This is a genomic window from Chromobacterium sp. (assembly GCF_041912965.1).
Classification (GTDB): domain Bacteria; phylum Pseudomonadota; class Gammaproteobacteria; order Burkholderiales; family Chromobacteriaceae; genus Chromobacterium; species Chromobacterium aquaticum.
The window spans coordinates 1-47,156 of sequence record NZ_JAYSGF010000037.1; the positions used below are offsets into that span (position 1 = coordinate 1).

Consider the following 47,156-nt stretch of genomic DNA (forward strand, 5'->3'; position numbering starts at 1 on the left):
CCGGATTTCCCCGGCGGCGGCCAGATCATCACCCCGGCCGAGGACATCCTCGCCGCCTATGAAAGCGGCCGCGGCAGCGTGCGCGTGCGCGCCAAGTGGGAAGTGGAAAAACTGGCGCGCGGCCAGTGGCGCGTGATCGTGTCCGAACTGCCGCCCGGCTCCAGCGCTCAGAAAGTGCTGGCGGAAATCGAGGAAGCCACCAATCCCAAGGTCAAGACCGGCAAGAAGGCGCTGACCCAGGATCAGCAAAACCTGAAGAGCCTGATGCTGTCGCTGCTGGACCGCGTGCGCGACGAATCCGACAGCGAGTGCCCGGTGCGCCTGGTGTTCGAACCCAAGTCCAGCCGCCAGGATCCGGACGAGTTCATCAACACCCTGCTGGCGCAAACCAGCCTGGAAGGCAATGCCTCGATGAACCTGGTGATGATAGGCCTGGACGGCCGGCCGGGTCAGAAAGGCCTCAAGCCCATCATCAGCGAATGGCTGGACTTCCGCCGCACCACCGTCACCCGCCGCCTGCAGCACCGGCTGGCCCAGGTGGAAAAACGCATCCACATCCTGGAAGGGCGGATGATCGCCTTCATCCACATCGATGAAGTGATACGCGTGATCCGCGAATCCGACGAACCCAAGCCGGACCTGATCAAGGCCTTCGGCCTGACCGAGCTCCAGGCCGAGGACATCCTGGAAATCCGCCTGCGCCAACTGGCGCGGCTGGAAGGCTTCAAGCTGGAGAAAGAGCTGTCCGACCTGCGCGAGGAGCGTGAAGGCCTGCGCCATGTGCTGGACACTCCGGACGCGCTGCGCACCATGATGCGCGAGGAAATCCAGGCCGACGCCGCCAAGTACGGCGACAAGCGCCGCAGCGAGATCAAGACCGCCGAGCGCGCGGTGCTGACCCAGACCATAGCCGACGAGCCGGTCACCATCATCCTGTCGCAAAAGGGCTGGATCCGCGCCCGCGTCGGCCACAATGTCGACCTCGCCGCGCTGGCCTTCAAGGACGGCGACGCGCTCCACACCGTGGTGGAGACCCGCACCGTGTGGTCGGTGATCGTGCTGGACTCCAAGGGCCGCGCCTACACCGTGGATCCGGCCGACGTGCCCACCGGCCGCGGCGACGGCGTGCCGGTGGCCTCGCTGGTGGACTTGCAGGACGGCGCCAAGCCGGTGCAAATGCTGTCCGGCAAGGACGAGGCCCGCTTCGTGGTCGCCGGCTCCGGCGGCTACGGCTTCATCGCCAAGCTGGGCGACATGGCCGGCCGGGTCAAGGCCGGCAAGGCCTTCCTGACGCTGAACCCGGAGGAAAGCGTGCTGACTCCGGCGCCGCTGCCGGCAACCGGCCTGGGCGAAGCCACCCAATTGGTGGCCGCCGCCGACAACGGCCGGCTGCTGGCCTTCCCCGCCGCCGAGCTCAAGGAATTGGCCAAGGGCCGCGGCCTGATGCTGATGGCGGTGGACAACGGCGAAGCCGTCACCGCCATCGGCCTCGTCAACGGCGACAAGGCGCTGCTGTCCACGCTGTCGGTGCGCGGCAAGGCCTCCGACGAGAAGCTGGCGCTGGCCGAGTTCATCGGCAAGCGCGGCAAGAAGGGCAAGCTGATGCCGAAGAAATGGAGCGTCGGCGCCATTCGCGAGCTGCCAAGCGCATGAATCCGGACCGCGCGCCGGCGCCGTTGACCCCGCGCAGCGCGCTGGTGTTCATCAACAGCTTCCGCGCGGCGCTGCTGCTGGTGCTGCTGGCGATGTCGCTGTTCGCCAACCGCGACGGCGAATCGCTGGTGGCAGGCGGCAAGGTCTTCTACCTGTGGGGCGGCGTCTACGCCGTGCTGATCGGCGCCTGGTTCCTGCTGCGCGACGGCCGGCTGGCGCACACTCTGCAGCTGACGCTGGCCATCGCCGCCGACATCGCGATGATCGTGCTGCTGATGGGCATCAACGACGGCGTGCGCAGCGGTTATGGCATCCTGCTCCTGCCCTATCTCGCGGTGGCCGGCCTGCTGTCCTCGGGCCGCTACGCGCTGTTCTACGCCTCCATCGCCACGCTGATGCTGCTGTCCGCCGTCGGCGTGGAACAATACCTGGGCCTGGGCCGCGGTTCCGATTTCTACTACTCCGCGCTGCTGGCCACCGCCGGCTTCGTCACCTCCATCGTCACCTGGAAGCTGGGCCGGGTGGCGCGCGATTCCGAAGCGCTGGCCACCCGCCGCGGCGGCGAGATCGCCAACCTCAACCGCCTGAACGAGCTGGTGCTGCAAAGCCAGCGCGACGCGGTGGTGGTGCTGGACGAATCCGGCCTGCTGCGCCAGTTCAACAACCAGGCGGCGCGCTACTTCGGCACCATGCGCCGCGGCGAGGTGGTGGCGGAACTGCTGCCGCTGGTGGAGCGCTGGCGCCAGAACGGCTACCCACCCAACCCCGGCTTCATCGACCGCAATATCCGCGGCCGCCAGCTGGTGGGCCGCATGGTGCCGGTGCTGGTGGGCGACGACCGCGCGCTCTTGCTGTTCATGCGCGACATGGCCGATATGGCCGAGGAGGGCAAGCGCATCAAGCTGGCGGCGCTGGGACGGCTCACCGCCAATATCGCCCATGAAATCCGCAATCCGCTGGCGGCCATCCACCACGCCGCCGATCTGCTGGCCGAAGACGAAACCGATCCGGCGCGCCAGCGGCTGATCCGCATCGTGCAAGGCAATAGCACGCGCATCAATCACCTTGTACAGGAAGTGCTGGCCTTGAACCGCCGCGACCGGATCAAGCCCGAGCCCATCCGGCTGCAGCCCTTTCTGGATGAATTGCTGGACCATTTCGGCATGGTGGAAGCCGCCGCAGCCGGCGCGGTTCGCTGCGTCTGCCAGCAGCAGGCCGCGGCGGTCCAGTTCGACCGCGGCCATTTCGGCCAGATCCTCAACAATCTGCTGGCCAATGCCTGGCGCTACTCCAGCAAGCAGCCGGGCGCGGTGCGCATCGAAGTGGCCGCGGTGGAAAACCACCTGACCATCAAGGTGATGGACGATGGCCCCGGCATGAGCGAAGATGCCCAGGCCCGCTTGTTCGAACCCTTTTTCACCACGGAAAGCGCCGGCACCGGACTGGGCCTGTACATCGCGCGCGAGCTGGCGGAAGCCAACGACGCGCGGCTGGACTACTGCCCGCCCGGCGGCGTGTTCCGCCTGATCTGTCACAAGGCTTATGGCTAAATCCTCCCTGCGCGTGCTGGTGATCGACGACGAACCGGACATCCGCGAACTGCTGGAACTGACCCTGATCAAGATGGGCCTGGACGTGGCCACCGCCGCCAGCGTCGGCGCCGCCAAGCTCAGCCTGAACAAGCAGCCCTTCGACCTGGCGCTGACCGATATGCGGCTGCCAGACGGCGAAGGCATAGAAGTGGTGCGCCATATCGCCGAGCAGGGGCTGGACGTGCCCATCGCGGTGATCACCGCCTACGGCAACACCGACAACGCGGTGCAGGCGATGAAGGCCGGCGCCTTCGACTATCTGCAAAAACCGGTCAGCCTGGCGCAATTGCGCAGCTTGGTGAAATCGGTGCTGCGCGTGGACAACGGCAAGGCCGCCGCCGCGATGCGGCTGGACGGCGAATCGCCGGCGATCCAGGAAGCGCTGCGCCTGGTCGGCAAGCTGGCGCGCAGCCAGGCCGCGGTCTATATCAGCGGCGAATCCGGCACCGGCAAGGAACAGGCGGCGCGGATGATACACGAGCAAAGCGCGCGCGCGGAGCGGCCGTTCATCCCGGTCAACTGCGGCGCGATTCCGGAAACGCTGATGGAAAGCGAGTTCTTCGGCTATCGCAAAGGCGCGTTCACCGGCGCGGACAGCGACCGCGATGGCTTCTTCCAGCAAGCCAACGGCGGCACTCTATTTCTCGACGAAGTGGCCGACCTGCCGCTGACGATGCAGGTCAAGCTGCTGCGCGCGATCCAGGAAAAGAAAGTGCGTCGTCTGGGCAACGCCCAGGAAGAAGCGGTGGATGTGCGCATCGTCTGCGCGACGCACAAGGATCTGGCGGCGCGGGTGGATGCCGGCAGCTTCCGCCAGGATCTGTACTACCGGCTGAACGTGCTGCCGCTGCGCATGCCGCCGCTGCGCGAATTGCGCGAAGACCTGCCGCGCTTCATCGCCAGCCTGCTGGAACGCTTCTCCCCGGACCAAAAACCGCGGCTGGCGCCGGCGGCGCTCAAGGCGCTGCTCGCTTACAACTATCCGGGCAATTTCCGCGAGCTGGAAAACATCCTGGAACGCGCGGTGGCGCTGGCCAGCGACGCCCGCATCGAAACGGACGATCTGCAGCTGCTGCCCAGCAAGCAGGCCGGGGACGACGGCGACGCGCCGGCCTGCGCCGCCGGCGAAGCGCTGCAGGACTTCCTGGACCGGGTGGAGCGCGAGGCGATACTCAAGGCGCTGGAAGGCACCCGTTTCAACCGCACCCAGGCCGCCAAGCTGCTGGGCGTGACCTTCCGCTCGATGCGCTACCGGATGGAAAGGCTGGGCATCAAGTAAACGGACCTGGCACGAAGAGCCTAGTTTACGATCTGCTGCGCGTCGTGCGCGTCGTGGACGCGTTACACGGTGAGTACACCTTCGAAATGCTCAGTACCACCGTAGTACGGCAAGGAGGCGCAGCGCAGGATCAGGGGTTTTGTTAGCGGTTTAAATGACGGCAAGACATTGTTCACGGCGCTAGGCACGCCGTTGCGCGAAATCCTGCGCCCAAGCCACATTCTGGCTTTTTGTCGAACAATGGGCAAAACAGCGGCCCATGGGGCCGCCCGCTCGTTACAATGCGCGCAGCCGCCCAACGCATACTAGCGGCTATAAAGAAGCAAACCGGCGCGCCCAGCGGCGCGCGCCACCGAAACCAGACGAACACGCTAACGCATGGCCTTCCCGCCCATCCACCTCGCCCGACACGCCTTGCTGGCGCTGCTGCTTGGCGCGCTCAGCGCCCATCCCGCCGCCCAGCCCACGCTACGGGTGGCGCTGGGCGAGACCAAGCTGCCCTATGTCGACGCCGAACAAGGCAAGGGCGTGGAATACGATATCGTCACCCAGGCCTTGAGCCTGGCCGGCTATCAGCCGCAAGTGCGCTTCGCCCCCAATCTGCGCGCCCACAACTGGCTGGCCAGCGGCCAGGTCGACGCAGCCATCGCCAACGGCGGCGGCCATGTTTCCGATCCCTACATCGTTTATCAGAACATGGCGATCACGCTGTGCCGGCGTCACATCCACCTACGGCGGCTGGACGATCTGACCCGTTTGCGCGTGGCCGCGTTTCAAGGCGCCCATCTTTACCTGGGCGCGGACTTCGCCGCGCTGGCACCGCAAATCCCGTCCTATCGCGAAGAATCGCCGCAAGCCACCCTCAACCGCCTGCTGCTCAGCGGCCGCGCCGACGTGGCTATTTCCGACGTCAACATCTTCCAGCAGTTGAGCAACGAGCTGCGGCATGAGCTCGACATCAGCCCCACGCTCTGTCCCTACGCATTGTTCACTCCCACCCATTACCGGCTGGCATTCCGCAACGCTCAGGACCGCGACCGCTTCAATCGCGGCCTGCGCCGCTTCGCCGCCGACGGCGGCTATGAAAAATTGGCCGAGCGCTACCAATTGCCCACCCGACGCGGGCGTCCCTGGTTCAAGCCCTAAGAACCTGTTCAAAGTCTGCTGCGTTCGTGAAGCGTCACACGGTGAGTACAAGCTCAAAATGCTCATGTACCAGGCGTACATCCCGCTTTTTCGCTCGTTTTCGCCTTGTCTCGCTCTTGCTCGCGAGACTTTGAACAGGCTCTAACGGCCGGCTGGCATGTTCCCGGCCAGCCAAAGGACCGGCGTCTGCCCTGGATCAAACCGGCCGGCCAAACCCCGGTGTTAGCATGATTAAGACGTATCCGCCCGTTGACGACGGCAACTTGCTTTTTCACGCCAGGCTGTTACGGTGTGCCTAGGCTCCGGCCCGCGTCGTCAGCCGCTCCAAAGTATCCACCCGCTCAAGGAGTTGCCCATGTTTCCCGAATACCGCGAACTGATCAGCAAGCTGAAAACCGAAGACGAGCACTTCACCCGCCTGTTCAACAAGCACAACGACCTGGATCAGAAAATCAAGAATATGGAAGCGCGCATCGAGCCTTCCGTCGATTTCGAAATCGAAACCCTGAAAAAGGAAAAGCTGAAGCTGAAGGATGAGCTGTACATCATCCTGAAACGGGCCGCCGGCTGAAACGGCCGCCGGCAACGATAAAGCCCGCCGTCAGGCGGGCTTTTGCGTGGCGGCGGATCAGATCACACCTTGGGACTGTCCTTTTCCAACTCCGCTAGGATCGCGTCCGGCTCCTGGGTGATTTCCAGCACCTTGCGGATGCGGTTGAACGCCACGCAGGCATCGGCCGGATACTTTCCGAACGGGGTCAGCCCGCCATGGCCCCAGCCCGCGGCGGCCAGCACATCCTTGCGGAATTGCGAACCGTCGGCGCTGCCGCCGGCGATCTGCTGCAAGGCCCGGTCGATCAGAATATGCGGAAACGGATTGCGGGACAGCGTGGTGAAATGCTCTGGGCGAACTTCGTCGAACTGCATGGCGCACTCCTGATGCGGGAACATGATTCATCTAAGTCCAAACCAAGACGATTCGCCAGCAGACTGTGAAGACTCACACGCCGTCGCCACGAATAGCGACGGCGCGGCCCGGTTAACGCTCGCGCTCGCGCGCGAGCTTGAACCAGTGTTAGCGGTTCACCAGCACTTTGGGATTGGAATTGCCCCACACCGTGTAGAGGTCGGCCAGCAAGGCGCCATTGATGTCCTCCAGCTCGGCGGCGCCAATCTCGGCCTTGCCCTGCTTGCCGAACAGCACCACCTCGTCGCCGATCTTGGCGCCCGGCACCTCGGTCACATCCACCATCAGCGTGTTCATCGACACCTTGCCCACCACCGGCACGCGCTGGCCGTTGATCAGCACATGCGCCTTATTGGTGAAGGCGCGGCGGTAGCCATCGGAATAGCCGACCGGAATATTGGCCAGCAAGGATTCGCGCTTCAGGGTGTAAGTGCGGTCATAGCCGACGGTATTGCCGGCCGGATAGCGGTTCACCGCCGCTACCCGCGATTTGAACGCCATCACGCGCTGGTATTCGGTGTGGCTGGGCACGGTGTCGCCGAAGATGGCGCCGCCCGGACGCACCATGTCCAGATGCGCTTCCGGCACTTCCAGCGTGGCGAAGCTGTTGGCGCAATGCAGGGTGATCTTGCTGCGGTCCAGGCCGCCGGCCTTGATCAGCCAGGCGCTTTCCTGCTTGAACGCCGCCAGGCCTTTTTGCACATCGGCCTTATCCTCCACCGGGAAGTGGGTCATGATGCCCACCACTTGCAGATTGGGCAGCTTGAGCATGGCCAGCGCATCCGCGCGGCCCTGCTTGCTGGCCAGCTCCACGCCGTTGCGGCTGATGCCGGCGGAATTGATGGCCAGATGAATCTGCAGGGTCTTGCCCTCGCGCTTGGCCAAAGCCGACAACTGGCGCGCCAGTTCCAGATTGCCCACCAGCTCCTGCATATCGTATTGCAGGCCATCGGCGATTTCCTGCTGGGTGGCGCTGCGCACGCGCGCCACCACGCCCTTGTAGCCGCTGGCGCGCGCTACCCGGGCTTCTTCATTGCTGGCGATGCCGACGCAGGGAATGCCCTGGGCGATGATGGACGGCATCACATTGGCGATGCCGTGGCCGTAGGCGTCGGCCTTCAGAATCGCGCACACCTTGGTGTTGGAGCCGACCAGGCGCTTGAGTTCGGCCAGGTTGTGATCCAGCGCCGCCTTATCGATTTCCAGCCAGGCATTGCTGCGCGCGGCTTCCACGGTGGAGCCGCTGTTGGCGGCGGTCAGCGGCGGCGCCGCCATGGTCAGCGCGGGTGCCAACGCCAGGCCCAAAGCCATGGCCAACAGAGTTTTCTTGAATTGCATAGTGTCCCCCGAGAGTAAATGCCGCTTGCCGACAAGGCCGTTCGGCATCCGGAGGATGATAGGAGGCTGATATATTCATGTCGATATGAATATTTACTAGTAGTCCTTGTTTTGCATGGCCGCTTGACGCCGCGCAAACCCGGCGGCGCCAGGCCGGACTTGCGCGCCGGAGCGCCGCTATCCATCATGGAACAGCGCGGTGTCGCGCTGATCACGACCGGGGCGGGCAATGCGGCAATACCTGAAGTTTCGGCGCTTGGCCACTTGCTGGCTAAGCGCGCTGGCTCTGCTTGGCGGCTGGCAGCCGACGGCGCGAGCCGCCGTGATGGTGTATACCGGCCATGCGCCGGAAAGCGTGGACGACGAGCGCTACGATTACCACTGGGCGGTGCTGCGCGCCGCGCTGGACGCCACCCGGCCGCAATGGGGCGATTACAAGCTGCGCTTCGCGCCGCGCATGAACGAGGCGCGCCAGCTGCAGGAGCTGGGCCAGCCGCGCGGACGGCTCAATGTGCTGATACGCGAAACCAACCGCGACTACGAGCGCCGCTACCTGCCGGTGCGGATTCCGATAGACCGCGGCCTGCTCGGCTACCGCGTGCTGCTGATCCGCGCCGCGCGGCAGCCGGAGTTCGCCAAGGTGACGACGCTGGCGGAACTGCGCCGCTTCAGCATCATTCAGGGCGAGGGCTGGGGCGATATCGCCGTGCTGCGGCGCGCCGGCCTGAAAGTGGAAACCGACTCCAGCTACGATGGACTGTTCCGCATGCTGGACCGCGGCCTGGGCGACGCGTTCTCGCGCGGGGTGACCGAGGTGGAGCGGGAAATTCGCGACTACCGGCCGCAATACCGGCAACTGGCGCTGGAGCGGGAATTACTGCTCTACTACCCGCTGCCCACTTACTTCTGGTTTGGCCGCGACGCCGACGGCCAGCGGCTGGCGCGGCGCGCCGAGCAGGGCATGAGGCGACTGCTGCGCAACGGCGAATTCCAGCGCCTGTTCCAGGCCTACCACGCCGGCCTGATCCAGCGGCTGGATCTGAAGCACCGCCGGCTAATCCGCATCGACAACCCCTTCCTGCCGCCGGACACGCCGTTCGCCGACGCCAGCCTGTGGTTCGACCCGACCACGGCCAAATAACAGCGCTCATTCCCCCTGCAAGGCTTTGCGCACGCACAGGCGCTGGGCGATTTCGCGGTCGGCGCATTTGAGTTCGGCTTCGGCGCGGGCGCGGCAACGCGCCGGGTTGGCCGCGCGCGCGCAATCCGGCGGCGGCAGACGCTCGTTGATGCACAAGCGGCGCGCCTTGCCTTCCAACCCGCCGCAGGAACTGTGCGCGGCGCGCAGCGCCTCGCAGCGCTTGGCGTCGCGCTCGCGCAGACAACTCAAGGCCGGCGTGTAAAACTGCAGGCAGGCATGCCGTCCGTCGGCGGGCAGATCATTGCAGGACACATTGCCCTGGCGGTTCAGTTCGCAGCGCTGCGGCGCGGTGGCTCGGCTGCAATCCGCTTCCGCCGCCGCCACGCCGCCGGCCAGCCAGCAAAGCGCCAGCCCCCATCCCCAGGCGCGCCGCAACGCGCCGTATCCCCTATTGTTTTTCAAGGCATGCCCCTTGCGCATGGCCGGTTATCGCTCCGCTCAACAGATGGGCGCAGCATGACGCTGCGCGCTATCGGCCCAGCGGACGGCCAGCCAGGATCAAGGCGGCGGCGCCCAATCTCGGCGCTGGCCTGTCCTGCGATGAATGATTTGAATTGGAATGAAACCGGCTGGCGTTCTCTGTTCAAAGCTTATCAACAGAAACCCCGCTTCGCCAGCGCCGGCTTGGCCACGCGGCTATTCAGAGCCGTGTTTGCGGCGGTCGCGCCAGAAATGGGGTTTGCCGCGTTCCGGCGGCGGAGGCGGCGGCGCGGCGCCGTCCGGATTGGAACGCCAGTAAGACGGCGGCGGCTGCCTATGCATCAGCTCCGGCGGCAAATCGCCGTCCTGCACCGCCTCGCGCAGGCGCAGATTGCGCAGGCGCCGCAATTCTCTGCAGTCGACGTCAGGCGGCGCCTGGCAGCGCCGTGCCGGCGGCGGCTCCATGTCCGGTGGCATGGGGCCGCGTTCCTTCCCTCGCGCCAGGGCCGGCGCGCCGGCAAGCGCTTGCAGCAAGGCAAAGATGAGAAGAATCGGCAGCCGCGTCATGAAAGCTGTTTTATCCTGTCGAAAGTACTGGAAAAAGGGCCACGGTTCCAAGATCCGGGCCGGCGAGGGCGGACAGCATACACCATGCGCCACCGATGCCAAAGGCATCGCCTCACGACCAAACCGCCGGTAGGCCTCATTAGGCAGCCTAGACTCGCGGCATGAGGCAGACATGAGCGACAATTGCTGATTTGTTAAGGTGTGTGATCGCGAGAACCGGCTTAACATATCTTCATCAGGCGCGCTGCCGCAGCCCGGGACCAGCCGCTAAGCTGACACTCCGCTCCGAGGAAAAATCGCATGGAACACAATAAGATCCTGGTCGTCGACGATGATGCAAAACTGCGCGAACTGCTTACCCGCTATCTGAGCCAGCAAGGCTACGCGGTGGAAGCGCTGCCGGACTCCAAGGACCTGGACCGCAAGCTGGCGCGCAATCGCCCGGACCTGATGGTGCTGGACGTGATGATGCCGGGCGAGGACGGACTGGCGGTGGTGCGCCGGCTGCGCGCCCAGGGCGAAACCATTCCGGTGATCATGCTCACCGCGCGCGGCGAGGACATCGACCGCATCCTCGGCCTGGAAATGGGCGCCGACGACTACCTGCCCAAGCCGTTCAATCCGCGTGAACTCACCGCCCGCATCCAGTCGGTGCTGCGCCGCCACCACGCCACGCCGGCGCTGGGCGCGCGCCACGACGCCGACGAGGAGGTGAACTTCGGAGAATTCGTGCTCAATCTGGGCCAGCGCGAGCTGCGCAAGGCCGGCCAGCCGGTGACGCTGACCAGCGCGGAATTCGCGGTGCTGTCGGTGCTGGTCAGCCATCCGCGCCGGCCGCTGACGCGCGAGCAATTGATGGAAATGGCGCTGGGCAAGGGCAATGGCGAATCGCTGGACCGCAGCATAGACGTGCACATCTCCCGGCTGCGCAAGGCGCTGGAAAGCGGGGACAGCCAGCTGCGCTTCATCCAGACGGTATGGGGCTACGGCTATGTGTTCGTGCCGGACGGCACGCCGCGGGAGTAAGCCGTGCGCAAGCTGACCGGCTCGCTGTTCTTCCGGCTGGCGGTACTGGTGGTGCTGGTGGTGCTGACCACGCAGTTCGTCACCTTGTGGATGGCCGCCGGCGAGCGCCACAAGCTCTTGGACAAGCAGCTGTACTCGCAGACCGTGGACACCCTGGCCTTCCTGGAAGGCACCATGGAGGCGATGACCAATACCGAGCGCGCCGAATTCCTGGCCGGCTACAACCGGCCCGGCCTGCCGCGCCTGCTGCCCATCAACGCCGACCAGGGCGTCAATTTCACCGATTACGTGCCGCGGCTGGGCGAAACCCTGGCGCAGCGGCTGTCGCACGGCCTCAACGAGCCGATCGAGGTGCGCTACGCCCAGATCGACGACCGCCGCGAGCTGTGGGTCAATGTGCACGTGCTGGACCAGGCCTACTGGCTGGTGCTGCCCTTCGGCCGCTACAGCGACCGCTCGATCAACACCATCATCCAGGCGGCCTTGCTGGCGTCCATCGTCGCCAGCCTGCTGGCCTTCGCCGTCGCCTGGCGCGTGGCGCGGCCCATCAGCCGCGTGGTGCTGGCCAGCCGCGAACTGGCCGCCGGCACCATGCCAGCGGCGGTGCCGGAGGACGGCCCGCGCGAGGTGAAAGTGCTGGCGCACAACTTCAACCTGATGGCCCAGGCGCTGGACAATGCCGCGCGCGAGCGCCGGCTGATGCTGGCCGGCCTGTCCCACGATCTGCGCACGCCGCTGACCCGGCTCAAGCTGACGCTGGAACTACAGCAGGACAGCCCGGACCAGCACGATATGCTGGCCGACATCGACGAGTTGTCGCAGATCGTGCGCCAGTTCATCGATTTCGCCCGCGCCGAGGAAACCACCCGGCTGGAGCCAGTGGCGCTGGCCGATCTCGCCGCCAGCGTGGTATCGCGCTTCGCCCGCGAAGGCATGCAGGTCAGCCTGCGCCGGCTGGCCGAACCCGAGCTGCTGGCCGACGGCCTGGCGCTGGAACGTCTGCTGTCCAACCTGCTGGAAAACGCGCGCCGCTACGGCGCGCCGCCGGTGGAAGTCAGCGTGGAACAAGATGAAAGCGGCGCCGTGCTCAGCGTGCTGGACCACGGCAAGGGCATTCCGGCCGAATTGCGCGAAACCGCGCTGGCGCCGTTCGAACGGCTGGCCGAACACCGCGGCACCGACGGCGGCAGCGGCCTCGGCCTCGCCATCGTCAGCCGCGTGGTCAAGCAACACCGCGGCCGGCTGGAGTTCTGCGACCAAGCCGACGGCTTCAAGCTGGCCGTGCATCTGCCGCTGAACGCCGCTTGATAACGCGGCCCGAGCGTCGCCCGTCTCCCGGGCGGCGCTCAGCGGAAGCGCAGCATCATCCACAATCCGCCCATGCTCAAGGCCATGCCGCCCAATTTGCCCAGCGAGGGCTGCTCGCGAAACAGCAGATAACCCAGCGGCAGCAGCACCAAGGCGGTCAACACATTGGAGCTGAGCGCCGCATAGCCCAGATTCCAGCCGGCGCGGTAGGCCAGCAGAAAACCCAGTTCAATACCGACGATGCCCGCCGCCACCCCCAGGCTGCTCCAATTCAACGCGCCCAGGCCGCGTTGGCCGCCGGCCGGCAGCCACCACATGCCCAGCAGGCACACCAGCATCGCCGCGCCATAGCTGACCGCCAGCGAGAAGAAGGGATCCGCCCCCGCCGGCACCTGCTTGATCGACAGGTGATAGACGATGGAGCCGACGACAGCCAATAGCAAAGCGGCGATAAACATGGTGAGAGCCTCGTTCAGGATATTGGCCCTCAGCCTAAACATTTCAGTCAGTTATAGGTAGACTGAAATTTCGTGGCATTGTTATAAGAAAACATTATGACCGATGATCTGGACACCACCTTGCTGCGCGCGCTGATCGCGGTGGCGCGCCACGGCAGCATCAACCGCGCCGCCGCCGCGCTGGGCCGCACCCAGCCGGCCTTGAGCCTGCAATTGCGCAAGCTGGAACAGCATTGCGGCCAGGTGCTGTTGCAGCGCTCGCCGCGCGGCGTCAGCCTGAACGCGGCGGGGCGACAACTGCTGCCCTACGCCGAACGCATCATCGGCCTGACCGAGCAAATGCGGCCGACGACGGCGCCCACCGCCGCGCGGCGCTGCCGAGTGGGCCTGATCGAGGATGTGATCAGCCGCCACCTGCCGCAGGTGCTGGCGGACTTCGCCGCCACCCAGCCACAATGGCAGCTGGAGGTGCGAGTGGCGCTGGAGCGGGAACTCAGCCCGGCTTTTCGCCAGGGAGAACTGGATTTGCTGATCGTCAATCCGCGCCAATGCGGGTTGGAGCAAACGCCGAGCTGGGTGCTGGAATACCCATTGCAATGGCTGGCGCGCGACGGCGTCAAACCGGAAGCGGAGATCATGCCCCTGGTGATGTTCGCCGCGCCCTGCAGCTGGCGCGACGCGATGCTGCGCGCCTTGCATCAAGTCGACCAGCCTTATCGCATCGTCTTCGAAAGCAGCAGCCAACTGGCGGTGCAGGCGGCGCTGGAAGCGGGCCTGGGCGTGGGCGCGCTGTTTCCCGACGCCATTTCCGAACGGCTGCTGCCCTTGCCGGAACACTGCCTGCCGCCGCTGCCGGCGGTGCCGCTGGCGCTTTACCGCCAGCGCGACGACGACGGGCTGGAACTGCTGTCCCGGCTGTTCTTCCGCGCGCTGGGCCAGTTCGCCGTCTAGGCTGGCTGCAGGCCGGCCAGCACCGCGCTTTCCCAGCCTATCAACTCCACTTTGCGCTCCGGCCCCCAGCGGTATTCGCCCAACACGCCCTCGGCGCGGATCACCCGATGGCAGGGAATCAGCCAGGCCACCGGATTGGCGCCCACCGCGCTGCCCACCGCGCGCGCGGCGCGCGGCCGCCCCAGCGCCGCGGCGATCTGGCCATAGCTGGCGAAAGCGCCGTAGGGAATCGACAACAGCGCGCGCCAGACCTGGATCTGAAAATTGCTGCCTTGCACCCGCAAGGCCAGCGGCGTCTGGCCATCGGCCTGCAAGGGTTCGAACATCGCGGCGGCCACCGCCGCGCCGCCGCCTGGGCGGTGCTTGAGCGCCGCATTCGGCCAGCGCTGGCGCAGCCAGGCGGCTGCTTCCATCTCATCGGCGACGAATTGCGCCGCGCACACGCCGCGCGCGGTGCGCGCCACCAACACCGGGCCGAAACGGCTGGCTTCCACGCTCCACTCCATGTCCAGGCCGGCGCCGCCGTTGCGGTATTCGCCCGGCGTCATCGCCTCCAGCGTCACGAACAGATCATGCAGCCGGCTGCCGCCGGACAAGCCCAGTTCGTGGGACAGCGACAGTACGCCCTGGCCATCCTTGAGCCGCGCCTTGGCCGCCTCGCAGGTCAGTTGCTGCAAAAAACGCTTGGGACTGACACCGGCCCAACGGGTGAACAAGCGCTGCAACCGCGATTCCGACAAATGCAGCGCGCCGGCCAGCTCCGCCAGCTCCGGCTGGCGGTCGGCATGAACCACCAGATAACGGATGGCGTCGCGGATGCGGCCGTAGTCGCGGTCGTCCTCGACCCAATCGCTGTGTTGTCGCATGGCGGGCTCCTCGTCTCTATCACAGGCCCAGCATAAGCAAATCGGGCCGCCGCAGCGACCCGATTCTTGCCGATTTTCGCGCCGGAGCCGGCGCCGCCCTTGAAGTCATATCGCATGCATTAATGAATATTGAATTTCCGACAAGGCCTGCGGCACGCGGATGAAGGAAAGCGGCATGCCCAGCAGGCGCGCCATATGGGATGTGGAAAACAGGCCGCACAACTCGTGATGGCCGCTGCCCGGATTCAGCTCCACCACCAGCGCGTGCTGACGTCCCATCTGCTTCATCGTCGCCACCATGTGACCGACGCTGGCGTGTTCAATATCCCCCAGGCTCAGCGCCTCCAGCTGCTTGCGCGGCGTCATCACGTCGCCGACGCCGATGTCCGCATAGTGCTTGCCATGCTCCTTCATGCACTGGATCGGCCGCTCGCCCAACAGGTCGGAAGCGGTGATCAGGCCGGTGAATTGCCCGTCGCCATCGTGGACGAACAATAAACGGATGCCGTGGCTGATCATGCGGTCGTGCGCTTCGCGCAGGCTGGCGCCCTGGTGGATGCCCACTGGGTTGACCACGCGCAGATCGGTCATCACTTCCAGCGCCGCGCTGTGCAGCGTGATCGGCGGGTGCGGGCGCTGGTCCAGCCGCACCAGGTCGGTGGTGGGCGGCAAGCTTATCGTGGGCAAAGCACTGTAGTTGGCTGACATGGTAGCTCCTTGTCTGGTCAGACAGCGGAGTCGACGCGGCGGCGCGCTTAGCGCCAGTCATTTCGACCGGTCCGCTCGGGATGTTTTCCGATGGCTTGAGCCGGCAGGGGCATGGCAGGGCTGACGCACGTCCGTCCCGGGCCGGCGGCCTCGGGGAGCCAGCGCGGCGCGCGGCTCTTGTTTGAAGAGTAGAAGACGCCGCGGCGGGCTGCGGCGGCGGAATGATTAATTTTTTCGAGAAGGTTTGCCGTTTTGTAGCGCGCGGCGGCGCTCAAGCCCGGTTCTCGCCGCCTGAAGCGGACAGCTTGCGGCGGAACAACTCCACCATGCGCACGCTGGCGCCGCGATGAGCGGCGCTGAAATCCAGGGCCGCCTGCCGCATCGCCCGATGGCTATCCCCATCGGCCAGCAATTCCGCCGCCGCGTCCATCAGCTCGGCGGCGCTGCCCACCTGGCGCGCGGCGCCGGCGGCCAGGGCCAAGGCGGCCGCCTGCTTGAAATTGAACACCGAGGGGCCGAACAACACCGGCACGCCGACGCTGGCTGGCTCGATCAGATTGTGGCAGCCCAGCGGCAGCAGGCTGCCGCCGACGAAGGCGAGATCGGCGCAGGCAAAGTAGGCGAACACCTCGCCCATGCTGTCGCCTATCCAGACCTGGGTGGCCGCGTCCAGCGGACCGCCGGCGCTGCGACGCTGCACGCGCAGGCCGCGCTCTTCGGCCAGCCGCGCCACTTCGCCGAAACGCTCGGGATGGCGCGGAATCAACACCAGCAAGGTATCGGCCAACCGCGGTGCCGCCTGCCAGGCATCCAGGATCAATGCTTCCTCGCCGTCACGGGTGCTGGCGCATACCAGCACGCGGCGTTGGCCTATCCAGGCTTTGAAGGTTTCCGCCAATTCCAGCTGCGCCGGCGGCGGTTGGATATCGTATTTGGTATTGCCGCAAACTTCGATATCGCCTGCGCCCAATTGACGCAGGCGCTCACCGTCTTCCGGCGTTTGCGCGGCCACCGCGCGCAGCTTGGCCAGCGCCGGCGCCACCAGACCCTTGATTTTCAAGTAACCATGCAGGGATTTTTCCGACAAACGGGCATTGGCGAGGAAAAGCGGAATGTTCTGCTCGGCGGCGGCATGGATCAGGTTAGGCCACAGCTCGGTTTCCATCAACACGCCCAGGCGCGGCTGGTAAGCGGCGAGAAAAGCTTGCACCGCCTGGGGATAATCGTAAGGCAGATAGCGGACCTCGGCATCCGGATACAGCTGCAGCGCGGTGGCGCGCCCGGTAGGCGTCATCTGCGTCATCAATAGCGGTGCGTCCGGCCAGGCCTGGCGCAAGGCGTCCACCACGGGCTGCGCGGCTCGGGTTTCCCCCACCGACACCGCATGGATCCAGATCGCCCCGGTCGCGCGCGGCCGCAGCTGGCTGCCGAAACGCTCATCCCAATGCTGCAGATAAGCCGGCGCCTTGCGCGCGCGCTTTTTCAGGTAATGACGCACCAGCGGCGTGGCCAGCTGCCAGGCCCAGGAATACAGGCGGCGTTGCCAATTCATGTCCAGTCCTTGCGCGCGAACAGCGCTTGCAGCACCGCATCCACCGACGGGCACTGACCGATATCGCCCAGATTGGTCGCCCACGGCGTTTCCACCACGCCGGTGGCGGCCGGATGAGTATCGGTGTAGATCGCCACCAACGGTACGTTCAAGGCATTGGCCAGATGGGTCAAGCCGGTGTCGACGCCGATCACCGCATTGGCGTGGCCGATCAGGCCGGCGGCCTCGGCCAGGCTCATCTTGGGCGCCACCACCGCGGCCGGCATCTGCGCGGCCAGGCGTTCGGCGCGTTCGCGTTCCCGCGGATTGCCCCAGGGCAGCACCATCACCAGGTCATGCTGCAAGGACAGGCGCTTGCCCAATTCCACCCAATGGCTTTCCGGCCACTCCTTGGACGCCTTGCTGGTAGCGTGCAGCAGCACCGCGTAGCGGCCGGACAACACCCAGCCGGGCCGCGCGCCGGCCGGCACGCCGAAACGCGGCTCGCCCTGCGGCTCGTAGCCGAACACGCGCGCGAACAACAGTCGGTTGCGCTCAATCGCCGACAGCGCCCAACTCACCTTATGGCGTTTATCGTAAAACAGGCTGGCCAGCGATTCGCGCGCGCTGCCCCAGGCGTAACCGGTCAACGGCGCCTTGGCCCAGCGCGCCGGCAAGGCGCTTTTCAACAAGCCCTGGCTGTCCACCACCAATTCCCAATGAGTCTCACGCAACTGGCGTCGCAATTCGCGGATCTCGCGCCAAGTGGACGGCAGCCACCAGCGTTTGCGCCAGCGCCGCCAGTTCAAGGCGATCACCCGGTCCACCGCCGGGTGCAAACGCGCGATGTCGGCAAAAGCTTCCTCAGCCAGCCAACTGACGCGGAAATTGGGGTAATGCGCTTTCAACTCGGAAATGGCGGGCCAGGTGTGGATAAGGTCGCCCATCGACGAGGTGCGCACGATCAGCACATTCATCATGGCGCGCATTGTACCCGAGCATGGCTGTGGTTAACCAAGTAAAATCCCTGCGACCAGTTTGTGGATAAATGGCTGTGGGTAACTGGCTCGATATTTATCCACATCTTGTGTTGTCGCAGCGCACCCAAACTATCCAAAGGCCATCAACAGGACAAGTTACTGAACCTTTTGATATTTTTCCGTCTTATCCACAGTAATGGCCGCCTATATCAGTTTCATCAATATAAAATTGCGTTAAAGAGTTATCGGTGCTGACAAACTGGTTTCACCTCAAAATTCACGCATGCACAGGCTCATGGGCACAACTGGAATCCAGCTTGTGGACAAGTGGAAACTTCAGCTAGACCGCAAATTTATCCACAGTTGTTCCGTCAGCAACACCTGTGGCAAGCAACAAGATTTCACTATCGGCAAACCAATGAAAACAAAGAAAAAAACATGGTTATCCACAGAAGTTGGCCTACTTCTACCAGTTTCTTCAAATTACATACGGGAAAACATATAACAAGATGCGTGCACGAATCAGCGCGGTGCTAATCACCAAGAATGCGCAAACCTTGCTGGAAAAATGCCTGGACAGCGTGGCTTTCGCCGATGAGATCGTGATTGTGGATTCCGGCAGCAGTGATAGGACATTGGCGATAGCTTCCGCCTATAAGGCCAAAGTTATCCACCAAGACTGGCTGGGATTCGGTCCGCAGAAGCAATTGGCGGTACAAGCCGCCAGCCACGACTGGGTGCTGTGTCTGGACGCCGATGAGTGGCTGTCTCCGGAATTGATCAATGAAATCAAAGCGCTGCTGGACAATCCACAAGCGCTGGCTTATCAATTTCCGCGCTGCAACCGTTTCATGGGTCGTTTCCTCAGACATGGCGAAGGTTATCCGGACTGGTCGCTGCGGCTGTTCCATCGCGGACACGCGCGTTGGTCCGACGACCTGGTGCATGAGTACGTGATCGCGGAAACGCCTGTGCACAAGCTGCGTCATGAGCTGATGCATGAGTCCGGCGAAGACATCGCCCGGTATCTGAACAAGCAGAACCGCTATACCAGCTTGCAGGCGGAGCAGCTGTTCCAGCGTGGAAAACATGTGGGCAGCGCCAAACTTATCCTCAGTCCGCTGCTGCGCTTCGTGAAGTTCTACGTTTTCCGCCGTGGTTTTCTCGATGGCATCCCCGGCTTGGTCCACATCGTCATCGGTTGTTTCAACAGCTACATCAAGTATGCAAAGCTGATCGAGCTGCGCCGGCGGACAAACAAATAGCCGGCTTGCCTCCGCTCCGGCCTTGTGCTGACAATGTCATTTCCTAGAAGCAACTGGGCGAAGACAGATGGTGGAAATCAGGACAATGCGGACGGAGGACGCCGTGGCGGTGGCGCGGCTATGCCTGGATCTGGGTTACGAGGCGACGGAGGCGGAGATCCGCGAGCGATTCGCCAGACTGTCGACCCTGGAAGACAACCAGGCGTGGGTGGCGTTATCGGAAGGGGCCGTGGCCGGCTGGGTGCATTGCCGCGGCGTGCATCAGCTGCAAGGGCCGTCGGCGATAGAGATCGTCGGCATCGTGGTCAGCCCGGCCTGTCAGGGCCAGGGTTTGGGGCGACGTTTGTTGAGCGCTTGCCAAGACTGGGCGCGGCAACGCGGTTATCAGCGCATTCGGCTGCGTTCCAGCATCCATCGCGTCGAAGCCCACGCCTTCTATCGCCATCTCGGTTATCAACAACTGAAGACCAGCCATAGCTTTGCGCTGGAATTGAGCGATGAAGCAGGCCAGCCTTGAGCTTTATCCACAGGAGCAAGCACCGGTGATGGTTTTTCCCGTGCCATTGCGGCCTGGCGACCGCGTCGCCGTCACCGCTTTTTCCTCAGGAGTGCCGGCGCTGCTGCATCAGCAGCTGGATCTCGCCTTGCAATGCTTGCGCGATCAGGGCTGGCAGGTGGTGGAGGGCGCTTGCCTGCGCGGGGAATTTCAGGACGCCAGCGCGCCGGCCGCCGAGCGGCTGGCGGAGTTGAATCACTTCCTGTTCGATCCGACGATACGCGCCATCTTGCCGCCCTGGGGCGGGGAGCGCGCGATCGAGCTGCTGGCCGGCATAGACTTCGCCGCGCTGGCGCGGCTGCCGCCGAAATGGCTGGCTGGTTTCTCCGATGTTTCCACGCTGGCCGTGCCGTTGACCTTGCTGTCCGGCTGGGCGACGCTGCACGGGCCCAATCTGTTCGATCTGGGCGATCCGCGGCGGCAGGAGGAGAATTCAGCGCTGCTGCATGCGTTGCACCATGGTTTGCCGCCGTCTCAGAGCCGCTACAGCGCGTTTTGGCGCTGGGACGCTCCGGGAGAGCGGTATCCGACCACGCTGCGCGTGTTGGGCGCGCAAACGGCCCTTATGGCCGGCCGACTGATCGGCGGCTGCCTGGACACGCTGAGCCGGCTGCAGGGCAGCCCTTATTTTGATTTGCATGCGTTTAAACGGGAACCAACGCTGCTGTACCTGGAAAACTGCGAGATGAGGCCGTGCGAGCTGCTGCGCGCCTTGCACGGCCTGCGCCTGTCCGGCGTGCTGGATGGTTTGAGCGGCTTGATCCTGGGACGCAGCAGCGGGCCGGACGCCGCCGACACCAATGCGCTGACTTACCGGCTGGCGCTGGAAACCGTCTTGAGCGGCCTGCCTTACCCGGTGGTGGTGGATGCCGATATCGGCCATGTGCCGCCGCAATGGACCCTGATGAACGGCGCCTGGGCCGAACTGGAAGTGGACGCGGGCCAGGCGACGCTGCGTTTCGAGAAAGGATGCGCATGAGCTGGCAATACCGTTTGGCTGGCGCGGCGGATGTGGACGCGCTGCGGAAACTGATCATGGAACACGGACCCAATCCGTGGAACTGGCTGCCGGAGGAGGGCGTGGAGCGTAGCTTGCGCCAGGTGGCGGATGGGGAAGCCTGGGCGGCCCTGTTCGAGCGTGACGGCCTGTTGGGCGGCGCCATCCTGTACCGGATGCACGATGCTTTTCCCCAGCATCGGCCGGCTGGTGTCGCCACGGAGGCCGCCGGCTACATCATGGAAGCGGTGGTGCGCCGCGATCAGGCCGGGCAGGGGTTGGGCAGCCTGTTGCTGGGCCAGGCCTGCGAGGACCTGGCCGCGCGCGGCGCGCGCTGGGTGGTGGCGGACCGCCACGAGGAAAACGCCGCGTCCGGCGGCATGATGCGCAAAGCCGGTTTCGTCGAACTGGCCAGTTTCGACGACGCGGAGCGCCGCGCCAGCGGCAGCCGCCGCAGCACGGTATGCGGACGCTTGCTGGGCTGAGCGCTTAGAACCTGTTTTCGCCTTGTCTCGCCTTAGCTCGCGAGATCGTAAACACGTTCTTAAGACCCGCTAACAAAACCCCTGATCCTGCGTTGTGCCTCCTTGGCGTACGACTGGTACTGCCTGCGTTGGCGCGCCTTGGCTCAGGTTCTCCGCGAGGTGTTGTTCGCGGCTCTAAATGCCGTCGTCGGCCGGCAATGCCGCCGGCGGCGCCGGCAAGCGGGTCAGCAGGATCTTGTCGACCCGGGTCTTGTCCATGTCCACCACCTCGAAGCCGAAGCCGTTCCAGTCGAAGCGGTCGGTGACGCACGGCACTCGGCCCAGTTGGAACATCACCACGCCGCCCAGGGTATGGATATTGCCGCCGGCTTCGCCCGGCAGCGCTTCGGCGATGTCGAAAAACTCCTTGAAACGGTCCAGCGACAGCATGCCGTCTATCAGCCAACTGCCATCCTCGCGCTGCGCGATCTCGTCCTCATCGGCGCTGATCGCCGGCATATCGCCGACGATGGCTTCAAGCACGTCGTTCATCGTCACCAGGCCTTCCAGCTCGCCGTATTCGTCCACCACCAGCGCCATATGGTGGCGGGTCTGCTTGAATTGCTCCAGCAACTGCATCAGGGTGACGTTGGCGGGCACGTAGAGCGGCTGCGCCAATTCGGCGGCGATATCGGGCTGCTCGCCGGCCAGCAGCCTGTCCAGCACCCGCTTGGCGTGCAATACGCCGACGATCTGCTCCACGCTGCCGCGGCAAACCGGGAAGTGATTGAAATGATGGTTCTGCAGCACGTCGTGGTTGAGCGCGGGCGGATCGTCCAGGTCCAGCGCCACGATATCCTTGCGCGGCGTCATCGCCGCGGCCACCTTGCGGTTGTCCAGCCTGAAGATATTGGTCACCAGCTCCTGCTCGGCGCGGTCGAACACGCCTTCATCGGCGCCTTGCTCCATCAGCACCCGGATTTCCTCCTCGGTGATGGACGGATCGCTGCTCTTCTTGGCGCCCAAGAGCCGCAGCAGGCCGTCGGTGCTGTGGCTCAGCGCTTTCACCAGCGGAGAACTGAGCCGCGACAGCAGCAGCATCGGTCGCGCCAGCGTGGTGGCCACCGCTTCCGGGTTCAGCAAGGCCAGCCGTTTGGGCACGAGTTCACCGAAGATCAGCGATAACAGCGTGATGATGAATACCATCAAGGCCACTGACAGTGGCTTGCTGTATGGCGCTAGCAAGGGGATGTCCTGCAAGAGCCAGCGCAGCTGTTCGGACAGCGCCGCCTCGCCGTAGACGCCGGACAGAATGCTGATGGAGGTGATGCCTATCTGCACCGTGGACAGGAAGCGGCTGGGATCGTTGGCCAGTTTCAGCGCGGCCTGGGCGCCGCGTTGGCCGTCATCGGCGCGTTGCAGCAGCCGGACTTTGCGGGAGGAAACGATGGCGATCTCCGCCATCGCGAACAGGCCGTTGAGCAGGATCAGGCACAGCAGGACGAGGATTTCCACGGGCGGACACGGGATAGAGACTGGAGCCCTAGCTTAGGCCATGGCGGCGCGGCGGAAAAGAGCCTATCGGGCAGGAGGCGGCGCAGGGAGCGCCGCCGGCCGGGTTCAAAACAGGCTGTTCTGCGGCGCCGGCGCGCCCCATTGTATGGTGCCGCGGCCGCGCGACAGCAGCCAGGCATTGACTTGGGAGAAGTGGCGGCAGCCGTGGAAGCCGCGGCTGGCGGAGAGCGGCGACGGATGCGCGGCGTTCAGCACCAGATGGCGCGAGGCGTCGATGCGCTCGGCCTTGGTCTTGGCCCAATTGCCCCACAGCAGGAACACGCAGCCCGGGCTGTGCGCGTTGACCGCGTCGATCAGCGCGTCGCTGACGCTTTGCCAGCCCAGCTTGCCATGGCTGCCGGCCTGGTCCTTTTCCACGGTGAACACGCTGTTGAGCAAGAGCACGCCTTGCTGCGCCCAATGGCTCAGGTCGCCGCTATTGGGCACGCCGCAACTCAGGTCCGCCGCCAGTTCCTTGTACAGATTGCGCAGGCTGGGCGGCACTCGCACGCCGGCCGGCACCGAGAACGACAGGCCCATCGCCTCGCCGTCGCCGTGATAGGGGTCTTGGCCCAGGATCACCACGCGCACATCGGCCGGAGCGGTGAAGGTCAGCGCGTTGAAGGTCAGCGCCGCTGGCGGGAATATGGTTTTGCCCTGTTGCTGCTGGGCTTGCAGTTCGCGGTCGATGGCCGCTAATTGCCGCTGTATTTCCGGTGTTGACAACACTTGTTCCCAGGCGGGATGGATGCGGGCAATGGCGGGGGACAGGTAGGACAATGCTTGCATAAAAAAACTCTGCTTCTTGCTATCTGAAGGGATTTGGAACCCGGCGCGCCGGCTTTGTTCCATGAAAAAGCCGTTCCCGCGGGAACGGCCGGCAATGCTGGCGGATGGCTGGTGTTTCAATAACGCGCCATTTGCGGGTCCACTTCCGCGGCCCAGGCTTCCACGCCGCCGGCCAGGCTCAGCACCTGCTCGAAGCCGGCGTCCAGCAGGAAGCGCGCCACGTGGGCGCTGCGCACGCCATGGTGGCAGATCACCACGATGGGCGTGTCCGGCAGCTCGCTCATGCGCAGCGGGATCAGGTTCATCGGGATGTGCAGCGAGCCGGGAATCATGCACAGCTGCACTTCCCATGCTTCGCGCACATCCAGCAGCAGCGGCGGCTCGGCGCTGTTGTCGGCCAGCGCCGCGGCCAGATCGCGGGCGCGGATTTCCTGGACCATCAAAACGCGAAGCGCTCCGGCTCTACCGCTTCCGCCTTGGCCAGGCGGCCGATACAGGTTTCGAACAGGCCGGTTTCGCTGAAGCTGGTTTCGGTTTCGCGCTTGATCAGCTTGCAGGTCATCACCGGCAGGTCGCCCACCACCATGATCAGGCGGCCGCCCACGGCCAGCTGGTCTTTCAGTTCCTGCGGCACCACCGGCAGCGAGCCGCCGACCACGATCACATCGAACGGCGCTTGTTGCGGCAGGCCCAGCACGCCGTCGCCCGCCACCAGGGTGACATTGACGATGCCGGCCTGTTTCAGGTTGGCGGCCGCGGTCTCGCGCTGGGCGGCGTCGATCTCCACGCTGTAGACATGCTGGCCCAGCTTGGCCAGCAGCGCGGTCAGATAGCCGCTGCCGGTGCCGATTTCCAGGATCTTGTCCTGGGCCTGGATGGCGGCGTCCTGCGCCAGGCGCGCTTCCATTTTCGGCTGCAGCATGAAGCTGCCATTGGGCAGCGGCAGCTCGGTGTCGACAAAGGCCAGGCTGCGTTTGTCGGCGGCGACGAACTGTTCGCGTTTCACGTGAAACAGCAGGTCCAGCACGTTCGTGTCAAGTACGTCCCACGGACGAATCTGCTGCTCGACCATGTTGAAACGGGCATTCTCAAAATCCATCAGCTCACTCCGGAGGGGCTTGCCGCCACGGGAAAAAAGCGGCGGCGTGTCATGACGATAACTTGCGATTATCCCACATTTGCCGTACCTTCACAGCATCGCTAGGGGTCCTGCGCGGCGGTCGGCAAGATGGTCCATATCCTTGAAAGGATAGGATAATCGTTAAAGATTGTTGCGCGGGTGAGAAACACCCTTGGAACCTGACCCGGATAATACCGGCGTAGGGAAGCGCAACTTGCTGGCGGGCCGTTTTAATCGCAATGAAACCGTCCGCAGCCCGCCCAAGCGGCGGATCGCTCCTTGCGCCATTCATCGACCAGGAGAACCGCCCGATGAACGCGCCCGCAACACCCAAGCCCTCCATGGTGGTGGACACCGCCGCCATCCAGCCCTTGCCGAATTCCCGCAAGATCCACGTCGCCGGCAGCCGGCCGGACATCCGCGTGCCGATGCGCGAGATCAGCCAGAGCGACACGCCCACCCAGTTTGGCGGCGAGGCCAACCCGCCCATCACCGTTTACGACACCAGCGGCCCGTATACCGATCCAGCCGCGCGCATCGACATCCAGAGCGGCCTGGCGCCGCTGCGCGCCGGCTGGATCGCCGAGCGCGGCGACTGTGAGCAGCTGGCCGGCCTGTCCAGCGAGTACGGCCGCGCCCGCGAGGCCGATCCCAAGCTGGCCGAGTTGCGTTTCAACCTGACGCGTCAGCCGCGACGCGCGTTGCCGGGCCGCAATGTCAGCCAGATGCATTACGCGCGCCGCGGCATCGTCACGCCGGAAATGGAGTTCGTCGCCATCCGCGAAAGCCTGCGCCGCCGCGAATACCTGGACTCGCTGCGCGCCGCCGGCGGCAAGAACAGCAAGTTGGCGGAACTGATGACGCGCCAGCATCCGGGCCAGGCTTACGGCGCGGCGCTGCCGGAGGAGATCACGCCGGAATTCGTGCGCGCCGAGATCGCCGCCGGCCGCGCCATCCTGCCGGCCAACATCAATCACCCTGAATCCGAGCCCATGATCATAGGCCGCAATTTCCTGGTCAAAATCAACGGAAACATCGGCAATAGCGCGGTAACATCTTCGATCAGCGAAGAAGTTGACAAGATGACCTGGGGCATACGCTGGGGCGCCGACACCATCATGGACCTGTCCACCGGTAAGAACATCCATGAAACCCGCGAATGGATCATCCGCAATTCGCCGGTGCCGATCGGCACCGTGCCGATCTACCAGGCGCTGGAAAAAGTAGGCGGCAAGGCCGAGGACCTGAACTGGGAAATCTTCCGCGACACCTTGATCGAGCAGGCCGAGCAGGGCGTCGATTACTTCACCATCCACGCCGGGGTATTGCTGCGCTATGTGCCGATGACCGCCGGCCGCATGACCGGCATCGTCTCGCGCGGCGGCTCCATCATGGCCAAATGGTGTCTGGCCCATCACCGCGAAAACTTCCTCTACACCCATTTCGAGGATATCTGCGAAATCATGAAGGCTTACGACGTGGCTTTCAGCCTGGGCGACGGCCTGCGGCCGGGCAGCGTCTGGGACGCCAACGACGAGGCGCAGCTGTCGGAGTTGGAGACTCTGGGCGAACTGACCGAGATCGCCTGGAAGCATGATGTGCAGGTGATGATCGAAGGCCCCGGCCATGTGCCCATGCAGTTGATCAAGGAAAACATGGACAAGGAGCTGGAGTGGTGCCGCGAAGCGCCGTTCTACACCCTGGGGCCGCTGACCACCGACATCGCGCCTGGCTACGATCACATCACCTCGGCGATAGGTGCGGCGCAGATAGGCTGGTACGGCACCGCGATGCTGTGCTACGTCACCCAGAAGGAACACCTGGGCCTGCCGGACAAGAACGACGTCAAGGAAGGCATCATCACCTACAAGCTGGCCGCGCACGCGGCCGACCTGGCCAAGGGCCATCCCGGCGCGCAGATCCGCGACAACGCGCTGTCCAAGGCGCGTTTCGAATTCCGCTGGGAAGACCAGTTCAACCTGGGCCTGGATCCGGACAAGGCGCGCGCCTTCCACGACGAAACCCTGCCCAAGGACAGCGCCAAGGTTGCGCATTTCTGCAGCATGTGCGGCCCGCATTTCTGCAGCATGAAGATCACCCAGGACGTGCGCGAATACGCGGCCAAGCAGGGGATCAGCGATCAGGACGCCTTGACCCAGGGCATGCAGACCAAATCGGTGGAGTTTTTGAAGGGCGGCTCCAAGCTCTACGACAAGGTGTGAGCCCGTAGTCAGCTAAAACGGCGGCTTTGGCCGCCGTTTTGCCTGCCGCAAGGCCGGCTGCGCCGCCGCCGATTCGGGGCTATCATCAGACATCCCTTCACAGGAGAAGCGTCATGGACACCAGCACGCATTCCTTGTCCGGCCTGTTCCGCCAACTGGGCCTGGCCGATGAACCCGCCGCTATCCGCGCCTTTATCGCCAGCCATCCCTTGCCGCATGGCGCCGCGCTGGCCGATGCGCCGTTCTGGACGCCGGCGCAAGCCGACTTCCTGCGCCAGGCCTTGGCCGAGGACGCGGACTGGAGCGAGGAGGTGGATGAGCTGGCGGTGTTGTTGCAGGCGGTTTAGAAACCGCAACAGCAGCGCATTGCCGGCGCGCAGTGGATCAAACTAGCGCTTCAGCGCGCGCAGCAGCCCCCGCACCGTATTGGCGGCATTGTCGGCGGCGATCTGCATGAAGGTGTCCATTTCATTGGCGTGCTCGCTGCCGCCGGCCAGATCGGACAGGCTGCGGAAGGCGATGAAGGGCACGCGGTTGGCGTGCGCCACCTGGGCCACCGCCGCGGTTTCCATATCCACTACCTGGGCCTGGTAGGTCTTGGCCAGGTAATCGCGGTAGCCGGCATTGTCCATGAAGATGGGGCCGGACAGGCCGTTGCCGCCGGCGACGATGCGCGGCGGCGCGGATAGGCAGCGCTGGGCGGCGTCGCAACGGCGCAGGGTATCGGCCGGCAAGCCCTTGGCCAGTTGCAGCAAGCCCGGGTCCACCTCGAACCAGAAGCGGGTTTCGCTGCCGCCGTCGGCGGTGGCCAGCTTGATGTCGCGCGGGTGGATCATGCCGTAGTTGGCGCGCGCGGCCGGGTCCGCGTACGGTGGCGGCGCGTAGCGGCCGGGCGCGGTTTCGCGCGCGTAGATCGCTTCGGCGTAATTGCCCCAGCGCCGCGGCACCGCCACGTCGCCGATGCGCAATTGGTCGTCCACGCCGCCGGCGATGCCGCTGAACACGATGCGGCGCACATTGAAGCGGTCCAGCGCCAGCTGGGTGTTCATCGCCGCATTGCTCATGCTCACTCCGCTCATGAACAGCAGCACCGGTTGGCCTTCCAGCCGCGCGGTGGTGAAACGCACGCCGTTGACCAGGTGTTCGCGTTTGTCGGCGGCCTGCTTCAGCAGCAGGGTTTCTTCCGGGCCGAAGGCAGAAACCACGGCGGTGCGCGCCGTGGCGTCAAGGACGGGCGCCGCTGGCGCGGCGGCGCTGAGCGCCAGCAGCGCGCAAGCGCTTGCAAGCTTGAATGATGGCATGCGGAAAATCCTGGTGGAGAAGATATCGCGCCATGATAAACGCTTTCCCCGCCGCTGCAGCGCCGGCATGCGCATGGCCATCCAAGAACGTGTTTACGATGTCAGCAAGTATCGGAATGCCGGACGGGCGCTTAAGCCCGAGACTGAAATCCCCGCGACGCGAGGCGCTTGGCCGGCGCGCGGGCTTTTCATTCTCGGGAGGATATCCAATGGCAGCATTGAGCAATAAAACCGCCATCATCACCGGCGCCAGTTCCGGCATCGGCCTGGAAGCGGCCAGGCTGTTCGCGCGCGAAGGCGCGCGGGTGGTGCTGGTGGCGCGACGCGCGGCGGCGCTGGACCGGCTGGTGTCGGAAATCGTGGCCGACGGCGGCCAGGCGGCGGCGCTGGCCGGCGATCTTACTTCGGAGGAATGCGCGCGGGCGGCGGTGGAGCTGGCGCTGGACCGATTCGGCGGCCTGGATATCGCCTTCAACAACGCCGGCAGCCTGGGCGCGCTGGGCAGCCTGGACCAGGTGTCGCTGGAGAGCTGGCGCGCGACGCTGGACAGCAATCTGAGCAGCGCCTTCCTCTGCGCCAAGCATCAGTTGCCGGCCTTGCTGCGCGGGGGCGGCGGTTCGATGATCTTCACCTCGTCCTTTGTCGGCCACGCCATCGGCTTTCCCGGCATGGCGGCTTACGCGGCCAGCAAGGCCGGCCTGGTGGGGCTGGCGCGCACGCTGGCGGCGGAATACGGTGCCCGAGGCCTGCGCGTCAACGCTCTGCTGCCGGGCGGCACCGACACCGAGATGGGCCGCGCCGCGGCGGCGACGCCGCAGCAGCGCGAAATGGTGGCCAGCCTGCACGCGCTCAAGCGCATGGCCGCGCCGGAGGAGATCGCGCGCGCGGCCTTGTTCCTGGCGTCGGACGCGTCCAGCTTCGTCACCGGCACCACCTTGTTCGTCGATGGCGGCGTGTCCATCGGCAAGCTGTGATCAGAAGCGCGCCACCATCTTGCGCTTCACCGTGTAATCCGGGCGCAGGCTGGCCTCGCTGTCCATGAAATAGCGATTGCTGTCCAGCAGGAAATGCGGGTCGTTCAATTCTTCGGGATCGGCCCAGTCGCACAGCAGGTGATAGAGCGCCTGCGCGCTGTGGCAGCGTTCCAGCGCCTGGCGGAACGGCCGTTCCGCGAACATGCGCGCGCAGCTGGCCAGCAGGTGCAGATGGGCCTCGCGGCTTTGCCGCGGCAGGAGCAGCACCAGCGCGGTGTGCACCGGCTGCTGGTCGGGCGCGTCGAAGGCGATGGGGGTTTGCAGCCGCAGCAGCAGCGCGCGGGCTTCCTCCAGGCCGTCGATGCGGGCGTGAGGCAGCGCCAGGCCGTGGCCGAGCGCGGTGCTGCCGCCCTGTTCGCGCTCGCGCAGCGCGGCGGCCAGCGTCGGGCGGTGCAGCGCGTGGCGCTGCGCCAGTTGGAACGCCGCGCGTTCCAGCAATTCGGTTTTATCGGCCAGGGTTTGATTGAGCAGGATGTCTTGCGGGCCGCAGAGGTCGGGCAGGGTGAGCATGGCGGATTTCTCCTTTGGCTAGGGGGCGACCTCATCCTAGTCAGCGGGGGCTAAAGATCCGCTAAAGAAAGCGCGCGGCGGCGTAAAAATGCCGCCAATGCGCGCTGCTGGATTGCCGTGGTTTATTTCTGTTCCGGCTGGGCTTTCTGCTCTTGCGCCTTCAGCGCGCCTTTGACGGCGGAGGCCTGTTCCTTCAGCTTGTCCACCTGCTCTTTCAGCTCCGGGCTCAGCGCGGCGGCCGCGGCGCCGGCCTGCTTGGCCGCGCCGATGGCGGCGCTGGCTTGTTCCTTGAGTTGGCCCAGCGGGGCGCTGCTGTCCTGCAGCGAGTTATGCACGGTGCCGATGGCGCTGGAAGCGGATTCCTGCAATTGGGTGGTCTGTTTCTCGCTGCAAGCGGCCAGGGCCAGGGTGGATGCGACGGCGATCATAAGCGTGGCGCGCATGGGGGTGTCCTCATCATCGGGGGAAAATGCTTTATTGAGCGGCGGCGGGCCGGCTAAGTTCCGGCAGTGGTTCCCGGCGGCGTGGTCAAGTGGTTCTTATGACGCTGCGCTGGTTTGGCGACAATGGCGTTTTTCAGGCGAATCAGGAGATAAGCATGAGCAATACGCTGAGCATACGTCCGCTGCGGGACGGGGATTTCGACGCTTGGCTGCCGTTGTGGCGCGGCTATCAGGATTTTTACCGGGTGGAACTGGATGAGGCCGCGGTTCAGGGCGCCTGGCGGCGTTTCCTGCTGCCTGAGCACGCGATGCGCGGCTGGCTGGCCTGGGACGGCGAACGCGCGGTGGGACTGGTGCACATCGTGTTGCATCCCAGCAGCTGGACCTTGGGCGATTACTGTTATTTGCAGGATCTGTTCGTGGCCCAGGATTGCCGCGGCCTGGGCGCCGGCCGGCGCCTGATCGAATCGGTGTGCGAATGGGCGCGGCAGCGGGAGTGTTCGCGAGTGTATTGGCACACCCATGAAACCAACGCCACCGCGCGGCGGCTCTACGACCAGGTGGCGGAAAACGCTGGCTTCATTCAGTACCGCAAGCTGCTGACGCCGCTCTAGGCCATCAGTTCGGCCGCCAGATTTCCCGGCGCGCGCGCCACATGCAGCCGCGGCGCGCCGTGCCAGTCCGCCAGCTTTTGCAGCGCGGCCTTGAGATCGGCGCTTAGCCGCGCGCTGTGGCGCACGCCGGCTTCCAGATAGAGCGCCTTGACTTCGAACAGGCCTTGGGCGCGATGGGCCTTGGCGTCCAGCCGGCCCACCAGCTTGCCGCGGTTGAGAATGGGCAACACGAAGTAGCCGTACTGGCGCTTGGGCGCCGGGGTATAGCATTCGATGCGGTAGTCGAAGTCGAATAGTTCCGATGCGCGCTTGCGGTCCCAAACCAGCGGATCGAACGGCGACAGAATGGCGGTGGCGCTGGCCTTGAGCTCGCCGGCGGCGACTTGCTCCAGCTGCGGCGCCAGGCCGGCATCGATGAACACATCGTGTTGCCAGCCATCGATGCGCGCCGGGATCAGTTCGCCGGCATCGGCCAGCTGGTGCAGCATGGCGTCGTAGCGGCCGCGCTTGAGCCGATAGTAATCGGCCACCCAGCCGGCCTTGACCACGCCCAGCGCGCGGCAGCTATTGCGCAGCATCCGCCATTGCGCCTGCTCCGCCGTCGGCAGATCGCGCGCGTCGTCCCAGCCGGGCAGCACTCGTTCCGCCAGATCGTAGACGCGCTGGAAATTGCGCCTTTCCTTCACCATGACCCGGCCCAGCGTGAACAACACCTCCAGATGGCGCTTTTCCGGTTTCCAGTCCCACCAGCCGCCGCCCTTGCCGTCCTTGCGCTCGAAATCCGCCGAGCGCACCGGGCCGTTGGCGCGTATGCCTTCGATCAAGGCGTCGATGTCGGCGCGGTGTTGTTCCAGCCAGCGCGGCGGGTTTTTCCAGCCCATCGCGTCCGGGTTCAGCATGCGGTGACGCAGCAGACCGTAGTCTTCCGTCGGCACGAAGCAGGCTTCGTGCGCCCAGTATTCGAACACGCTGCCCTCGGCCAGCAATTGATCCAGCCAGGCGGTGTCGTAGCGGCCCAGGCGGCTGTGCAGCACCAGATAAGGACTGCGCGCCACCACGTGTATGGTGTCGATCTGCAATAGCGCCATGCGGCGGATGGCGGCCAACACATCGGCCTTGTCCGCCTTGCGGCGCGGCGGGGTCAGCAGGCCCTGGGCCGCCAGTTGCAGGTGGCGGGCCTGCTGCAGGGATAGATGGAGGCTGGACATGTCATGGTCATGATCGGAAGCGATGAAGGACTATATCAAATCCTTGCGCCGGCTTGCGCGGCGATTCAGGGCTTGTGGCCGCGGCTGGAGAAAAACTGCTTGATCAGCTGTTGATAACTGCCGTCCTCGCGCATTTTCTCCAGCGCCTGATTGAAGCGCTGCAGCAGGGGCAGTTGCGGCGAGGCCTTGTTGATGGCGAGATAAGTGGCCTTGCTGGCCAGGATGACCGGCGCGACAGCCAGGCCGGCATAGGCGCCGCTCTGCAGCTTGGCGTCTATGCCTTCCTGCAGCATCAGCACCGCGTCCAGATTGCCGCGCAGCAAGAGCTGCAGGTTCTGCGCGTCGGAATCGCCATCGTAGGCCTTGAAGAGCCGTTCGGCGCGGGCATTGTCGAACTCGTCGCCATAACTCCAGCCGGCCATCACGCCGATGCGCTTATGGTCCAGATCCGGCAGGCCGCGGAAGTCGAGCGGATGCTGACGGAGGTAAACCACCACCACGTGCTCCTGGTACAGCGGCAGGCTGAAGTCGTAGCGCTGCGCGCGGCTGGCGGTCTTGTAGATGCCGGCCGCCGCCATCGCGCTGCGGTCAAGCTCGAACATCGCGCGGCGCCAGGCCAGCGCCCGCAGCCCGCAAGCCATGCCGGCCCGGTCGCAGACGGCGCTGACCAGCAGCGGATACAGGCCGTCTATCTTGTCGTGTTCCTGGTACATGAACGGCGGCGCATTGGCGTCCACCGCCACGGTGAGGACGTCGCCGTCCTGCGCGCGGCAGGGCGCGGACAGGCTGGCGCCAAGCAGCAGGACCAGGCCGAGGCGGCGGATGCTAGCGATCATCGAGGCGAATCCGGAACACGCTGATCAGCTAAGCATAGTCGCTGTCGGCGACGGGAAAACAAAAACGGAACCGTGAGGTTCCGTTGGTTTTGCCGATTAACTCGAACTCAAGGGTAGACGATGCGCAGCAAATTGGTGGTGCCCGGCGTGCCGAACGGCACCCCGGCGATGATCACCATCGGTTTGCCATGTTCCGCCAGGCCCAGCTTGGTGGCGGCGAAAGTGGTTTTCACCACCATGTCTTCCAGGTTTTCCGCGTCCGGACCGTTATAGGCGACCACGCCCCAGACCAGGGTCAGCCGGCGCGCGGTGTCCAGTCGCGGCGAGATGCCGAGTATGGGGGTGTGCGGGCGTTCGCGCGCCAGCCGCAGGCAGGTGGAGCCGCTGGTGGTGAAGGCCGCGGACACGGTGACCGGCAGCAGCGAGCCCACTTTGCGCACACAGGCGGCGATGGCGTCGGCGCGGTCCGGCGCGTCGGCGGCGCTGTAATCCAGCGCCATCACCCGGCGGTAGTCCGGCGCGCTTTCCACGCGGCGGATCACCCGGTCCATGATGCGCACCGCTTCCAGCGGGAACTGGCCGGCGGCGGTTTCCGCCGACAGCATCACCGCGTCGGCGCCTTCGTAAACCGCGGTGGCCACGTCGTTGGCCTCGGCGCGGGTGGGGGTGGGCGCGGTGATCATCGATTCCAGCATCTGGGTGGCGACAATGACCGGGCGGCCCAGGTGGCGGCACTGATGGACGATGCGGCGTTGCACCACCGGCACGTCTTCCGGCGGCAGCTCCACGCCCAGATCGCCGCGCGCCACCATTACCGCGTCGGCCAGTTCGGTGATGGCGTCCAGTTCGTCCACCGCCGATGGTTTTTCGATCTTGACCACGATGCCCAGTTTCTGGCCCACCAGTTCGCGCAGTTCGCGCACATCGTTGGCGGTCTGCACGAAGGACAGCGCCAGCCAGTCCGCGCCTTCCTTCAGCGCGAATTCGGCGTCCAGCCGGTCTTTATCGGTGATCGCGGACAGCGGCAGAATGGTTTGCGGCAGATTGAAGCCCTTGCGGCTGGACAGCTCGCCGCCCACTTCCACCCGGGTGGCGATGCGGCGCGCTTCCACTTGTTCCACGTGGAACGCCAGCTTGCCGTCGTTGACCAGGATGCGATGGCCGGGCTTGAGCGCGGCGAAGGCTTCCGGATGCGGCAGGCTGGCGCGTTGCGTATCGCCGTCCACCTCGTCCAGCACGAAATCAAAGGTGTCGCCGGTATTCACCGTCACCGGCGCGGCGAACTGGCCGATGCGCAGCTTGGGGCCCTGCAGATCCACCAGCACGCCCAGCGGCCGGCCGACGGCGGCTTCGGCCGCGCGGATGGAGGCCAGACGCGCGCGATGGTCGTCATGGTTGCCGTGACTCATATTGAGGCGGAACACGTTCACGCCGGAGCGCGCCAGTTCCAGGATGATTTCGGGCGTGCTGGACGCCGGGCCCAGCGTGGCGAGGATTTTGGTATTGCGAAGCATGACAGTCCTTTGTGCCCGGTCCGGCCGCGGCATTGCGCGCGGGCGGGCATGGGCGGTGTTGATTGTGCCAATCACATCCGTGTGTCTTCCATCGAGACTGCGCCGTGCTTGATGGAGTGTTTGTCATGCTGCCACAGTCGGACTGTAGCGGCTTGACTACGTAAGGCCGGCGACGCCACGAGCCGGCAAATGCGCGGCGGTTGTGTGAATCCCGCCACGACGGCCGGGTAAATGTTCGTTTTTTGCGCGTTTTGCCAAGCGTGGCCACGTGGCGGCTAAGCTGCCGAAAACCTCGTCCCTAGCGGTGTTGGGGGCGAGGACAGGATATTTTATCTCCAGATAAAGACAAAAACTTTGTTGCAACACAGAGTCAGTGGAAAATCATGGCTGCCAATGCGCTGCAACATAGGGATTTTGCTCGATAACTTGCTGAAGCGGCACCATTTGTAGTGGGGCGCTACAGCGGCTAAACCCTTGTCTTTATTGCTTTGCAACATTAATTGAGGCAGAGCGGAAAGTCGCAGTATTAAGATTTTTTTACGAAGAACGATTGACAAGCTTTTGGCTGGGCCTAGAATGGCTCGAAAATAAAACGAACGTCATAAGTACAAAAAGAAACATTATCAATACCTTGAGCGATGGAGCACGGCGCCTTGCCGGCATCCGTCGCCGCTGGCAACGAACGAACATTCAGACATTAGGCCGCCCATCGGCTGAACAGGAGAAACCCCATGCAGGATCAATTCGTGTTGGCCTTGGATCAAGGCACCACCAGTTCTCGCGCCATTTTGTTCAATCGCAGCGGCGACATCGTGTCGCTGGCGCAGAAGGAGTTCCGCCAGATCTACCCGCAGCCGGGCTGGGTGGAACATGATCCGCAGGAAATCTGGGGCGGCCAGGTGGGCGTGGCGGCCGAGGCGGTGGCCAAGGCCGGCATCGACGGCCGCAGCATCGCCGCCATCGGCATCACCAACCAGCGTGAAACCACCATTGTGTGGGACCGCGAAACCGGCCATCCGGTCTACAACGCCATCGTGTGGCAGGACCGCCGCACCGCCGAGTTCTGCGATGAACTGAAGGCGCGCGGCCTGGGTGAATTGATCCGTTCCAAGACCGGCCTGCTGGTGGACGCCTATTTCTCCGGCAGCAAGATCAAGTGGATTCTGGACAATGTGCCGGGCGCGCGCGATCGCGCCCGCGACGGCAAGCTGGCCTTCGGCACCGTGGACAGCTGGCTGATCTGGAACTTCACCCACGGCAAGGTGCACGTGACCGATGTGTCCAATGCTTCGCGCACCATGCTGTACAACATCCATAGCCTGGAATGGGACGCCGAGCTGCTGGACATCATGGGCATTCCGGCCAGCATGCTGCCGGAAGTGAAAAGCTCCAGCGAAGTCTACGGCCATACCCACGCCGCGCACCTGGGCGTGGAAATCCCCATCGCCGGCGTGGCCGGCGACCAGCAGGCGGCGCTGTTCGGCCAGCAATGCACCCGCCCCGGCATGGTGAAGAACACCTACGGCACCGGCTGCTTCATGATGCTGAACACCGGCGACGCGCCTATCGAATCCAAGAACAATCTGCTGACCACCATCGCCTGGAAGGTGGACGGCAAGGTGCAGTACGCGCTGGAAGGCTCCATCTTCATCGGCGGCGCGGTGGTCAAATGGCTGCGCGATGGCCTGGGCATCATCCGCCATTCCGCCGACGTCGGCCCGCTGGCCCAGGAAGTGGCCGACAGCGACGGCGTCTATCTGGTGCCGGCCTTCGCCGGCCTGGGCGCGCCGCACTGGAACCCGAACGCGCGCGGCACCATCGTCGGCGCCACCCTGGGCACCAAGGCCGCCCACATCGCCCGCGCGGCGCTGGACAGCATCGCCTACCAGACCATGGACGTGCTGAAAGCGATGGAAGCCGACGCCGGCCTCGACATCGCCGAATTGCGCGTGGACGGCGGCGCCACCGTCAACGAACTGCTGATGCAGTTCCAGTCCGACATCCTGAGCGTGGACGTGGTGCGCCCCAAGATCACCGAAACCACCGCGCTGGGCGCCGCCTATCTGGCCGGCCTCGCCGTCGGCTACTGGAAGAACGTCGACGACGTGCAGGGCCAGTGGCAGCTGGATCGCCGCTTCAAGCCGCAGCTGGAAGCCGCGCAAGTGAGCGGCAAGGTCAAGGGCTGGCAGCGCGCGGTGAACGCCGCCAAGGTCTGGGCCGACGACGAACAAGCGTAAGCGGCGACGGTTTCACGCGCTGACTGGACCAGCCCGCCGCCTCTGAGCGGTGGGCGGACGCACTCCTTATCTGGAAGAAACAATCATGAATCCTTTAATGGGCGAATTCATCGGCACCGCCTTGCTGGTGCTGCTGGGCAATGGCGTGGTGGCCAATGTGCTGCTGAAAAACACCAAGGGCCACAATAGCGGCCTCATCGTCATCGCCTTCGGCTGGGCGATGGCGGTCTTCGTCGGCGTGTTCAGCGTGGCGGCGATCAGCGGCGCCCACCTGAATCCGGCGGTATCGGTGGCGCTGGCGGTGGCCGGCAAGTTTGCCTGGGCCAAGGTGCCCGGCTATGTGCTGGCGCAGATGCTGGGCGGCATGACCGGCGCCGGCCTGATGTGGCTGATCTACCGCAAGCATTTTGACAGCACCGACTGCGCCGACACCAAGCTGGCCACCTTCTGCACCGGCCCGGCCATCCGCAGCCTGCCGGGCAATCTGGTGTCCGAAATCGTCGCCACCTTCGTGCTGGTGTTCGCCATCCTCAGCATGGTGGCGCCCAAGATGTCGCTCGGTGCCATCGACGCGCTGCCGGTGGCGCTGCTGGTGTTGGGCATCGGGGTGTCGCTGGGCGGCACCACCGGCTACGCGATGAGCCCGGCCCGCGATCTGGCGCCGCGCATCATGCACGCCCTGCTGCCGATTCCCGGCAAGCGCGACAGCGACTGGGGCTATGCCTGGGTGCCGGTGGTCGGTTCCCTGATAGGCGGCGCGCTGGCGGCACTGGCCTATACCCTGTGATACCTGGCCGGCGCATGGCCCCTGTTCCGTGAACAGGCGCTGGAGGCCGGCTGCAGTTTTAGCGCGGCGGCGGACTCAACGCCGCCGCGCTGGCAATCCACAGCCGACAAAGATCGGCCCACTAAAAAAAGAGGTGTTCCATGATCAGTATGTTCCGTCCGGCGGCGCATCAGCCGCTATTGCCCTCCTCAGAACAAGACAGCTTGTACCGGAGACTGCGCTGGCAGATCTTCCTCGGTATTTTCTTCGGCTATGCCGGCTATTACCTGGTGCGCAAGAATTTCTCGCTGGCCATGCCCTACCTGGTGGAGCAAGGCTATTCGCGCGGCGATCTGGGCTTCGCCATGTCCGGCGTCGCCATCGCCTACGGCATTTCCAAATTCCTGATGGGCGCGGTGTCGGACCGTTCCAACCCACGCGTCTTCCTCAGCGTCGGCCTGATCCTGTCCGCCGCCATCTTCCTGCTGATGGGCTTCGCCCCTTGGGCCACGTCCAGCGTCGGCATCATGTTCGTGCTGCTCTTCCTCAACGGCTGGTTCCAGGGCATGGGCTGGCCGGCCAGCGGCCGCACCATGGTGCACTGGTGGTCGCAGAAGGAGCGCGGCGGCATCGTGTCGATCTGGAACTGCGCGCACAACGTCGGCGGCGGCATGATCGGCCCGCTGTTCATCCTGGGCATGGGTTGGTTCAACGACTGGCGCGCCGCCTTCTACGTGCCGGCCGCCGCCGCCATCGGCGTCGCCATCTTCGCCTACCTGACCATGCGCGACACCCCGCAGTCTTGCGGCCTGCCGCCGGTGGAAGCCTATAAGAACGACTACCCGGAAGACTACGACGCCAGCCACGAGCAAGAACTGAGCGCGCGCGACATCTTCAAGAAGTACATCCTGCCCAACAAGCTGTTGTGGTACATCGCCTTCGCCAACGTCTTCATCTACCTGCTGCGCTACGGCGTGCTGGACTGGGCGCCCACCTATCTGAAAGAGGTCAAGCACTTCTCGGTGGACAAATCGTCGTGGGCTTACTTCCTGTACGAATGGGCCGGCATTCCCGGCACCCTGTTGTGCGGCTGGATGTCGGACAAGCTGTTCAAGGGCAACCGCGGCGCCACCGGCATGTTGTTCATGGCCCTGGTGACGGTGGCCACCGTGGTGTACTGGCTGAACCCGGCCGGCAATCCCACCGTGGACATGCTGGCGCTGATCGCCATCGGCTTCCTGATCTACGGCCCGGTGATGCTGGTGGGCCTGCACGCGCTGGAACTGGCGCCGAAGAAAGCCGCCGGCACCGCCGCCGGCTTCACCGGCCTGTTCGGCTATCTGGGCGGCTCGGTGGCCGCCAACGCGGTGGTCGGCTACACCGTCGATCACTTCGGCTGGGACGGCGGCTTCATGCTGATGGTGGGCTCTTGCGTCGCCGCCATCGTGCTGCTGGCTTTGACCACCTGGCATGGGCGTGATCAGGACGCCGCCTTGAACCGGATTTAGATCCCGCAGAGCCCGGCGCTGCCGGGCGCTTTACGAGGCGGCAGCTCAGCTTGCCGCCTATTTTTTTGCGTATTTCCGCGTTTGTTCGGTTAAACCGCAAAAATCGCGTGTTAACAGCATTAAAACGAAAGCAAAATGTTGTATTTTTGTTCGTTTATAATTATTCTGGGTAGGATGGCATCGCTGGAGCGCTGACGCGCGCCAGCGAGGGAATAACAGCTTCTAAGAACGTGTTTACGATCTCGCGAGCTAAGGCGAGACAAGGCGAAAACGGGCGAAAACGGGCGAAAAAGCGGAATGTACTCGTGGTACATGAACATTTTGAGCTTGGTTTCAACGCCGTATCGCCGACGCGCAGCAGATCCTCAACAGGTTCTAAGCAGGCCCCTGGGAAGAAAGAGGTAGGGAAGATGGCAGTGGAGATTTACGACCTGATGGTAATCGGCGGCGGCATCAACGGCGCCGGCATCGCGCGCGACGCGGCCGGACGCGGCCTGTCGGTGATGCTGTGCGAAAAGGACGACCTGGCCGCGCACACCTCTTCCGCCAGCACCAAGCTGATCCACGGCGGCCTGCGCTATCTCGAATACTATGAATTCGGCCTGGTGCGCAAAGCGCTGCAAGAGCGCGAAGTGCTGCTCAAGGCCGCGCCGCACATCATCTGGCCGCTGCGCTTCGTGATGCCGCACGACAAGAACCAGCGCCCGGAATGGATGATACGCTGCGGCCTGTTCCTCTACGATCACCTGGCACGCCGGGAAGTGCTGCCCGGCTCCGAAACCGTCAGCTTCGCCAGCCACCCGGCCGGCCAGCCGATCAAGCCGGCGTTCAAGCGCGGCTTCGTCTACTCCGACGGCTGGGTGCAGGACGCGCGCCTGGTGGTGCTCAACGCCAAGGACGCCGCCGAGCGCGGCGCGCGCGTGCAGACCCGCACCGCCTGTGTCGGCGCCCGCCGCGACGGCGAACACTGGCTGTGCGAACTGCAGGCCGAAGACGGCAGCCGCAGCCAGGTGCGCGCCCGCGCGCTGGTGAACGCCGCCGGCCCGTGGGTGGAAAGCCTGATCAAGGACACGCTGTCCTTGCCGTCCGGCAAGTCCATCCGCCTGGTCAAGGGCAGCCACATCGTGGTCAAGAAGTTGTTCGACCACCCCTATGCCTATATTTTCCAGAACCCTGACAAGCGCATCATCTTCGCGATTCCCTACGAGCAGGATTTCACCCTGATCGGCACCACCGACGTGGAATACCGCGGCGATCCGGCCAAGGTGGCGATAGACGATCAGGAAGTGGCTTATCTGTGCCAGATGAGCAACCGCTACTTCCAGAGCCAGATCAGCCCGGCCGACGTGCTGTCCACTTATTCCGGCGTGCGTCCGCTGCTGGACGACGAAGCCAGCAACGCCGCCAGCGTCACCCGCGATTACTCGCTGGAAATGGATCTGGACGGCGCTCCGCTGTTGTCGGTGTTCGGCGGCAAGATCACCACCTTCCGCAAGTTGGCGGAAGAGGCGGTGGACAAGCTGGCCCCGCTGCTGGGCAACAGCAAGACCACCTGGACCGCCGATGCGCCGCTGCCGGGCGGCGATATGCCGGGCGCGGATTTCGAGCGTTTCCTGCAAGGCCTGCGCCAGCAATATCCATGGCTGCCGGAAGCATTGGCGCGGCGCTGGGCGCGCGCCTACGGCACTCGCGTGGCCAAGCTGATCGGCCAAGCCGCCGGCTTGGAGCAATTGGGCGCGGAACTGCTGCCCGGCCTGTACGAAGCGGAGCTGCGCTACCTGGTGAACGAGGAATGGGCGACGCGCAGTGAGGACATCTTGTGGCGTCGTTCCAAGCTCAAGCTGCATTTGCCGGCGCACGCCGCCGAGGTAATCGATGCCTGGCTGTTGGGTCAGGCCGCCGCGCGCGAGCAAAGGCTGACCGCCTGAGCTTTTACGGACGTAACGCACAAAAACCCGGCCTTGAGCCGGGTTTTCTCATGATGCGGCAAGGCATCCGCCAGGCATGTCGAAGTTATCCACAGCGCGGCGTCCAAGCCTTGGTTTATCCACACTCGCCCGCGACCCCGCCGGCTTGACCGTCGGGATGCCCGCTGGGCACAATCCAGCCGTGCTCGCGAAAACCGGGCGCATCCGCAAGGTTTGGCAGTAGCTGCTTATGGATTGGCGCTGCTAGGTACTTTAGAGCCTGTTCACGGTCTCACCCGCGCAGCGGAGCGTGAACCGCTTGTTAAGTCCCCGTTGCGCGCCGTCCATACCAGATCCGCCGCCGGTTCGGCCATCCTGTCCGCGCCGGCTTAGGCGCCGGGCTTTCCGTCTCTGCCGAGGCGGGGCGCGTCGCAAGACCATGGGAGGCTTTATGTCCGTACAACGTCCGCTTAACCACCAGTATTATTCCGTCATCGCAACGGAGCCGAATCAGCAACCCTCGCTCGCCGCCCTGCTGCCGCAGCCCTTGCGCGGGCACTGCCAAGCGGTGCCGGCCGACGCCGACCGTGACTCGGCTTACCGTATCGGCCGCGAATTCTCCAGCCATTACATCGAATACGTCCTGGCGCATCCCAGCGCTCCAAACGATTCCCTGCTAGCGCGCATCGCCGAGCATGTCGATTTTGCGGCGCAAGGTCCCGAAGGCGATTATTGGGCCGGCTTTTTTTCGCTGCTGGAGGAAGTGATGGTCAATGCCGTCGACTCCTTCGATGCGGGCGGCAGCGACTCCATTCACTGAATCCGCGTTGGCGCGGCGCTTAAGCCGCGCTAATACCCCAGCAAAAAAACGCGTTTCCCCTATGAACGCCGCCAGCCTATGCTGAGGCGGATTCAACCGTGGAAAGCCCGATGATGCAGATTGCCCTCAGCCCCGCCTTATTGTCCCGCCTGCCGCAGATTCAGGTCAGCGGCCTGATCGCGCTGGAGATAGACGCCGCCGCCTTGCCGGCGCGGCTGCCGACGCTGCCGGAGCCGGAGCGTGATCTGGACGCGCTGCTGCAAGCCTGGAAGCAGTTGTACAAGGACTTGCCCGGCGACAAGAAGGCGCGCTGTTCGCTGGAATACCTGGTCAAGGCGGCGCAAAAGGACAAGCTGCGCAGCATCCTGCCCTTGGTGGACTTGTACAATCAGGCGTCCTTGCTGAGCCTGAGCCCGTTTGGCGGCGAGGACATCGCCAAGCTGGGCGGCGTATTGCAATTGGACTTGGCCGCCGGCGACGAACCCTTCCTGCCGCTGGGACGGGATCAGGCGGAAACGCCGCAGCCGGGCGAGGCGGTGTGGCTGAACGGTGAACGGCGGGTGGTGTGCCGTTGCTTGAACTGGCTGGAGTCGGACTTGTTCAAGCTGGATGCAGGCAGCCGCGACGTGGTCTTCGTCAGCGAGCGGCCGGACCGCGATTTTCCCTCCGGCGCGGCCGGCATGGACTGGCTGGCCGAGCAACTGCGGCCGCATGCCGGACGGTTGCTGCGTTTCGAACTGGACGCGGCGCGCGCGAGCTTTGAACTAGCAGCTGTGGATAAAGTGGCGTGACGGCGTGCGCTTGTGGGTAAGTCTTGCCGAGGGCTTGGCGAAGCGGATTTCGCCGCTCGCCATTTCGCTGGCGCGGTGAATTGTGGATAAAAGCGCTGGATAGATTTTTCTGTGGATAAATGAAAAAGGACGCGATCGCGTCCTTTTTGCTTATGCGCTGTTGACGTTCACACCGTCTCGGCCTGGGCCTGCGCTTGCGCCGCCAGCCTGGGCAAGGCCTGGTCCCGGGCATCGAACAGATGACAGTGCTCGGCGTCCAGCGCCAGGCGGCAGGCGCTGCCGGCCGGCGGAGCGGCGTCCTGGCCGCCCAGCTTGACCGCGATGGGCTCGGCCACGCCGTCGGCCTGGACATAGACGATCTGCACATCGCCCAGGTGTTCGACCAGTTGCACCGTCGCCGGCACGCCGGCGTCGGCGAAGCGCAGGTGTTCGGCGCGCACGCCCAGGGTGGCGGCGTCGCCGGCGCGGCCCTGGAACGGCAGGTTCAGCCGCTGGCCGCCGGGCAGTTCCAGCGCCAGGCCGGCCGGGCCGTCCGCGGCGATGGCCGCCGGCAGGAAGTTCATCTTGGGCGAGCCGATGAAGCCGGCGACGAAGCGGTTGGCCGGGCGCTGGTAGAGCTCCAGCGGCGTGCCCACCTGTTCGATGCGGCCGGCGTTGAACACGGCGATGCGGTCGCCCATGGTCATCGCTTCCACCTGGTCGTGGGTGACGTAGATCATGGTGCTGCCCAGTTCCTTGTGCAGCCGCGCCAGCTCGATGCGCATCTGCACCCTGAGCGCGGCGTCCAGATTGGACAGCGGTTCGTCGAACAGGAATACCTCCGGCTTGCGCACGATGGCGCGGCCGATGGCCACGCGCTGGCGCTGGCCGCCAGACAGCGCCTTGGGCTTGCGCTCCAGCAGGTGTTCTATCTGCAGCGTCAGCGCCGCGCGGTGCACGGCGGCGGCGATTTCCGGCTTGCTCTTGCCGGCCAGCTTGAGGCCGAAGGCCATGTTTTCCCGCACCGTCATGTGCGGATAGAGCGCGTAGCTCTGGAACACCATGGCCACGCCGCGCTTGGACGGCTGGATGTCGTTGGCGAGCTGGCCGCCTATCCACAGTTCGCCGGCGCTGATGTCTTCCAGGCCGGCGATCATGCGCATCATCGTGGATTTGCCGCAGCCGGACGGGCCGACGAAGACCATGAATTCGCCGTCGCGGATGGCGAGGTCCACGCCGTGGATCACCGCGTTGCCGTCGTCGTAGACTTTTTTAATATTGCTGAGCTTGAGGTGGGCCATATCAAATCCTTTTATTGCAGGCGCGCGGGAAGCACGCCGGCGGCGTCTATCTCGCCGGCCAGCCATTGGGCGACGGCGTCCAGCGCCGCGTCGGCGAAGCCGTAGCTGATCAGCGCCGGCGCGTCGAGATCGGCGGCGGCGTAGGGGTTCCACAGGGCCAGGTGCAGATCCGGCCGCCATTCGGCGCGTTCGCGCGCGCCGTAGCGCTCGCGGGTGGTGGAGGCGACCACGGTATAGCGGCCGTCCTGCGGCAGCCGGCGCCAGTCCAGTTCCTCGCGCTGCTGGTAGCGGATCACGTCCAGGCTGAAGCGGCGCGACAGCCGGGCGATCAGCGCGTCGGCGGACAGGCCGGCCTCGGACACGCCGTCGGACGGCGCCTGGTCCTGCACCACCAGGCGCAGCGTGGCGTCGGCCGGCGGCCGTTGCGGCTGGCCGTGGAGGGTCAGCGCGCGGCGCCAGGCGTCGGCGAACAATTCGGCGTCGGCCGCGCGTTGCGCGGCGCTGTAATCGCGCTGGCGACTGGGATAGCGCTGGATCAGCGCGTCCACGCGCGCGGCCGCTTCTTGCAGCCGCGCCTCGCTCAGCCGGCCGGCGGCGACGGCGGCGATCAGCGCCTGCTTGCTGTCCTCCATCTCGTCCTGGAATTGCAGCACCAGGCTGAGGTCGGCGCCGGCGGCGAGCGCCTGGGCGCTGCCCTGGGCCTGGCCCCAGCGTTCGCGGATGGCCTTCATATTCATGCCGTCGGTGATCATCACGCCCTGGTAACCCAGCTGCTCGCGCAGCAATTGCTGCAGGATGGCCGGCGACAGCGTGGCCGGCCAGTCCGCGTCCAGTGTCGGAAAGCGGATGTGGGCGCTCATCATGCCGGGGGCGAGATCGGCCAACGCGGCGAACGGCGACAGCTCGTAATCGCGCAGCTCGGCCTTGGGCTTGTCCACCACCGGCAGGTCCAGGTGGGAATCGGTATGGGTGTCGCCGTGGCCGGGGAAGTGCTTGACGCAGCAGGCCACGCCTTCGGACAGATGGCCGCTGATCCAGGCGCGCGCCAGCCGCGCCGCCTTGAGCGGGTCCTCGCCGAAGGAGCGTTCCGAGATCACCGGATTGGCCGGGTTGTTGTTGAGGTCCAGCACCGGCGCGAAATTCCAGTTCACGCCCAGGCTGGCCAGGCCGCGCGCCACCGCCGCGCCCACTTGCGCGGCCAGCTCGGGGTCGTCCACCGCGCCCAGCGCCATCGCCGACGGCGCCGCCGGCAGGAACAGGGTGCGCATCACCGCGCCGCCTTCCTGATCCATGCCGATCAGGATGTCCTCGCCCAGCGCGCATTGCAGATCGGCGATCAGCCGGCGGATGCTGGCTTCGTCCGGCACATTGCGGCGGAACAGGCAGATGGCGCGCGCGCCCAGCCGTTGCAGGAAGGCGGCTTCCTCCTCGCCCAGGCGCGGGCCGGCCACGTCCACCATCAGCGCCTGGCCGGCCAGTTGTTGCAGGGTATCGCTCATTTGACGGCTCCATCGAATCCGCGCAGGAAGTAGCGCTGGGTGAACAGGAAGACCAGCAGGATGGGCAGCACGGTCAGCACCGCGCCGGCGGCCACCACTCGGGTCTTGAAGCTGAAGGCGCCGGACAGGTAGAGCACGCCCACCGACAGCGGGAATTTGTCCGGGCTGGACATCACGATGGACGGCCAGATGTATTGGTTCCACGCCGACACCATGGTGAGTATGGTCAGCGCCGCCAAGGCCGGGCGCGATAGCGGCAGCATGATTTTCCAGAAAATCTGCCATTCGCCGGCGCCGTCGACGCGGGCGGCGTCTATCAAATCCTGCGGCACCGCCTCGAAGGCCTGCTTCATCAGGAAGATGCCCACCGCGCCGGCCAGCGTGGGCAGCACCACGCCGCTATAGCTGTCGGTGAGCTGCAACTTGGACACGGTGATGAAGTTGACCAGAAAATTGACTTCGCTGGGCAGGATCATGGTGGCGAGGATGGCGCCGAACACCAGCTTGCGGCCGGGAAAGCGCATCCGCGCCAGCGGGTAGGCGGCCAGCGCGCTGACCAGCAGGGTGCCGGCCACGGTGGCCAGCGCGATGATGACGGAGTTCTTGTAGAAGGCCAGCAGATCGATGCTGGACACCGCCTCCTTGAAGTTGGCCAGGCTGGGCGCGCTGGGCAGCAAGGGCGGCGGGAAGGCGAACACATCGCCCTCGGTGGACAGCGCGGTGACCAGCGTCCACCAGAACGGGTAGACGGTGATGACGGCGATCAGGCTCAGCACCAGATAGTGCAGGCCGCGGCCGGCCAGCTTGCTCAGCCGCGCGCTGTGGCGGCGGGCGGCGGGCGCGGCGAGGGTGGCGGAGTTATGCATGGCGTTTCCTTAAGATTCACGCGGCTGCAGGTAACGGAAATTCAGCCACGCCAGCGCCACGCAGAACACCGACATCACCAGGCTGGCGGCCAGCGCGCGGCCGAAGTTCAGCGATTTGATGCCGAACTCGTAGGCGTAGAACAGCGCGGTGTAGGTGGACTGCATCGGCCCGCCCTTGGTCATGATCTGCACCTCCTCGAAAGCCTTGACCGCGGCCAGCACCGACATCACCGAGCACAGCAGGATGGTGGGCGCCAGCAGCGGCACGGTGATGCGCCAGAAGCGCTGCCAGGCGTTGGCGCCGTCCAGCTGCGCGGCTTCGTAGATATCGGCCGGCACCGCCTGCAGGCCGGCCAGGTAGAGCACCATATACCAGCCTAGGCCGCGCCAGACGGTGATGAACATCACCGCGAACAGCGCGATGCGGTCGTCGTTGAGCCAGCCCACCGGTTCGTTGATCACCCGCAGCCAGTGCAGCGCGGCGTTGAGCACGCCGTCCTCGGTGTACATGAAGTTCCAGATGATGCCGATCACCGATACCGAGGTGACCACCGGCAGGTAGTAGGCGGCGCGGAACCACTTGATCGCCGGCAGCTGGTTGTTGACCAGCACCGCCAGCAGCATGGCGACGACCTGGATCACCGGCACCACCAGCAGGTAGACGGCGGAATTTTTCAGCGAGGCCAGGAACAGCTCGTCGCCGAACAAATCGCGGAAATTGTCCAGGCCCACCCAGCGCGGACTGTCGATCAGATTGTACTGGGTGAAGGCGATGAAGCTGCCGAAGCCCACCGGCCAGAAGGAGAACGCCAGCATCAGCAGCAGCGCCGGGGCCAGGAACAGATAGGCTTGCAGCGTGGTCTTGGTGCGCATGGGCAGAACCTTGTGACGTAGCGGCAGGCCGGCGCCGGGATGCGGCGTCGGCCTGCGGGTTGCGGGGCGGCGGGGTCTGGGACGCCGCCGCGTTCAAGCACGTATTTAGAACCCGTTCATAATCTGCTGCGCTGCGGCGATACGGCGTTGAAAACAAGCTCAAAATGCTCATGTACCACGAGTACATTCCG

The 47,156-nt window shown here is 65.0% G+C and carries 47 protein-coding genes and 1 riboswitch; of the genes, 24 read left to right on the forward strand and 23 right to left on the reverse strand.

Going from position 1 to position 47,156, the window contains the following annotated elements; all coding sequences use genetic code 11:
• The 5 genes from ACE3QM_RS17720 to ACE3QM_RS17740 form a co-directional block, all read left to right on the forward strand.
• Positions 1 to 1,653: DNA gyrase subunit A (locus tag ACE3QM_RS17720; protein ID WP_374423722.1), on the forward strand; the 1,653-nt coding region annotated here is incomplete at its 5' end.
• On the forward strand, positions 1,650 to 3,203 hold the full coding sequence (locus ACE3QM_RS17725) for a nitrogen regulation protein NR(II) (RefSeq protein ID WP_374423724.1): 1,554 nt from the start codon (positions 1,650 to 1,652) through the stop codon (positions 3,201 to 3,203). The genes ACE3QM_RS17720 and ACE3QM_RS17725, both read left to right, overlap by 4 nt.
• Complete coding sequence (locus ACE3QM_RS17730; RefSeq protein WP_048410126.1) at positions 3,196 to 4,524, forward strand: sigma-54 dependent transcriptional regulator; 1,329 nt, start codon at positions 3,196 to 3,198, stop codon at positions 4,522 to 4,524. Before ACE3QM_RS17725 ends, ACE3QM_RS17730 begins: the two co-directional genes overlap by 8 nt.
• 378 nt (positions 4,525 to 4,902) lie before the next feature.
• Positions 4,903 to 5,670, forward strand: a complete 768-nt coding sequence (locus ACE3QM_RS17735) for an ABC transporter substrate-binding protein (RefSeq protein ID WP_231462179.1) — start codon at positions 4,903 to 4,905, stop codon at positions 5,668 to 5,670.
• A 355-nt stretch (positions 5,671 to 6,025) separates the two neighbouring features.
• On the forward strand, positions 6,026 to 6,241 hold the full coding sequence (locus ACE3QM_RS17740; RefSeq protein WP_048410124.1) for a YdcH family protein: 216 nt from the start codon (positions 6,026 to 6,028) through the stop codon (positions 6,239 to 6,241).
• A gap of 62 nt (positions 6,242 to 6,303) precedes the next feature.
• Here ACE3QM_RS17740 and ACE3QM_RS17745 read toward each other — a convergent pair whose 3' ends face one another.
• Both ACE3QM_RS17745 and alr read right to left on the reverse strand, forming a co-directional pair.
• The gene (locus ACE3QM_RS17745; protein ID WP_048410179.1) at positions 6,304 to 6,597 is read right to left on the reverse strand and encodes a hypothetical protein; all 294 of its coding nucleotides are present in this window, start codon (positions 6,595 to 6,597) and stop codon (positions 6,304 to 6,306) included.
• A gap of 148 nt (positions 6,598 to 6,745) precedes the next feature.
• Positions 6,746 to 7,975, reverse strand: coding sequence for an alanine racemase (alr, locus tag ACE3QM_RS17750; RefSeq protein WP_231462180.1), 1,230 nt, complete (start codon positions 7,973 to 7,975; stop codon positions 6,746 to 6,748).
• A gap of 229 nt (positions 7,976 to 8,204) precedes the next feature.
• On the opposite strand from alr, the gene ACE3QM_RS17755 reads away from it, so the two are divergent.
• On the forward strand, positions 8,205 to 9,116 hold the full coding sequence (locus tag ACE3QM_RS17755) for a hypothetical protein (RefSeq protein WP_374423729.1): 912 nt from the start codon (positions 8,205 to 8,207) through the stop codon (positions 9,114 to 9,116).
• A 6-nt stretch (positions 9,117 to 9,122) separates the two neighbouring features.
• Here ACE3QM_RS17755 and ACE3QM_RS17760 read toward each other — a convergent pair whose 3' ends face one another.
• On the reverse strand, positions 9,123 to 9,578 hold the full coding sequence (locus ACE3QM_RS17760) for a hypothetical protein (protein WP_156183865.1): 456 nt from the start codon (positions 9,576 to 9,578) through the stop codon (positions 9,123 to 9,125).
• 234 nt (positions 9,579 to 9,812) lie between these two features.
• Positions 9,813 to 10,073 carry a hypothetical protein gene (locus ACE3QM_RS17765; protein ID WP_156183864.1) on the reverse strand — a complete coding sequence of 87 codons (261 nt, stop codon included), beginning with the start codon at positions 10,071 to 10,073 and terminating at the stop codon, positions 9,813 to 9,815.
• 390 nt (positions 10,074 to 10,463) lie between these two features.
• Between ACE3QM_RS17765 and ompR the strand changes: the two genes are divergently transcribed.
• Both ompR and ACE3QM_RS17775 read left to right on the forward strand, forming a co-directional pair.
• Positions 10,464 to 11,189, forward strand: coding sequence for a two-component system response regulator OmpR (ompR, locus tag ACE3QM_RS17770; RefSeq protein WP_048410122.1), 726 nt, complete (start codon positions 10,464 to 10,466; stop codon positions 11,187 to 11,189).
• 3 nt (positions 11,190 to 11,192) lie between these two features.
• Positions 11,193 to 12,497 carry an ATP-binding protein gene (locus tag ACE3QM_RS17775; protein ID WP_374423733.1) on the forward strand — a complete coding sequence of 435 codons (1,305 nt, stop codon included), beginning with the start codon at positions 11,193 to 11,195 and terminating at the stop codon, positions 12,495 to 12,497.
• A gap of 38 nt (positions 12,498 to 12,535) precedes the next feature.
• Here ACE3QM_RS17775 and ACE3QM_RS17780 read toward each other — a convergent pair whose 3' ends face one another.
• Entirely contained in the window at positions 12,536 to 12,955 is a 420-nt protein-coding gene (locus ACE3QM_RS17780) for a hypothetical protein (protein ID WP_231462183.1), read from the reverse strand.
• A gap of 96 nt (positions 12,956 to 13,051) precedes the next feature.
• Here ACE3QM_RS17780 and ACE3QM_RS17785 point away from each other — a divergent pair, with 96 nt between their 5' ends.
• Positions 13,052 to 13,906 (forward strand): LysR family transcriptional regulator, encoded by an 855-nt coding sequence (locus ACE3QM_RS17785; protein WP_374423735.1) that lies wholly within the window; start codon positions 13,052 to 13,054, stop codon positions 13,904 to 13,906.
• Here the strand turns inward: ACE3QM_RS17785 and ACE3QM_RS17790 are convergent.
• The 4 genes from ACE3QM_RS17790 to waaC form a co-directional block, all read right to left on the reverse strand.
• Positions 13,903 to 14,772, reverse strand: coding sequence for a methylated-DNA--[protein]-cysteine S-methyltransferase (locus ACE3QM_RS17790; RefSeq protein WP_048410118.1), 870 nt, complete (start codon positions 14,770 to 14,772; stop codon positions 13,903 to 13,905). The two genes, ACE3QM_RS17785 and ACE3QM_RS17790, sit on opposite strands and share 4 nt — an antisense overlap.
• A 105-nt stretch (positions 14,773 to 14,877) precedes the next feature.
• Positions 14,878 to 15,480, reverse strand: a complete 603-nt coding sequence (locus ACE3QM_RS17795; RefSeq protein ID WP_048410117.1) for a CBS domain-containing protein — start codon at positions 15,478 to 15,480, stop codon at positions 14,878 to 14,880.
• Positions 15,481 to 15,751: 271 nt separating this feature from the next.
• Positions 15,752 to 17,032: a lipid IV(A) 3-deoxy-D-manno-octulosonic acid transferase gene (gene waaA, locus ACE3QM_RS17800; protein WP_374423739.1), complete on the reverse strand. Its 1,281-nt coding sequence runs from the start codon at positions 17,030 to 17,032 to the stop codon at positions 15,752 to 15,754.
• Positions 17,029 to 18,000 carry a lipopolysaccharide heptosyltransferase I gene (waaC, locus tag ACE3QM_RS17805; protein WP_374423741.1) on the reverse strand — a complete coding sequence of 324 codons (972 nt, stop codon included), beginning with the start codon at positions 17,998 to 18,000 and terminating at the stop codon, positions 17,029 to 17,031. Before waaC ends, waaA begins: the two co-directional genes overlap by 4 nt.
• A gap of 446 nt (positions 18,001 to 18,446) precedes the next feature.
• Between waaC and ACE3QM_RS17810 the strand changes: the two genes are divergently transcribed.
• From ACE3QM_RS17810 to ACE3QM_RS17825, 4 genes are all read left to right on the forward strand, one after another.
• A complete protein-coding gene (locus ACE3QM_RS17810) occupies positions 18,447 to 19,256 on the forward strand; it encodes a glycosyltransferase family 2 protein (protein ID WP_374423743.1) in 810 nt (269 codons plus the stop codon).
• 85 nt (positions 19,257 to 19,341) lie between these two features.
• Positions 19,342 to 19,773, forward strand: a complete 432-nt coding sequence (locus ACE3QM_RS17815) for a GNAT family N-acetyltransferase (protein ID WP_374423745.1) — start codon at positions 19,342 to 19,344, stop codon at positions 19,771 to 19,773.
• Positions 19,774 to 19,801: 28 nt separating this feature from the next.
• Entirely contained in the window at positions 19,802 to 20,791 is a 990-nt protein-coding gene (locus ACE3QM_RS17820; protein WP_374423747.1) for a S66 peptidase family protein, read from the forward strand.
• Positions 20,788 to 21,294, forward strand: coding sequence for a GNAT family N-acetyltransferase (locus ACE3QM_RS17825; RefSeq protein ID WP_231462189.1), 507 nt, complete (start codon positions 20,788 to 20,790; stop codon positions 21,292 to 21,294). The genes ACE3QM_RS17820 and ACE3QM_RS17825 overlap by 4 nt, the downstream gene beginning before the upstream one ends.
• Before the next feature lie 174 nt (positions 21,295 to 21,468).
• Here the strand turns inward: ACE3QM_RS17825 and ACE3QM_RS17830 are convergent, their stop codons facing one another.
• The 4 genes from ACE3QM_RS17830 to ACE3QM_RS17845 form a co-directional block, all read right to left on the reverse strand.
• Complete coding sequence (locus ACE3QM_RS17830; protein ID WP_082150879.1) at positions 21,469 to 22,788, reverse strand: hemolysin family protein; 1,320 nt, start codon at positions 22,786 to 22,788, stop codon at positions 21,469 to 21,471.
• A gap of 105 nt (positions 22,789 to 22,893) precedes the next feature.
• Entirely contained in the window at positions 22,894 to 23,616 is a 723-nt protein-coding gene (ung, locus tag ACE3QM_RS17835) for a uracil-DNA glycosylase (protein WP_374423750.1), read from the reverse strand.
• A gap of 116 nt (positions 23,617 to 23,732) precedes the next feature.
• Positions 23,733 to 24,056 carry a rhodanese-like domain-containing protein gene (locus tag ACE3QM_RS17840; RefSeq protein WP_374423752.1) on the reverse strand — a complete coding sequence of 108 codons (324 nt, stop codon included), beginning with the start codon at positions 24,054 to 24,056 and terminating at the stop codon, positions 23,733 to 23,735.
• Entirely contained in the window at positions 24,056 to 24,715 is a 660-nt protein-coding gene (locus tag ACE3QM_RS17845; RefSeq protein ID WP_231460947.1) for a protein-L-isoaspartate O-methyltransferase, read from the reverse strand. Before ACE3QM_RS17845 ends, ACE3QM_RS17840 begins: the two co-directional genes overlap by 1 nt.
• A gap of 93 nt (positions 24,716 to 24,808) precedes the next feature.
• A riboswitch (TPP riboswitch) is annotated at positions 24,809 to 24,959 on the forward strand.
• Positions 24,960 to 25,077: 118 nt separating this feature from the next.
• On the opposite strand from ACE3QM_RS17845, the gene thiC reads away from it, so the two are divergent.
• Both thiC and ACE3QM_RS17855 read left to right on the forward strand, forming a co-directional pair.
• On the forward strand, positions 25,078 to 26,958 hold the full coding sequence (gene thiC / locus ACE3QM_RS17850; RefSeq protein WP_374423781.1) for a phosphomethylpyrimidine synthase ThiC: 1,881 nt from the start codon (positions 25,078 to 25,080) through the stop codon (positions 26,956 to 26,958).
• Positions 26,959 to 27,071: 113 nt separating this feature from the next.
• Positions 27,072 to 27,305, forward strand: a complete 234-nt coding sequence (locus ACE3QM_RS17855; RefSeq protein ID WP_048408549.1) for a DUF2789 domain-containing protein — start codon at positions 27,072 to 27,074, stop codon at positions 27,303 to 27,305.
• 42 nt (positions 27,306 to 27,347) lie between these two features.
• On the opposite strand, the gene ACE3QM_RS17860 is transcribed toward ACE3QM_RS17855, so the two are convergent.
• Complete coding sequence (locus ACE3QM_RS17860) at positions 27,348 to 28,259, reverse strand: 5'-methylthioadenosine/S-adenosylhomocysteine nucleosidase (RefSeq protein WP_374423754.1); 912 nt, start codon at positions 28,257 to 28,259, stop codon at positions 27,348 to 27,350.
• Here ACE3QM_RS17860 and ACE3QM_RS17865 point away from each other — a divergent pair.
• Both ACE3QM_RS17865 and ACE3QM_RS17870 read left to right on the forward strand, forming a co-directional pair.
• Positions 28,258 to 28,488 (forward strand): hypothetical protein, encoded by a 231-nt coding sequence (locus tag ACE3QM_RS17865; RefSeq protein ID WP_374423756.1) that lies wholly within the window; start codon positions 28,258 to 28,260, stop codon positions 28,486 to 28,488. The genes ACE3QM_RS17860 and ACE3QM_RS17865 overlap by 2 nt on opposite strands.
• Positions 28,469 to 29,233, forward strand: coding sequence for an SDR family oxidoreductase (locus ACE3QM_RS17870; RefSeq protein WP_374423758.1), 765 nt, complete (start codon positions 28,469 to 28,471; stop codon positions 29,231 to 29,233). The genes ACE3QM_RS17865 and ACE3QM_RS17870 overlap by 20 nt, the downstream gene beginning before the upstream one ends.
• Here ACE3QM_RS17870 and ACE3QM_RS17875 read toward each other — a convergent pair whose 3' ends face one another.
• Positions 29,234 to 29,803 carry a PTS sugar transporter subunit IIA gene (locus ACE3QM_RS17875; RefSeq protein WP_053074223.1) on the reverse strand — a complete coding sequence of 190 codons (570 nt, stop codon included), beginning with the start codon at positions 29,801 to 29,803 and terminating at the stop codon, positions 29,234 to 29,236.
• A gap of 122 nt (positions 29,804 to 29,925) precedes the next feature.
• On the reverse strand, positions 29,926 to 30,246 hold the full coding sequence (locus ACE3QM_RS17880; protein WP_231460952.1) for a hypothetical protein: 321 nt from the start codon (positions 30,244 to 30,246) through the stop codon (positions 29,926 to 29,928).
• Between the two features lie 155 nt (positions 30,247 to 30,401).
• Between ACE3QM_RS17880 and ACE3QM_RS17885 the strand changes: the two genes are divergently transcribed.
• Positions 30,402 to 30,860 (forward strand): N-acetyltransferase family protein, encoded by a 459-nt coding sequence (locus ACE3QM_RS17885; RefSeq protein ID WP_374423761.1) that lies wholly within the window; start codon positions 30,402 to 30,404, stop codon positions 30,858 to 30,860.
• Here the strand turns inward: ACE3QM_RS17885 and ACE3QM_RS17890 are convergent.
• The 3 genes from ACE3QM_RS17890 to pyk form a co-directional block, all read right to left on the reverse strand.
• Positions 30,857 to 32,068, reverse strand: coding sequence for a winged helix-turn-helix domain-containing protein (locus tag ACE3QM_RS17890; protein ID WP_374423764.1), 1,212 nt, complete (start codon positions 32,066 to 32,068; stop codon positions 30,857 to 30,859). The genes ACE3QM_RS17885 and ACE3QM_RS17890 overlap by 4 nt on opposite strands.
• A gap of 65 nt (positions 32,069 to 32,133) precedes the next feature.
• Positions 32,134 to 32,904, reverse strand: a complete 771-nt coding sequence (locus tag ACE3QM_RS17895; RefSeq protein ID WP_374423766.1) for a substrate-binding periplasmic protein — start codon at positions 32,902 to 32,904, stop codon at positions 32,134 to 32,136.
• A gap of 107 nt (positions 32,905 to 33,011) precedes the next feature.
• A complete protein-coding gene (pyk, locus tag ACE3QM_RS17900; protein ID WP_048408544.1) occupies positions 33,012 to 34,418 on the reverse strand; it encodes a pyruvate kinase in 1,407 nt (468 codons plus the stop codon).
• 731 nt (positions 34,419 to 35,149) lie between these two features.
• On the opposite strand from pyk, the gene glpK reads away from it, so the two are divergent.
• From glpK to ACE3QM_RS17930, 6 genes are all read left to right on the forward strand, one after another.
• Positions 35,150 to 36,655 (forward strand): glycerol kinase GlpK, encoded by a 1,506-nt coding sequence (glpK, locus tag ACE3QM_RS17905; protein WP_374423768.1) that lies wholly within the window; start codon positions 35,150 to 35,152, stop codon positions 36,653 to 36,655.
• An 85-nt stretch (positions 36,656 to 36,740) separates the two neighbouring features.
• Positions 36,741 to 37,442 carry an MIP/aquaporin family protein gene (locus tag ACE3QM_RS17910; protein ID WP_048408542.1) on the forward strand — a complete coding sequence of 234 codons (702 nt, stop codon included), beginning with the start codon at positions 36,741 to 36,743 and terminating at the stop codon, positions 37,440 to 37,442.
• Positions 37,443 to 37,582: 140 nt separating this feature from the next.
• Entirely contained in the window at positions 37,583 to 38,929 is a 1,347-nt protein-coding gene (gene glpT / locus ACE3QM_RS17915; RefSeq protein WP_048408541.1) for a glycerol-3-phosphate transporter, read from the forward strand.
• Between the two features lie 410 nt (positions 38,930 to 39,339).
• The gene (gene glpD, locus ACE3QM_RS17920; RefSeq protein ID WP_374423771.1) at positions 39,340 to 40,857 is read left to right on the forward strand and encodes a glycerol-3-phosphate dehydrogenase; all 1,518 of its coding nucleotides are present in this window, start codon (positions 39,340 to 39,342) and stop codon (positions 40,855 to 40,857) included.
• 430 nt (positions 40,858 to 41,287) lie between these two features.
• The gene (locus tag ACE3QM_RS17925; protein WP_374423774.1) at positions 41,288 to 41,656 is read left to right on the forward strand and encodes a hypothetical protein; all 369 of its coding nucleotides are present in this window, start codon (positions 41,288 to 41,290) and stop codon (positions 41,654 to 41,656) included.
• Positions 41,657 to 41,766: 110 nt separating this feature from the next.
• Positions 41,767 to 42,447 (forward strand): B3/4 domain-containing protein, encoded by a 681-nt coding sequence (locus ACE3QM_RS17930; RefSeq protein WP_053074221.1) that lies wholly within the window; start codon positions 41,767 to 41,769, stop codon positions 42,445 to 42,447.
• Between the two features lie 167 nt (positions 42,448 to 42,614).
• On the opposite strand, the gene ACE3QM_RS17935 is transcribed toward ACE3QM_RS17930, so the two are convergent.
• From ACE3QM_RS17935 to ACE3QM_RS17950, 4 genes are read right to left on the reverse strand one after another with little or no spacing between them, the layout of a single operon-like run.
• Positions 42,615 to 43,727 (reverse strand): ABC transporter ATP-binding protein, encoded by a 1,113-nt coding sequence (locus ACE3QM_RS17935; protein ID WP_048408538.1) that lies wholly within the window; start codon positions 43,725 to 43,727, stop codon positions 42,615 to 42,617.
• 11 nt (positions 43,728 to 43,738) lie between these two features.
• Positions 43,739 to 45,226, reverse strand: a complete 1,488-nt coding sequence (gene nagZ, locus ACE3QM_RS17940) for a beta-N-acetylhexosaminidase (protein WP_374423776.1) — start codon at positions 45,224 to 45,226, stop codon at positions 43,739 to 43,741.
• Entirely contained in the window at positions 45,223 to 46,092 is an 870-nt protein-coding gene (locus ACE3QM_RS17945; RefSeq protein ID WP_048408536.1) for a carbohydrate ABC transporter permease, read from the reverse strand. The genes nagZ and ACE3QM_RS17945 overlap by 4 nt, the downstream gene beginning before the upstream one ends.
• Before the next feature lie 9 nt (positions 46,093 to 46,101).
• Positions 46,102 to 46,965, reverse strand: coding sequence for a carbohydrate ABC transporter permease (locus tag ACE3QM_RS17950; protein ID WP_374423779.1), 864 nt, complete (start codon positions 46,963 to 46,965; stop codon positions 46,102 to 46,104).
• Between the last annotated feature and the right edge of the window lie 191 nt (positions 46,966 to 47,156).

Excerpts from the sequence above, each read along its gene's own strand:
- ACE3QM_RS17725 (WP_374423724.1), top strand. The coding sequence starts at position 1,650 with ATGAATCCGGACCGCGCGCCGGCGCCGTTGACCCCGCGCAGCGCGCTG.
- ACE3QM_RS17730 (WP_048410126.1), top strand. The coding sequence starts at position 3,196 with ATGGCTAAATCCTCCCTGCGCGTGCTGGTGATCGACGACGAACCGGAC.
- ACE3QM_RS17735 (WP_231462179.1), top strand. The coding sequence starts at position 4,903 with ATGGCCTTCCCGCCCATCCACCTCGCCCGACACGCCTTGCTGGCGCTG.
- ACE3QM_RS17740 (WP_048410124.1), top strand. The coding sequence starts at position 6,026 with ATGTTTCCCGAATACCGCGAACTGATCAGCAAGCTGAAAACCGAAGAC.
- ACE3QM_RS17745 (WP_048410179.1), bottom strand. The coding sequence starts at position 6,597 with ATGCAGTTCGACGAAGTTCGCCCAGAGCATTTCACCACGCTGTCCCGC.
- alr (WP_231462180.1), bottom strand. The coding sequence starts at position 7,975 with ATGCAATTCAAGAAAACTCTGTTGGCCATGGCTTTGGGCCTGGCGTTG.
- ACE3QM_RS17755 (WP_374423729.1), top strand. The coding sequence starts at position 8,205 with ATGCGGCAATACCTGAAGTTTCGGCGCTTGGCCACTTGCTGGCTAAGC.
- ACE3QM_RS17765 (WP_156183864.1), bottom strand. The coding sequence starts at position 10,073 with ATGCCACCGGACATGGAGCCGCCGCCGGCACGGCGCTGCCAGGCGCCG.
- ompR (WP_048410122.1), top strand. The coding sequence starts at position 10,464 with ATGGAACACAATAAGATCCTGGTCGTCGACGATGATGCAAAACTGCGC.
- ACE3QM_RS17780 (WP_231462183.1), bottom strand. The coding sequence starts at position 12,955 with ATGTTTATCGCCGCTTTGCTATTGGCTGTCGTCGGCTCCATCGTCTAT.
- ACE3QM_RS17785 (WP_374423735.1), top strand. The coding sequence starts at position 13,052 with ATGACCGATGATCTGGACACCACCTTGCTGCGCGCGCTGATCGCGGTG.
- ACE3QM_RS17790 (WP_048410118.1), bottom strand. The coding sequence starts at position 14,772 with ATGCGACAACACAGCGATTGGGTCGAGGACGACCGCGACTACGGCCGC.
- ACE3QM_RS17795 (WP_048410117.1), bottom strand. The coding sequence starts at position 15,480 with ATGTCAGCCAACTACAGTGCTTTGCCCACGATAAGCTTGCCGCCCACC.
- waaA (WP_374423739.1), bottom strand. The coding sequence starts at position 17,032 with ATGAATTGGCAACGCCGCCTGTATTCCTGGGCCTGGCAGCTGGCCACG.
- waaC (WP_374423741.1), bottom strand. The coding sequence starts at position 18,000 with ATGCGCGCCATGATGAATGTGCTGATCGTGCGCACCTCGTCGATGGGC.
- ACE3QM_RS17815 (WP_374423745.1), top strand. The coding sequence starts at position 19,342 with ATGCGGACGGAGGACGCCGTGGCGGTGGCGCGGCTATGCCTGGATCTG.
- ACE3QM_RS17820 (WP_374423747.1), top strand. The coding sequence starts at position 19,802 with ATGGTTTTTCCCGTGCCATTGCGGCCTGGCGACCGCGTCGCCGTCACC.
- ACE3QM_RS17825 (WP_231462189.1), top strand. The coding sequence starts at position 20,788 with ATGAGCTGGCAATACCGTTTGGCTGGCGCGGCGGATGTGGACGCGCTG.
- ung (WP_374423750.1), bottom strand. The coding sequence starts at position 23,616 with ATGCAAGCATTGTCCTACCTGTCCCCCGCCATTGCCCGCATCCATCCC.
- ACE3QM_RS17840 (WP_374423752.1), bottom strand. The coding sequence starts at position 24,056 with ATGGTCCAGGAAATCCGCGCCCGCGATCTGGCCGCGGCGCTGGCCGAC.
- ACE3QM_RS17845 (WP_231460947.1), bottom strand. The coding sequence starts at position 24,715 with ATGGATTTTGAGAATGCCCGTTTCAACATGGTCGAGCAGCAGATTCGT.
- thiC (WP_374423781.1), top strand. The coding sequence starts at position 25,078 with ATGGTGGTGGACACCGCCGCCATCCAGCCCTTGCCGAATTCCCGCAAG.
- ACE3QM_RS17855 (WP_048408549.1), top strand. The coding sequence starts at position 27,072 with ATGGACACCAGCACGCATTCCTTGTCCGGCCTGTTCCGCCAACTGGGC.
- ACE3QM_RS17865 (WP_374423756.1), top strand. The coding sequence starts at position 28,258 with ATGCGGAAAATCCTGGTGGAGAAGATATCGCGCCATGATAAACGCTTT.
- ACE3QM_RS17860 (WP_374423754.1), bottom strand. The coding sequence starts at position 28,259 with ATGCCATCATTCAAGCTTGCAAGCGCTTGCGCGCTGCTGGCGCTCAGC.
- ACE3QM_RS17870 (WP_374423758.1), top strand. The coding sequence starts at position 28,469 with ATGGCAGCATTGAGCAATAAAACCGCCATCATCACCGGCGCCAGTTCC.
- ACE3QM_RS17875 (WP_053074223.1), bottom strand. The coding sequence starts at position 29,803 with ATGCTCACCCTGCCCGACCTCTGCGGCCCGCAAGACATCCTGCTCAAT.
- ACE3QM_RS17880 (WP_231460952.1), bottom strand. The coding sequence starts at position 30,246 with ATGCGCGCCACGCTTATGATCGCCGTCGCATCCACCCTGGCCCTGGCC.
- ACE3QM_RS17885 (WP_374423761.1), top strand. The coding sequence starts at position 30,402 with ATGAGCAATACGCTGAGCATACGTCCGCTGCGGGACGGGGATTTCGAC.
- ACE3QM_RS17890 (WP_374423764.1), bottom strand. The coding sequence starts at position 32,068 with ATGTCCAGCCTCCATCTATCCCTGCAGCAGGCCCGCCACCTGCAACTG.
- ACE3QM_RS17895 (WP_374423766.1), bottom strand. The coding sequence starts at position 32,904 with ATGATCGCTAGCATCCGCCGCCTCGGCCTGGTCCTGCTGCTTGGCGCC.
- pyk (WP_048408544.1), bottom strand. The coding sequence starts at position 34,418 with ATGCTTCGCAATACCAAAATCCTCGCCACGCTGGGCCCGGCGTCCAGC.
- glpK (WP_374423768.1), top strand. The coding sequence starts at position 35,150 with ATGCAGGATCAATTCGTGTTGGCCTTGGATCAAGGCACCACCAGTTCT.
- ACE3QM_RS17910 (WP_048408542.1), top strand. The coding sequence starts at position 36,741 with ATGAATCCTTTAATGGGCGAATTCATCGGCACCGCCTTGCTGGTGCTG.
- glpT (WP_048408541.1), top strand. The coding sequence starts at position 37,583 with ATGATCAGTATGTTCCGTCCGGCGGCGCATCAGCCGCTATTGCCCTCC.
- glpD (WP_374423771.1), top strand. The coding sequence starts at position 39,340 with ATGGCAGTGGAGATTTACGACCTGATGGTAATCGGCGGCGGCATCAAC.
- ACE3QM_RS17925 (WP_374423774.1), top strand. The coding sequence starts at position 41,288 with ATGTCCGTACAACGTCCGCTTAACCACCAGTATTATTCCGTCATCGCA.
- ACE3QM_RS17930 (WP_053074221.1), top strand. The coding sequence starts at position 41,767 with ATGATGCAGATTGCCCTCAGCCCCGCCTTATTGTCCCGCCTGCCGCAG.
- ACE3QM_RS17935 (WP_048408538.1), bottom strand. The coding sequence starts at position 43,727 with ATGGCCCACCTCAAGCTCAGCAATATTAAAAAAGTCTACGACGACGGC.
- nagZ (WP_374423776.1), bottom strand. The coding sequence starts at position 45,226 with ATGAGCGATACCCTGCAACAACTGGCCGGCCAGGCGCTGATGGTGGAC.
- ACE3QM_RS17945 (WP_048408536.1), bottom strand. The coding sequence starts at position 46,092 with ATGCATAACTCCGCCACCCTCGCCGCGCCCGCCGCCCGCCGCCACAGC.
- ACE3QM_RS17950 (WP_374423779.1), bottom strand. The coding sequence starts at position 46,965 with ATGCGCACCAAGACCACGCTGCAAGCCTATCTGTTCCTGGCCCCGGCG.